The following is a 57671-nucleotide window of genomic DNA, read 5'->3' on the forward strand; positions in this document are numbered from 1 at the left end:
ATGCATGTGACTCAGGTTCAGTTATATAGGATTTTTTACGTTCCTTTTGAATAGCCCGAAGATTAATTCTTAAGCATAGTTGTAACAACCTAACAATCAACTTGAAAATTTATGCTCGGAATTGCTGCATTAGTCGGGGAATGTTGTATTTAAATTTGGAATTTTATAAAAATATTTGAAATTAATTAGTTATGAAAAATTGTTTATTTACATTATTTTTAATAATTCTCTTTTTTAGTTGTACAATTGAGAATGAATCTCCTATATCTAAATCAAAAGCTGAAGAATCCAGAGGGATTATTGATCCTAATGACCCAAACTTAGACCCTGAATGGAATTGGGAGCTGGGTTTAAACGGGCCTAATTATAGAAGTGATTTAAACCCCGATCAGTTTGGACAAGTTGAAGTTTGGGTTCATGACCCTTCTGTAAGTGGTTCACAAAATAATGCTCTAATCCCATTACCTTGGGTTGGTTCTTCTGAAACAGACTACAAAAAAGTCGATGGTTGGGAACTTTATATGAGAAATTTTGGAACATCTGGTAATGCTACTCATACACCTTATTTTGCTTTATATAACAAGTATACGGGTACGCTTAGTTTTTATATTTATAACTTTAGGCACACAGGTAGCCTAGTTTCTGGCTTTAGAGGTAATTTAAAGTTTTCCCAATCTGGGAATTCCATGTTAACCTTTACAGCAGAGCCTGAAAATTCAACTTTGGAAACATTTGACCCAAATGAGGGGATATATGCATTGTCCCGAACTATAAATTCATTCTGGATTAGGTTGGATTTTCCAATAGTTGGATACCATCCAAATGTTTCACAGAATACGTTGTTTGATCTTGAAGTAGTTCCTTTTACAAGTTTAAATGGTACTAGTACGATAGATCTTACCCAAACTCAATTAGGTGGAGGTAATTCGTCAAATTTTAATTTAGCCAATGGTCTTGCTTCTGGAATTGCAATGTCTAAATCATTAGCTGATTTAATTGATGCATATGGGAAGCTAAAATCAAGTTCAACTAGTGAACCTAACACTCGATTGATTAATTATGATGCTTCATATGAATCTGGTTTAAATGAAGTCAAATTAAAATCTATTAATGAAACTTCAAATAAAAGTAATAATTTTATTGATCCAGCGTCCTTATTTAAAGTAGTTAACTCTGGTTTTGGTTTAATAAAGTCATTTTTGGGAAGTAGTAACTCACCTAGGCAACTATTAAGCTTTAGTGGGTTTCAAGATATTCAATTAGAAATCCAGGGAACTGCGAATCCATATTCGCTTACATTTAACCCAAAACCAAATTCTCCTTTATCAATTAACTACCAAGTACCAATATACAATAAACAAATTGGTGTTTTAAATTTCCAAAGTAATCCTAACATAATTATTAGGCATTTGACTATTAACCATCCAGGAAATATGACAGTTGCTCCAAGAATTGATGTTGATGTCGAATATGACTTAGGAGGTATTGATGCCATAATTAATCCAGATATCGATCAAGACTTAGAATTAGTTGAAAAGAGAGTTAAACTTTGGGATGAAAGATCAAATGTTACATTTTTAGATTTAAATGAAGACCCTAAGCAAACAAACTGGCCTTGGGAATCTCACTGGCGAACTTATACAATAACTAATGTTTTATTGTATCGTGTTGTGTATCCTCGGGCTACCTATCAACAAGTTCTTGGGGGAAATCCGATTGTACCTAGATGGGAGGCAGGTTGGGATACAAATGTAGCTCCAGTTTTTGCTATGTTTGAATTTAAATTCAATAAAAAAAATTATTCAGGTGAACTTGATAATGAAATTGTATTTCAAAAATTAATCCCACTAGAAAGGAGTTTTGTAAATGGGTTTTTATTGAATTGAAAATCTGAAGTATCCATAAAATGTTTTGTGTATAGGGTAGGTTCAATTTCAAGGATCTACCCTGTTTTTTTATGTTTTGTAGGTGCTACAGTAGAAATTCTATATGAACATGGATGGATTTCTGTAAAACCTAGTTTTATCCTCTCTTCAACTTAAAGAAGGATGTTTCTCATTCTGGTTAAAAACAGTTTTCTATAATTTAGTTTTCTAGATTATTGAGCGTTTTTTGTATGATTCGAATTCCTATTAACCTGATTAATAAACATCGTGTCTTTAGTGCTTTTGCAAGATTCAAATCTGGTGCTGATTTAAGAAGTGACGAGCAAGTTGTGAAAAGTGGTGGCAGACAAACCTATTTCTATAAGTTGACTATTTGATATATTTTCTAACTCTTTAAGTTGGAAAAATATTAAAGAGGCTGTCCGAAATGGACGACCTTTTTTATGCTGCAATTCTCAGGGAGTAATCTCCTGATACTGTAGTCGATTGCCTTTTCTTTGTTTTTTTTGAATTCCAGTTCAAAACTTGGTCTATCAGTCTCAATTTTGTCTCTAATAGATAAGTTAAGGATTGATGGTTGAGTAGAAAAATTGTTTTAGCCACCATTTTTCTAAAATCATTTCCTATGGCAATTAATAAGAACTCCATCTCTACTTTTTCTAGACCTATGAATGAAAATCTATTAAATTTATTGTTGCTTTTGAGCTGATCAAATACGGCTTCTGGTTCAATATTACTATTGCTTCTATGTTTGTGCTTCTGTTCACTCATTAACTGTTATATTGCTTATTGTTTTAGAAAGTTAAGATGCTGGTTTACCTCTATATGTCGATTTCCTTTTGCTTGGTAGCATTCTATCCGTAGTGGACACCCTTCAATTTTTTTGCTTGATAATAAGCTACTTGAGGTTCATACTCGTTGTTTGATGTGAGTTTTCCAGTCTCTACATTATTCATTCGCTACCCCATTGGGCACACATAAAAATTTTTCTTTGCATTGTAAAAAAATTTGAACTATAAATGGATTGTTTTTTGACTTTCTCTTTTCTTCAATATGTCAGTAATTGTATTTCACATAAGCTTCAACATCTTTATTTTCAAGTATTTCATGGTTCTCTTCACTTCCGTGCCCTACATTGACGACTATTTCTTTAATATGTTTATTGTATGTTTCTTCAAAATCCGCTAAGTGTGTTGCTAAAGTAGTCGTATCACCAAATGTCTGATGAATATGTATTATGTAATAAACTGATAATCTGTCGATTTCTAAGGATTGTATGCTGGCTTTAATTGACCATTCTTCATTTTATACTCTTTCATTCGCATGAATATAACATCCTGATCTGCTGTAAGAGTATCTGCTCTCTAAAATATCAAGGTCTTTTTCATTTTTCTCCAATCTTGGAAAGTGTTCATCATGAAGTTTCTTTACGACTTTCTTTGGTGTTTATTTTAATTTATAGTTGAGTACTGATAGACGCTCTTTCAATTCCTGAGAATCAATCTTTTTAGGTAGGGCTTGCTGAAAAAGTCTCAGGTATGCCAGATTCAAAGCGGGTGAATGAAGATGTATACATATATTTCGAATGAGGCCAATGAAGAAGATGGTATGCCTGACTAGCCTAAAAATTTCGAGTTTTGAAATTTTTAGGAGCACGCAAATCGAGCTGGGTCATTGAATAAGCTTGCACCTGCTTAAAAAGACAATACTCAATAAATGGGGTATTCATCAAAATTTTAAGAATTTATTATCCAGTTAGCGTTTTTTCAGCACACCCTAAATACTACTTAAAGTGTCCCCAACCCTAACTTCAGCACCTTCAATGAGCACCATGTTTTGGCCAAACATTACTTTATTATTGATGGTCCTGTATGATGATAATGTTTTCAGGGGTTCCTTTCCTTTTTCGCCTGTCTCCTGATTGATTGTTGTCATCACACATCTGGCACAGGGCTTCACAATTTGAAAAGTTGAAGCGCCTATCTTGATTGTTTTTAACTTGTCTTCTACAAAAGCATCTCCTCCTTCAAACACAAAATTGGGTCTAAACCTGTCCATGGGTACTGGGACGGATAGCTTGTTGTTTAAGTCTTCCAAGGATGATTGACCTATAAGCAAAAACGGCATTCCATCAGCAAAACTTACAGATTCATTGTTTACGGCGTACTTTGTATTTACTTTCCTTTCTACATGATTGGGCATCTTGACCAAAATGCATTTCATGCCAAGTGCTTCTGAAAACCATGTGTTAGCTTCTTCAGAAACTACCTGTGCTTGAACAGTATCTTCCCAGATTTGCACGCTTATTAATTCTTCTGTACCGTCGTCAAATGGTATGCTTAATGGTCTTTGCGAAGTTTTTTTATTGTTTATTACAAGCTCATTTCCTGATAGCTCTACTTGGATTAGCGCCATATCTGGGTAAGTCCGCTGAGATAAAAAGTTTCCATTTTCATCGACAAGCATCCACCTTCTATCTAGTTGAATTCCTCTTTCTTCCAAAATTGCACTCTCTAGTCGAATTCCGCCGAGGGATTTGATAGGGTAAATGTAGATGTCTTTTAAAATCATGATTTGGGTCTTTTGCTTCCCAAGTTACAATCTTTTTAAATTATCAGGGATCTCCGGTTGGATCAATTTTGTAAAGACTGTATGAATTTGACTCTCTTGTCCTCTTTTGAGGTAGCTGATGGGATTAAGTACCCGTGTTATGAAAGAATTGTTTGAGGAGAGGTGCGAAAAGAGTAAGGCTGTAACTATGCATATCAGGAACACTACACTCCACTTGATTCTGTCATTATTTAGTTTTCTCTTGTAATATTGCGCCATACTACTAAGATACAATTCACCATAAAAAGGTTGCACCAATGATTCTTAAATGTCGTTAAACAGTAAGGAAAGTTAACATTTTTGTCAGTTCAGAATTGCTAGATGGATTAGTATTGTCAGGATTTTTGAATTTTTATGTCATCCAATACTGACATTGTGACTTGATTTGATGGGTGATTCGCCTTGGCACAAGGCTTGTCTAATGGGAATATGTAAAGACAATTTTGTAATCAAAAATTAGAAAAATATATATCATGGGAAAGATCATAGGTATTGATTTGGGTACTACCAACTCCTGTGTTGCCGTAATGGAAGGTAACGAGCCAGTGGTGATCCAAAACTCAGAAGGTAGAAGAACCACACCTTCAATCGTAGCATTCTTGGATAATGGAAATGGTGAGCGTAAAGTAGGTGATCCTGCAAAGCGTCAAGCTATCACAAACCCAGCAAATACGATTTCTTCTGTAAAGAGATTTATGGGTAAAAAGTTCTCTGAAGTATCAGAGGAGAAAAAACATGCATCTTATAAAGTAGAACAAGGTTCTAATGATACTGTTGCTGTAAAAATCGGTGACAGATCTTATACACCACAAGAATTGTCAGCGATGATTCTTCAGAAAATGAAGAGTACTGCTGAAGATTTTCTTGGTCAAGAGGTATCTGAAGCAGTAATTACTGTACCTGCATATTTTAATGATGCAGAGCGTCAAGCTACCAAAGAAGCAGGGCAAATCGCTGGTCTTGAAGTAAAAAGAATTATCAATGAGCCTACTGCAGCAGCTTTGGCTTATGGTATGGATAAGAAAAATCAGGACATGAAGATCGCAGTGTATGACCTTGGTGGTGGTACATTTGATGTCTCTATCCTTGAGCTAGGTGATGGCGTCTTTGAAGTGAAGTCAACCAACGGTGATGTTCACTTGGGTGGTGATGATTTCGATCAAGTGATCATCAATTGGCTAGCTGATGAGTTCAAAGGTGAAGAACAAATTGACCTGAGACAAGATCCAATGGCGCTTCAAAGATTGAAAGAGGCTGCTGAAAAAGCTAAAATCGAATTATCAAGTTCTTCTTCAACAGAGATCAACTTGCCATACATCACTGCTACTCAATCAGGTCCTAAGCACTTGGTGAGAACACTAAGCAGAGCTAAATTTGAGCAACTTTCTGAAGATCTAGTAAGAAGATCTATGGAGCCTTGTAAGAAAGCGCTTCAAGATGCAGGTCTTTCAGCATCTGAGATAGATGAAGTGATCTTAGTAGGTGGGTCTACTCGTATCCCTAAGATCCAAGAAGAAGTGGAGAAATTCTTCGGTAAAAAGCCTTCAAAAGGTGTGAATCCTGATGAGGTAGTGGCAATTGGTGCTGCTATTCAAGGTGGTGTGTTGACTGGAGAAGTGAAAGATGTGTTGTTGCTTGATGTGACTCCATTATCGTTGGGTATCGAGACTATGGGTGGCGTATTCACCAAGTTGATCGAGGCGAATACAACCATTCCTTCCAAAAAATCAGAGGTCTTCTCTACGGCAGCAGACAATCAACCAGCGGTAGATATCCATGTATTGCAAGGAGAGCGTCCAATGGCCAAAGATAACAGGACTATCGGTAGGTTCCAGTTGACGGATATTCCACCAGCACAGAGAGGAGTTCCTCAAATCGAAGTGACATTCGATATCGATGCTAATGGTATCTTGAATGTATCTGCAAAAGATAAAGGAACTGGTAAAGAGCAAAAGATCAAAATTGAAGCTTCTTCTGGTTTGTCTCAAGACGATATCGAAAGAATGAAAAGAGAAGCCGAAGCTAATGCAGCTGGTGACAAAGCCGAGAAAGAGAAGATTGAAAAATTGAATGGTGCTGATAGCTTGATTTTCCAAACTGAAAAGCAGTTGAAAGAATATGGAGAGAAGCTCTCTGATGGAAACAAAGCAAATATCTCTTCTGCATTAGAAACATTGAAGTCAGCTCACCAATCTCAGGATTTGGCGGGTATAGATGGAGCTATGGAAGGTCTGAATAAAGCTTGGGAAGCAGCTTCCCAAGAGATCTACAATGCTACACAAGGAGCAGGTCAGCAGCCAGGAGCTGATGCTTCTGCAAGTGGTGCAGCAGATGCTTCTGATAGTGTTTCGGATGTAGATTATGAAGAGGTTTCAGAAGATAAAAAATAAGTCTTTGTAACTTATATGAATTGGGCATCCATACTGGTTATGGATGCCTTTTTTTGTGAAGCAAACTAGGCTTTCGAATTCAAAACTTATTTCAGAAATGAAACCAATGCCAAAATTTTTTGAGTAAAAAAGTAATTTAAAAGTTAATCAGTAAAGAATCACTTAGAAATGAAGCTGACAGCAGACAATAAATTAAGGAAATTGATCATCGTAGGCGATAGGGTTTTGATCAAACTGCGAAAAGCAAATGAAAAGACCTCAGCAGGATTGTATTTGCCTCCAGGTGTGCAAGAAAAGGAAAAAGTACAGCAAGGATACATCATCAAGATTGGTCCAGGTTATCCTATTCCTTCACCAGTAGAAGATGATGAGCCATGGAAAGAAAGAGACGATCAAATCAAGTATATTCCACTTCAAGCCAAGGAAGGAGACATGGCAGTGTTTCTGGTCAATGGTAGCTTTGAAGTAATGTATGAAGGGGAGAAATACTTCATTGTACCTCAGCATTCCATTCTCATGCTCGAAAGAGAAGAGGAACTTTGATATGGCACCTATTCAATGAATAAACAAGAAACTAGTGTAGTATCAAGTGATGTACTACACTAGGTGATTTTTGTTGATACTTTTAAAAAAATAAAAAGCCTTCCCAACAATGAGAAGGCTTTTAGTAACTCTTTTAACCACAAATTTTAAATCGAAAAACTCTCGCCACATCCGCAAGTGCGTGAAGCATTTGGGTTTACAAATTGAAATCCTTTTCCATTGAGGCCGTCGGTAAACTCTAGCGTCGTACCAGCAAGATAAAGTAAGCTCTTGCGGTCTACTAGAATTTTGATTCCTTTATCTTCAAACACATGATCTGAATCCGCAAGTGTGGCGTCAAACCCTAAGTCGTACATTAAACCTGAGCAACCGCCTCCTTTTACAGAGACCCTTATATTTTCATTTTCAGATCGGCCTTCCTCTTTTCTCAGTTCGAGGATTCTGTCTTTGGCTTTTTCAGAAACTACTATCATATTAACTTTATTTTCTTATACCATTCCAAAACAAATAGATCATTGAAATGATTCAAGTGCAAATATACTTTAGACGGTTTGAACTACCAAGGATATGGGACACAAGACTATAGAAAGATCTTGATTGCTCCAAATTGGATTCTTTTTTATTATAATTTAACCACAATCACTTAACTGTTTCAATCAAGTCCCAGAGATTTCCATAAAGATCTTCAAATACAGCCACAGTACCATAACTTTCGATACTTGGTTCTCTGATGATTTTGATATGGTTATCAATTAAGTTTTGATAATCTCTATGGAAGTTGTCTGTGTGCAAAAATAAAAAGACACGTCCCCCAGTCTGGTTGCCAATTCTAGACTTTTGCTCATCGGTAGCGGCTTTTGCAAGTAGTAAAGCGCATCCTTCACCTCCCTTGGGTCTTACTAAAACCCATCTTTTGGAGGCTGTAAGTACAGTGTCTTCAATAAGCTCAAAATGTAGTTTTTCGGTATAAAAAGATATTGCCTTATCATAATCATCTACAACTATAGCTATGTGCTTTAAAATTTGCTTCATCTTTTTACGTAAATATATAAATGATTTTTAGAAAAGGGGAGTTGGCAATACTCCCAGCAAATCAACCCTTCGAGGGTTAATATAGCTTGAACCCTCGAAGTTTTCTCTTGGTTGACTTTATAAAGCGAATAGCTATTATATATTTTAAAGCTTCACAAAAAGCTCATCATGGGGTCTTCTTACTTTTTTGGCATTGGCCAAATGATCTTTTGCTTCATCTCTGTATCCTAAAGTAAGTAAGGTAGCAGCACTCATTCCTTTATCGGTCAACCCTAAAACCTTATCTACTTCAGCGGCATCAAATCCCTCCATAGGAGTGCTATCTATCCTAAGTTCAGCAGCGGCTACCAATGCAGTGCCAAGGGCGATGTAGGCTTGCTTTGAAGACCAGCTAAAAAACTCTTCTTCGCTTTGTTTGGTGAAATTGTTTTTCAAAGCATTAGCGTATTGATCTAAGGCTCCTTTTTCCATATTTCTTTCCTCATAAACCATTTCAAAATAAGTGTCAATTTGCTCTGTAGTGATTGATTTCCATGCTGCAAAAACGATTAGGTGAGACCCTTCGTTTACTTGAGGTTGCTTGACAGCTTTTTCAGATAATTTCTTTCTTAATGCTTCATCTTCGATGACAAAAACTGTAAAAGGTTGAAGTCCATTTGATGTCGCAGTCAGACTGATCGAATCCAAAATAGTTTTCAATTTGTCTTCAGACACTTTTTGACCATTCATTCTTTTGGTTGCATAGCGCCACTCTAAGTTATGTATTATATCATTCATAATGTTGTCTTATTAACTTATGTATATACATGTAATTAATCGAAATAGTTCAAGAAATTTATCTTTCTTTTTTAAAAAAATGTGACCTGAGATATGCTTTTGTTGAGCTTAGTGTCTGTACTTTGACCCTTGCAGGACTTTGAAAACATGCAATACGGCTGGAAATATTGAATCCATGGATTCTTCGGCTCCTTTGGTTGAGCCAGGAAGCGCAAGGACTAAGGTGTTGCCTATTAAACCTGCAACAGATCTTGAGAGCATGGCATATGGCATTCTAGATTGTCCATAGCTTCGAATAGCCTCTTCTATACCAGGCACTTCCCTTTCGATCAATGGTCTGATAGCTTCTGGAGTGACATCTCTAGGAGAGAGTCCAGTACCACCAGTAAAGATGACCAAGTCAAGCTTGGCATTTGTAAAGGTTTTTAATTGGTCTTGAATTGAAGTCATTTCGTCAGGGATGATCAGGTATTTTTCGACTTGAACATTCAAGGATTCTAACTTTTTCATAATCACTTTCCCAGCCTTGTCTTCCTTATTGCCTTCAGCAATACTGTCTGAACACACAATTACAGCTGCGTGTAGTATTTGCTCTTTATCTTTTGAAAAATCAGACTTGCCACCTTTTTTGTCTACCAACTTGATCTTTTCTATGCTAATGTTTTTATCTATTGGCTTCAGCATATCATACATCGTCAGTGCCACCACTGAGGCTGCATGCATGGCTTCCACTTCTACACCAGTTTTATAAATGGTATGAATCTCCACCATAATTAGGATTTCTAATTCTTTGACTTCATAACTTACACTAGTGAACTCTACAGGCAAGGGATGACAGTCAGGTATCATGTCAGCAGTTCGCTTTGCAGCAAAAAGCCCAGCTACTTTTGCCATTTCAAAAACATCACCTTTTGGAACCTTCTTATTGACTACAGCATCGATAGTTGTTTGAGAGCTTACTTTGACTATTGCTTGTGCGATAGCTTTTCTGAGTGTACTTGATTTATGTGTAATATTGATCATGTTAATGGAGAGATGTAATAGGCATTATTGAATGCTGTATGTTTCGTTAATTTCTTTTGTAAATTTCTTTTCCGACCCTATTTATATGTTTGATAAATTCAGGATTATTAATTCTATTGTAAATTGAAATATCAAATTTATATGGCAACATCAAATCATCTAAATCATACGCAATCTCTGTTTGTAAACTCAAATCAATATCACTTCCAATCAAAGAAAGGTCTATATCTGAAGCGGGTTTAAAATTGCCCATTGCTCTTGAGCCGTAGATCATACTTCCTCTACTTGAGGGTATTTCGAAAAGGCATCTCTAATGCCTATTATTTCTTCTTTTGTCAAGCCTGAAGCTTCCATTTTTTAGTAATTATTTGAATGATAAAGCTTTTTTTCAATTAACAAGTTAACTCTAGCTAAATTATATCAAGTATTTATCTTCCAGGCTGAATTTTCATTATCGATGATTTCTTTGCCCCATATTGGAAGTTCTTTTTTGATTCGTTCTACTAATTCTTCACATGCTCCCATGGCAGCCTTTCGATGTTTGGAAGAGGTAAAGACAAATAGGCAAATCTCACCAACTTTGACCTCACCTAGACTATGGTAGATGTGCATGCATGTCAAAGGATATTTAGCAAAAATAGCCTCACGAATCTCAAAAGCTTGCTGAAGTGCCATTTCTTCGTATGCTGTATAATTGATAGCTTGGACTGTTCCTTCTTCCTTTACATCAGCCCTGACTTGCCCCAAGAAAATACTATGGCCACCAATATCTGTTTTACTAGCGTGATTGGCTATAGATTGAGCAATTTTTTCTGGTGCTATTGCTCCAGAGACAAATATATTTTTTGGTGTTCTTTGTTTTTCCATATCGACTTTTTTGGGATATAATATGTTAGTTACTTGCAGCTCTATAATTGCTTTGCCTCATATTTGTTGTCATTAGATAGATGTACAAAGACAATAAGTTTTTATCATACAAGACATCATATGTGTGATTGTAGATTGAATTTACTTGGTACTTGGTACATTGTATTTAGTACTTTCTCTTTTTTCTACCCATTCATTTAATCCTCCTTTGACAGATTGAACATATTTATCTGGAAAAATACGCTGTAAAAATATGCTTGCTTTTAGGCTTCTCTTTCCAGTTTGACACATTAGAAATATATGTTGATATTTTGATAATTGTTGTCTTGAACCTTCTAATGCATCCATTTCTATTTTTAGGTGTGTTAAATCCTCCAGCTTGGGAAATTCTGATTTTGCTCGAATGTCTATAAGTACCACTTGATCATTGTTTGCTAGTGAGTTGATGACTTCATTCCATTCAGCTTCTTGATCAAGTCCACAAAAATCTCGATAGTCTATGTCTTGGAAAGCCGAAACATTTTCTGGTCTGTAGCTTTCAGCCTGTGGATTTTTAGAGAGTTTTACTTGATATGTTTTGTTACTGAGCAAGTTGTAGAATAGGATGCTATCAGCCAAAGTTTCTCCATATCCTGTCAGAAATTTGATGCATTCAGAAGCCATCAAAGTACCTATGATCCCCGGTAGCACCCCTAGGACACCGGTTTCGTTGCAGTTTGGAACTTCTAGTGCGGATGGTGGAGTAGGATAGAGGTCTCGGTAGTCGACAGACTGTTCGTCTTTGGTATTGAAAATGGCAACTTGTCCTTCATTTTGATAAATAGCTCCGAAAACCAAAGGCTTTTTCATCAATACACACGCATCATTCACCAAGTATCTAGTGGGAAAATTGTCCGAACCATCAAGTATGATGTCATACATTTTGATAATTTCTAAACAGTTTTCCTTTGAAATAAAGTTGGGATATGCCTCAATAGCAATGTCATCGTATTTCTTTTTCAGTGCACTTTGAGTAGTGATGGCTTTATTTTTACCGATATCATCTTGGCCAAAGAGAATTTGTCTATTGAGGTTTGAAATAGAGACTGTGTCTCCATCGACGATACCAATGCGTCCGACTCCAGCAGCAGCTAGGTACTGAATAGCAGGGCAGCCTAATCCACCCGCTCCGATGATTAGGATACTGGATGCTTGAAGTTTTTGCTGTGCAGTAGTACCAAACCCAGGGAGAAAATGTTGTCGCTCAAACCTATTCATAGATCATCCTCCAGAGAATGGTGGAAGTAAAGCGATTTCTACATCCATGGGAATGGAAACATCACCCGAAGTCAATTTTTTATCGATCGCAATGCTAAACTTCATCTTCTGTAAGTCAGGAAATTGCTGGTATAAATACCCTTTTAAGATTTCGGTATTTGGGAAGTTGTCTACTTGCAACTCTTCTTGACCTATTATTTCAGCGATTTTTCCAAAAGCAAGTATTTTCATGATATGGTTGATTTGTAAACGGTACTATTCAAATATAACATTCGATATGTTTGTAGGGAATGTTTTGTTAGAATATTTATGATGTGTTTCGTTTATTGTTAGGGTAGTTAGCTCAAAACGAGCTTAATAGCTGCAATGAAAAGCACTACTGTCAATGTGTATTTTACAGCTTTGAAATTGAAAACATTAGCGCCAAAATATGCGCCTAAAGCTCCTCCTACTATTGTCAAAGGCATAAGAATCCAAAGCTGCGGATCATAAGTTATATTAAGGAAATTTGATCCCAAAAGCCCTGATATAGAATTGAGGCAGATAAATAGTGCGCTAACAGCTGCTGTTTCTTTCATGTCTGTCCAGCCCAGAAGCAACAATATTGGAGATAAGATAATGCCTCCACCGATTCCAATTAATCCAGAAATAAATCCGATTCCTAATCCAAGTGCACCTAGAAGCGCCCAGTTTTCTTTGATTTGTTTACCTTTTGATTTAGGGAAAACATTCAAAAACCTGAGGATTGGGAAAAACAAAAGAATTCCTAGAATTTGCTTATACAAGGTTGCATCTATCAGTATTTTGCCACCTACGAAAGCAGCTGGTACGGAAAAAATAATGATGTAAAGAAATAGTTTAATAGGGAATTTGACTGTTTTTCTAAATGCCAAAAACGCCATCGAAGATACGATGATATTCAAAATGAGTGCTGTAGGACGGATTTCCGCTGGTGCAAAATTGAAGATGGTCAAAAACATCAAGTAGCTACTAGCACCACCATGCCCAACAGCTGCGTACAAGAATGCTACCAAGGGAAGCAATATAAAAAGTACCCAAGTAAACCCTTCCATCATTTTACCATAAGTAAATGGCCACTTTTTCTCCTTTTTGCATGTGTGAGATGCCTTCTGGGATCAGTGCAAACCCATCACACTGGGCAAATGCTTTCAAGTTGAATGACTCTTGACCTTCTAAAACTTTAACTTGACCATCTATAATTTTGACTTTAAGGAAAAAAGTTAGGTCTGCATTTTTATTTACATCACTTTCCAAAGGTAAAGTTACTTGCGGCTTCCATACATTGTTCTTTCCAAGCCACTGAAGTATGGATGGTTTGACGTATTGATTGAAGCAAGTGATGACAGAGGCGGGGTTACCTGGAAGCGCAAATATTAATTGTTGAGATTTTTTCCCAGCAAAAATTGGTTTCCCGGGTCTCTGCTTGATTTTATAAAACAATTCTGAGACTTTGGTATTTTCTAAACCTTCTTTGACAAAATCATAGTCACCAACTGAAATACCTCCTGATATGATGATGATATCATGAATAGCCAATGCTTTGTCGATGGCTTGTTTTACAATATTAGGCTGATCATCTACTTTGAAAGTTTCTATTTTTTCTACTCCCAAATACCTGAGGTAAGCAATCAATAAAGGGCCATTGGCATTGTAAATCTGTCCAAATTCTAATGGTTGACCAACTTCTTTGATTTCGTTCCCAGTGATGATAAGCCCTACTGAGGGAGTTGAAAATACTCCTACGGTTGCTATACCTACGGATGCTAATAAGCCTACAGTTCCAGCAGTTATGAGACTTCCTGCATCTAGTATTTTAGTCCCAGCTTGAGTTTGGGCTCCTTTCTTTCGGACATGATCTCCTTGCTTTACCTTTCCGATGTCAAAAGTTATCTGATCATTGCTTCGTTGAACCCACTCTTGCTGAATAACGGTGTCTGCACCAGCTGGAATTGGTGCGCCAGTGAAAATTCTTATCGCTTTCCCTTTGCCCAGCGTCCCTTTGGGAATACTTCCAGCGGCAATCTCCCCTTCAACTGGGAATGAGTTTAAGCTGTTAGGATCATATGCAAATGCATAGCCATCCATGGCGGAATTGTCAAAAGAAGGAACATCCATTGGTGAAAAGATATCCTCAGCTACAACATGACCTATAGCTTCTTCTAGTGGCAGAAAAGTGATTTTACCTTTTAAGGTGTTTTTTTCTAAGATTGATTTGGCTTCTGATACACTTATCATAGCTTGATTTTTTGGTTCTTACGAGGGTAGAGTTTATTTGGCTAGAGATCAGCCACCAATTTTGATCATGCTCCTGTTTTGAATTTTTTCTGCAGATGCTTTGGTGTAATCTGTGGATAATTGCCCACCTAGCGCAGCATGCTTTTTACTTACAGCTAGCCTCACAAGTGGTTCTATGTCTTTTCCAGCTCTCAAAGCTCCTAGAAGATCCATTTCGTCTTTACCAAATAAGCAGTTTTTCATTTTACCATCAGCTGTAAGTCGCAGCCTGTTACATGTGCCACAAAAATGCTCACTCATCGTTGTGATAAATGCAAAAGTACCTGCATGACCATTTGCTTGATAGGCTTTTGCTGTATCGTTCGGATCATCTTGGAGTTTTGAGATTTCGTATTTCGAAGAGATGATGTCAAGCATCTTTGCAGCTGTGAGTACTTTGTCTTTGTTCCAAAGATTACCTGCGAAGGGCATAAACTCTATGAATCTTACATGAAGCGGTAGGTCTTTGGTAATAGCTACAAAGTCCAAAATCTCTTTCTCAATGATTCCATTTAGCGCTACTACATTGATTTTGACCCTGAATTGATGCTTTATAAGAAGCTGTATATTGTTCCAAACTTGGGAAAATTGATCTCTTTTAGTGAGTTTATAAAAAGTCTCGGGACTCAAAGTGTCCAAACTAATGTTTACTTTTTTTACCCCTGATGCTTTAAGGTTTGATATATACTTATCTATCAACACGCCGTTGCTTGTGAGTGTGAGCTCTACAGGAAGTTCGGAAAGGTTGGCAAGAATAAGAGGGAATTCTTTTCTTACGAGTGGCTCCCCCCCTGTAAGCCTAATCTTATCTACGCCGAGAGAGACGAATTTTTTGGCCATATCGTATATCTCATTAGGCTGCATAAGCTGTGCATTAGGCATTCCTTCGATGTCTTCTTCAGGCATACAATAGCTGCATCTAAAGTTGCAATTATCAGTCAGTGAGATCCTAAGGTAATTGTGAACCCTTCCATGCTTATCTTCCAACGGAACTTTCTTCTCTTTCATCATGGACAAAGTAATGTTAAAAATCCTCTTCTCCAACCTTTTTCTGATAGCTATCAAAAAGCTTATTGTGATGCTGTCAAAATCGCTATTATTAGAGAAATTTAACAGGACAGGTATTCAAACCTATCCTGTTAAGTATTTATTTATTTTCTGAATATTTATTCGAAAACCTAATCAATATCTCAATTAGTGCAAGTTAATGGGATTTAAACTTTAACACTTTCTCGAATTGGTTGACCGATAGTCTCCTGTTTTTTTACAGTGCTTTCTCTTTCAGTCCTGTACCTGGCTTTTACAGCTTCAAGCTCACTTGGTCGCGTAAAGACCATGGCATAAGCCTCTTTGAATGATTTAGAACTTCTTACATCCTTTACGATATCATTCCATTCATGGAAATTCAAGGTGATAGGGTTATAAGAGTTTACGTTTTTGGTTAAGCCGTAAGTAGGTCTTTCTTCTTCAGGCATAAATGTACCAAACATTCTATCCCAGATAATGAAGGTAGACCCATAGTTTTTGTCCAGATATTTCTCATTGCTCGCATGATGTACCCTGTGGTGAGAAGGTGTTGTGAAGAAATATTCGATAGGTCTAGGAAGTTTGTTGATGTACTCCGTATGAATCCAGAACTGATACAATACAGCTACTTGATGACAAATGAAGAATACCACCGGATGGAAACCTGCCAGTGCAACTGGAATAAAGAAAATGATCTTAATGTGTTGCGTCCAGCTTAATCTAAAGGAAACGGACCAGTTGTATTTTTCTGAATTGTGGTGTGTGACATGAGTGGCCCACCAGAACCTATTTTCATGTGCAATGCGGTGCGCCCAATATCTCCAAAAATCCAACCAAAACAAGCATAGAACATAAGCCCACCAAGTATTAGGGATAGACCAAGGCACCAAGTTGTAAAAGAACAAGATGATTCCAAACGTCACCACTTTGATCGCAGCACTCATGCCTACATTGACCAAGCCTATAAAAGTGGCAGAAATTGTATCTTTGCTATCGTAATAATCTTTTTTCTCCCTGTAAGAATAGATCCATTCCAATACAACCAATCCTATCATCACTGGTGCAGCGTATAAGATTATGTTAGGAAGATCTAAGCTGAAAATTTGATCAAGGGTTAATTTTTCTTTGTTCATTTTGAAATGTTTGGTGGTTGATGGTAATATAAATATTGATGGTTTTCATATGAAACGCAATACTTCTGTATTACAATATCATTTTAGTAAAATGATGTGTTAATTTATATGGATTGATCAAACTTTTGGAGTTTCTATTCAATCAAAGGTTGAAGTATTGGTTTGAAATAAATATAAAAGCATAGAGTTATCAAAAAGGTTCCTTACCTTTTTATCTTAAGCCTCATTTAAATGCTGTGGGGTTTTTGCATTTCGCTGGTGAGGGTGAGTTTGAATGAAGGATGTTATACTTATTAGCAGTTTTAATCATTGTTTATTCTTCGATAGGAAGTTATTCGTATAATTTCACCTTTTCAAAAAAGGTAATATTCCTAAATATAAGAATTATTTTTGTCAAAAATAAAAATGCCATGATGAGAAAAATAGAACATATAGGTATTGCTGTAAAGGATTTGAAGGCTTCAAATGATTTGTTCAGAAGATTGTTGGGGAAGGATAGTTATAAGGAGGAGGAAGTAGCTGGAGAGGGAGTGCTGACCTCTTTTTTTCAAGTAGGGGAGACAAAGGTAGAGCTACTACAAGCTAGTAGGCCTGATAGTCCAATTGCTAAGTATTTGGAAAAAAAGGCAGAAGGTGTTCATCACTTAGCTTTTGATGTGGAAGATATTCATGGAGAAGTGCTAAGATTGAAGGCTGCTGGATTTGAAATCCTGAATGAAACGCCAAAATCAGGTGCGGACAATAAATTAGTCGTATTTTTGCATCCCAAGTCTACAAACGGCGTGTTGGTAGAGTTGTGTCAAGAAAGAAAATAATAAAAAATGGAAGAGCAAAAGAGGACAGAGATTGGGTCTTTAGGCGAGTTTGGTCTTATCGATCGATTGAATAAAAATATAGAAATCAAAAACCCGTCTACTTTCAAAGGGATAGGTGATGATGCGGCAGTGATTGAATCAGGAGATCATGTCAAAGTGCTTACTACTGATTTACTTTTGGAGGGGGTTCACTTTGACCTTTCGTATGCACCATTGCAGCATGTAGGGTTCAAGGCAGTGGCAGTCAATGTCTCTGATGTAGCAGCCATGAATGCCATTCCCACACAGATTACAGTGAGTATTGCCCTATCCAACAGGTTTTCTGTGGAAGCAGTAGAGGCATTGTATGCTGGGATCAATGCTGCCGCTGCACATTATGGGGTGGATGTGGTAGGAGGAGATACTACAGCCTCGCGGTCTGGCTTAGTGATTGGTATCACAGCCATTGGGGAAGGTAAAAAAGAGACACTATCCTATCGCTCGGGGGCGAAAGTGAATGACATCATTTGCGTGACGGGCGATCTTGGTGGTGCATTAGTAGGATTACAAATTTTAGAAAGAGAGAAGCAGGTTTTTATGGCTGATCCAAATATGAAGCCAGCCTTAGATGGTTATTCTTATGTAACAGGAAGACAACTCAAACCAGATGCTCGTATGGATATCATCCATGAGCTAAGAGAATTGGGTGTAGTCCCTACAAGTATGATAGATATTTCTGATGGGTTGGCTTCAGAGCTGTTTCATATCAGTAAGGCATCCGATGTAGGGGTGACCATTTATGAAGATAAGCTTCCTATTGACAAACAGACTTATGATAACGCAGTGGAATTGAATATGGACCCCATAACTTGTGTACTTAATGGGGGAGAGGATTATGAATTGCTGTTTACGATAGATCAGAAGGATTTTGAGAAGCTAGAGAAGCATGCTGATGTACATTTTATCGGGCATGTTGCCAAGCCAGAGGAAGGTAAACATTTGGTGACCAAAAGCGGAACAGCCGTTGCACTAAAAGCCCAAGGTTGGAAACACTTTTGATTTATTTCACATAGAGAAGGGGAAGCGAAAAGATTCCCCTTTTCTATGTGAATTAGTTGTTGTCATGTGTATTTATAGCGTAATTGTAACAACTTTTGATATTATGAAAGATTTTGTAAAGGGCTCGAAGTTTTATCCATTGGAGATAGTGAATGATGATAGGGAGCCTGATGCGATGCTTGAGTACCTGCTTTTTTACAAAAATATCATCGTTAGGAAAGAATAATACACGTCGCTCCGACGGAGCTAAAAATCAAGGGACTAATACTTTTTTACAAACAGAATGCTCCTACAGAGTAAAAACAACTGATTCCCTTAAATTGCCTCATCGGGGCAAACTGTTTGTAGAAACTTCTTCTTTGCGCACCTCTGCATCTTAGCGACACCAGCGAGCTCATAAACAGAGCTCTAGGCTACTCCTCTGGGAAAGGCACATATACAAAGCTGGTGAACTCTTGATCCATCACGAAGAGGCAACAGAACTCATCAGGGTTTTTATAGTTTTTTTCAAACTCTTCCAACAAGTCCTCAGCAATCAATTTCCTTTGGATAAATTCATCCACATAGGTGATGTAATAATTCCAGTCGAGATTTTTTTCTTCACGACCTAGAAGCAGCTGACCTATAGGCTGCTCTTCTTTAGAAATTGGGAAAATGGGGTATTTGGAAAACTTCCTACTTCTGACTTGGTAAGAAGCTTCCTTGAGGATATCGGAAACTTTTAAGAAGTCCTTGGTGATGGTTCCAAGGTATTTTCCGTTTAGTTCTGGATCATTGAAGTCTGATATCATGGCTTAAGGGTCAGTCTGATTACATTTTCTACATGGTAAGTTTGTGGAAACATATCCACAGGCTGTATTTTGTCTACCGTATATTTCTCAGCTAGCAAAGCCACGTCACGTGCTTGTGTGGCTGGGTTGCAGCTGACATAGACGATTTTTGGTGCTTCTAGTTTGAGGAGCATATTTACCACATCATCATGCATACCTGCACGAGGCGGGTCGGTGATGATAACATCAGGACGAGCATGCTTTTCGATAAACTCATCATTGAGCATATCTTTCATATCACCTGCATAGAACAATGTATTGTCAAGTTCATTGACTTTCGAATTCAGCTTGGCATCTACAATGGCGGCTTCTACATATTCGATTCCAATGACTTGCTTGGCTTGTTTGGCTACAAAGTTTGCAATTGTGCCTGTACCAGTGTATAAATCATACACTACCTCGTCTCCCTGAAGTTCAGCAAAATCTCTGGTGACCTTGTAAAGCTCGTAGGCTTGCTCAGAATTGGTTTGATAAAAGGATTTTGGTCCGATTCTGAATTTCAAGCCTTCCATTTCCTCCTCTATATAATCCTTACCAGCAAAAGTCACCACTTCCAGATCATTGAAAGTCTCATTTTTCTTGAGATTGATGATGTATAGTAATGAGGTGATCTGTGGGAATTTTTCATGAAGAAAATTCATGACCAGGTCGATTTCTTCGGCATTATCACCACCAAACTGAACAATAACCATGCTTTCTCCAGTACTAGTAGATCGGATGATAAGGTTACGAAGAAGACCTACTTGATTTCTAATGTCGTAGAAAGAAAGGTTGTTTAGCAGGGCAAAATTTCTCAGTTCATTTCTAACATCATTTGAAATATTCCCTTGCAGGTAGCAATGCTCGATGTCTACGATTTTGTCGTACATCTTTGGGATATGAAAGCCAAGTGCATTTCTTTCAAATTCAGCCCCAGAGTCGATTTCTTCTCTCGTGAGCCACCTGTTATTTGAAAAAGTGAAGTCAAGCTTATTTCTATAGTATTGGGTTCTTGCAGAGCCGAGTATAGGCATCACCTCTGGAATGTTTATCTTGGCAATTCTATTGAATTGATCTACAACTTGTTGCCTTTTATATGTCTTTTGTAGTTCGTAGTTGATGTGTTGCCATTTACAACCACCGCAAGTGCCAAAGTGTGAACAGAATGGTTCGATTCTATCTTTGGAGTATTCATGGAAATGTATGGCTTCACCCTCCATAAATGAGCTCTTGCCCCTAGTGATCCTTACATCGACCACATCACCTGGTGCTACATTTTGAACAAATACCACTTTGCCTTCATGGTGTGCGACACATTTTCCTTCGGTTGCAATTCTTTCTATACTCAGGTTTTTTACAACCTTATTTTTCATCTTTCTAGACATGCCCGCAAAATTAATCAAAATTATGAGAGGAAAAGAGTATAATTGAAGACTTTAAAAGTCCCTCAGGCTTTAAAATTCAAAATCTACTTTAATCTTCTGCCAACAAATATCAATAAGCCAGAAAGTCCCACAAAAACTAATAATACAAAAAATGAATTCAAAAGTGTTTGATTGTATCCGATCTCTGTGACATTGACAAAAGGGTAAGGGTAGAATCCAGAGAGATAACCTCTGAACATGATGTAAGCCAAATATAGTGCAGGATAAATTAGCCAGCTGGGAATTTGAGACCAACTGAGTTTTTGCTTTTTTTCGTACAAAACCCAATAAAAAAGAGTCATTAGCGGTATTACACTGTGCAAGAGTTCATCTGTGAGTTTTGCCATGCCTTCAGGATTCCATGTACTTCTAAGTACCACCTGATAGACCAAACCTACAACCAAAATATATACTGTAATTGCACTGAGTTTACCTGTTTGTGAAAATCTATTGTTGTTTGGATTGCGAGCCTGAAAGGTGAAATACACGGCTACCAAACTATTCGTCAAAATGGTGAAATAGCTGAAGAACCTAATCAACGTTTCATGGGTCGGAGTGATTTGGTTTTTGATCGCCAAAAAGAGTTGCAGGATCAAAGCAAACCAAGTAATACCTGCAAAAATGATTGCCAATGTTCTTTTCATAGCTAAATTTATAAAATTACTTGGTGATTTTAACTTTTCACTCCCATATCTAATTTTTATCTTTGAACTCAAAGCAAAAAAAATGAAACTGAAAGACAAAGTAGTGATCATAACAGGAGCAACCTCCGGAATAGGGGAAGCATGCGCAGTGGTGTATGGCAGAGCAGGAGCTAAGATAGTGATCACAGGAAGAAGTCAGGTAAAATTGGATAATTCACTTGCGAAAATTCAAAAATTGGGGATTGAAGTTTTTGGAATTCTTGCAGATGCAGCTTGTGAAGAAGACAACCAAAGGATGGCAGAAGAAGTAATTGCCAAATTTGGAGGAATAGATATACTGATCAATAATGCAGGAATCTCTATGAGGGCATTGTTTGAAGATTTGGACTTGAAAGTGTTTAAGCAAGTTATGGATATTAACTTTTGGGGTACTGTATATGCGACTAAATATTGTTTAGAATCTATTAAATCTCGTCAGGGCAGTATCATTGGCATTTCTTCTATCAATGGATATAGAGGGACACCTGCTAGGACTGCTTACACAGCGAGTAAGTATGCTATGAATGGATTTTTGGAGTCTTTGAGAACCGAACTATTTAAAAAAAATGTCCATGTATTGGTAGCTTGTCCAGGATTCACTTCTTCTAATATTCGCAACAACGCTTTGCAAGCAGATGGATCTACGCAAGGAGAATCTCCACGTGATGAGGGCAAGATGATGACAGCTGAGCAGGTTGCTGAGCGACTACTTTTAGCTACTTTAAAAAGAAAAAGAGACCTAGTTCTGACAAGGCAAGGTAAATTGGCTGTGTTTTTGAATAAATGGATTCCAGGCGTCATGGACAAAGTGGTATACAATGTCATGGCCAAAGAAAAAGATTCTCCATTTAAATAAGCCTCATGCTCAAAGAAACTTTTCAGATTTATCTCAATAGACTGACTGATATAAGCAGTAGAAACAGGTCATTGTACCTGCCTAAACTATATGCGAGTCAGCTGTTGGATGTGAAAAGTTTAGATTTTTTGAACCATCATCCAGCGCATGATTATATCAAGTTCCTTCTCAATAAAGAGGAGGGATTTACTTTACATTCTCTTGTAGACCCTAGAGATCAGGATGTCAACATCTCAACTAAAAAGATTCGCGCTATTCTACAGCAAGTGAATAGCAATGAGGAAGAGACAGGAGAGAAGAGTTTGTATCTAGGCTATCCATTTGTGGAGGGTAAAATGCTCAATGGACAGTTGATAAGGTGCCCATTAGTACTTTTTCCGGTGTCTGTGATACAAAAGAACGGGGATTGGGTACTTCGAAAGGACAGTCAAGAGTTACCTTTTCTTAACAAAGCTTTTTGTCTTGCCTACCAGCATATCTATGAGGCTAATTTGGTCAAGGGTGATGAATTGTCACTAGCAAATATTCCTGAGGAGCCCAAAGAGTTTTTGACCATGTTGTATGATTTGCTCAAGACTCATTTTTCCATCAATTTCAACAGTAGGCTTTATGAAAATAACCTTGAGAGATTTCCAGAATCTTCTAGAGAGGTGGATGATGAGAATTTCAATGTAGGAGAGCTCAAGCTACAGCCTTATGCCGTGATAGGTCAATTTTCTCAAAAGGCAAGTTTTCTAATGGAGGATTATCAAATATTGATGAATGAATCCTCTGCATTGTCTTTGGAAGAGCTTTTTTCTGATCAGTTTGCAATAGAAGACGATCTTCAAGAACCAAAGGAAGATCAATTATACCATGTTTTTCCTCTAGATGCCAGCCAAGAGGAAGTCGTAAAGGCAGTAAGGTCAGGTCAATCTTGCGTCGTAGAAGGTCCACCTGGGACAGGCAAATCTCAGTTGATCAGTAACCTTGTCGTAGACTATATTGCCAGGGGCAAAAAAGTGTTGGTAGTGTCGCAAAAGCGTGCAGCGCTGGATGTTGTATTCAAAAGACTTAAAGAAAAGGGGTTTGGAGAATTTTTAGCACTAGTCCATGATTTTCGGTCAGATCGCAAGGAACTGTATGCTAAGATAAAGTCCCAAATTGAATCAGTAGAGCGATACAAAGTGCTCAATCGTAGTGTAAATGCTATGCAGTTGGAGCGAGAATTTTCGATTCTTTCTAGAACCATAAGTAGCCATTTGGAGTATTTAGAGGAGTTCAAAAAGGCCTTATACAATACAGAAGAATGTGGTGTTCCGATCAAGAAACTCTACATGACAGCCGAACAAAGTCATACAGGTTTTGATTTGACTCAATTTTACAAAAATTTTCATTGGGATACGATTGGAACGTTTCTCCGTGATTTTAATGAGTTCTCCGTATTTGCAAAAAAATACCAACAAGCTAATTCTTTTTGGCTTCACAGAGTAGATTTCAGTTCATTTGGGCCATTGGCAGTAAATAGGATAAAGGATTCTATTTCGGAGATCATACAATTTCGAGAAAAGTTTGAGTCAACCTTCAAAAAGTTTGATGATTTAGAAGCTGCGAATTTATTTTCATTCTATGAGCAGAGAGATAAGCTGCGTTCGATAGTTCAAGTTATTGACAACAAGGAAGTTCAGGAAGTTTTTGACCGACTTTTACAAGTGCCTGCTGAGCAGATCGATTTGCTATGGTTGGAAAATAAATTGGAAGCAGTTAAGTCAATTTTGTCTCAAGAAGGAGTCACATGGAAAGTGGAGGATGGTGAGGTTCAAGAAGTTTTACAGCTTACGCTTCTCTATGACGAAGCACAATCTTCTTGGTGGGGAAAAGTAAAAGCCAAGTTTGCAGGAGAAAAATTTTCTCAAGTAAAGTCTCTCCTCAAAGAAGAGGGCCTTAATGACACAGTTCATGACTTAGGGATTCTTATTAAAAAGTTGGATAACAGGTTGAACTTGAATCACCAATATACCTTATTGGACAGAAAACCGTGGCTAGATTTACCTAGCAAGCCTTTTGATTTTGTTTCATTTAATCACACAAGTGCGCTACTCTTCGATGCATTGCGTGCTAGAAAAGTGAGTGGTGAATTCAATGAGCTCAATAGCCTGATCCTCGACCAAGGACTTACAGCTAGTCAAATCGTGGAGCTTATTGGTAAAATATTGGAAAATGTAGACGAACTCAGTCAAAAACTAAATCAGTGGGGGATTTACTTTAGCAAAATTCAGATTCAACATTTGGTTTCAGATTTGTCAAACGACACGCTTACTGAGATTTCAAATGAGGTGACTCAAGTTTTTGATGAGCTGGTGGCATTTGATACCCTAAGAAATAAGATGGGTAAAGAAGAGCAAGCTGTAATTGAGAAGGTTTTGTTTACATTTCCTGATGATGATTTTGATAGGCTTAGACACACTTTTTTGATGTCGTTGAGCAATGCATGGATAGAACACATAGAGGCGAAATACCCAGTATTGAGAGAGATTGGAGGAGTGAAGTTTCGAGCAATCCAAGAAGAGTTGATTCAAGCTGTAGAAGAAAAGTGGAGACTGTCTCAATATATTTCAGAGATACGGCTTAGGGAACAAGCGGTCCAAGGATTGACATACAACCGGCTCAATAATTTGGTAACATATAGAAAACTGTTACATCAAGTGTCAAAAAAGCGAAAAATCTGGGCAATCAAGTCTTTGGTAGAGAATTTTGAAGAAGAGCTTTTCAAGCTACTTCCATGTTGGTTGGCTTCTCCAGAGACCGTTTCAGCCTTATTTCCGATGAAAGCACAGTTCGATTTGGTGATATTCGACGAGGCATCCCAGTGCTATGTAGAGCGCGGTATTCCTGCAATGCTCAGGGGGAAACAAGTGGTCGTCGCTGGAGATACGCAGCAGTTACAGCCATATGATTTTTACCAGAGTAGATTAGAAGCAGCTGAGGAGGGAGATGACTTGGAACAAGTCTCTATATTGTCTTTAGCCTCAGGTTATTTTAAGAAATTTTGGCTCAAAGGTCATTACAGAAGTGAGCAGAGATCTCTTATCCAATTTTCAAATCAACATTTCTATCAGAATAGGCTCAGTATGTTGGTAAACCGAGAAGTTTTCAACAAGCAAGAGCAAGCCTATAAAATCAGACAAGTGGCAGGTGTTTGGGAAAATCAGCAAAATAGGGTTGAAGCAGAAGAAGTCCTTGAGGAAGTCAAAAGCATTCTCGAAGCGGATCCTTCAGTTTCAATAGGGGTGATTACCTTCAATTATGCTCAAATGGAGCTGATATCTGAAATGATTCAGAACGGAGGATTTACTAATATCTCATCAGTATCAGTGAAGAACATTGAAAATGTTCAAGGAGATGAGTTTGATTGGGTGATTTATTCATTAGGTTATGCTAAGAACAAATCAGGGAGATTTATTGCAAATTTTGGATCATTGTCTAAAATGGGTGGGGTCAATCGTCTCAATGTGGCCATTACAAGAGCCAGAAAGAAAATTACCATGATCACTAGCTTGAAATCCTCTGATTTTAAAAAACAACAGCTTGAGAATCCTGGTGTAAAGATGTTAAGAGATTATTTGCTTTTTGTTGAATTACAGTCTCAGGGAAAAGCATTTCCTCTTTTGCGTGAAGAACCTTTTGGTTTTGATATAGACTGGTCTCTTAAAAAGAAGCTTGCTTTATCCAATGAATCTCTGAAATTAGAAGTTTTCGATGATTCTACTTGGGTTGATTTATCCATTTATAAGGAGGGTGAGGGATATTTAGAAGCTATTCTGACTGATGATGAGCGGCTATATGAAGCAGTTAGTTCGAAAGAAGCTTTTGTATATCATCCCATGCAATTGAGAGAAAAAAAATGGCCTTGGAGATACTACTTTAGTAGGCAGTTTTGGTCTGGAAAAGATCCAATCGATGTGATTTAATTCGATGAATCATTATGGATTTTATTCTGCCTAAAACCTATGGCTTCTATTCCTTCTAGCTTATCTACTCTCATGTACTGTATAAATTGTACCTTGCTGTAGTTATTATTTATTTGCAAAGGAAGTGTATCCATTCTGGTATAGGTACTTCCATAACCTTTCCCTGTGGGTTTTCCGCTTTGACCATCAAAAAGTCTAATATTGACCAATTGTGACTCTATATTATTATTGAGCGTATCTGTAAGGATGTATTTCACATAGAGGTTCCTGTAAGCATAGTCCGAATTATACTTAATACTTACCAAAGCTGTTGTATTGTATTTGGTTGGAGAAAGATAAAAGCTGACTGTATCTGTTATCAGCCAGCTTTTTGATTCCATTCCATGGTATTCCTCAAATACTCTATCTCCTCCACAGGAGAATAACATCATACCTATACATGATACGAAAACTATCAAAAGCTTATTGGTCATTTGGATTTTTTGGCTTTTGGTCGTCTTGATTACTTGCCCCACCTTTTCTTGGTGGGAATTTTCTTTTGCCGCCGTTTCGATTCTCACTTGGTCTATTTTGCCTATTTGGATTTGAATCAGTTTTTGTTTCAGCTGTAGGTTTTGGTCTAGGACTTGAAGATTTTACTTTTTGTCCAGCATCATTGTCGTTTTGGTTTGAAGGGGTAGAATTTGCTTTTGGAGCGGGTCTTCTTCTACCTTGACGAGGATTTCTATTCTTGTTTTTGTCGTTTTCTTGATCAGGTTTGTTTGTGTCATTTTTTGGGCTTGTACGCCCACCCGCTTTATTACCATTGGCAGGTTTGGCTTGAGATTGAGTTGGATTGGTAGCTCCTTCTGAAAGTTCTTTGCTTCTTGGTTTTTTCTTTTTCTTCTTTTTTTTCTGAGACGCAAATTTCTTGTCAAGAGCTTCTAGTTCCAAGGTTGCTTTTGCTGCCTTGTTTTCAGCCTCTGCTGCATGGTCATTTTGAAGGTCAAAGGGCTTTACATTTTTTGCATTGAGTGATTGAATTTCTTTAACACGGTCACAAGTAATCGAGTGCCAGTTGTTTTCGTTATTGTAACTGAACCACATCAATTTTCTGAATATATCGGTTTTCTGTAGTTTAGCTGGTCCTGCCTCTGTTAAAAGTGGCTTATCTACAGTTGGTATATCTTCTAAGGCAGACATGTAAGTATCTAGCTCATAATTAAGACAACACTTTAGTCTACCGCATTGACCTGATAGTTTGGTAGGATTCAGTGACAAGTTCTGATACCTGGCTGCCGAGGTACTTACACTTTTGAAATCATGTATCCAAGTAGAGCAGCATAACTCTCTTCCACATACGCCTATTCCACCAAGCCTGCCAGCTTCTTGCCTTAGGCTTATTTGACGCATTTCTACCCTGATTTTGAACTCAAAAGCCAATAATTTGATCAATTCACGGAAATCTACACGGTCTTCAGCGGAATAAAAGAAAGTTGCTTTGCTGTTATCCGCTTGGAACTCAACGTCTGAGAGCTTCATGTTGAGCTGCAACTCATCAATGATTTGTTTTGACCTGTAGATTGTAGGAACTTCTCTATTTTTAGCTTCTTCCCACTTTTCTATGTCTTTTTGGTTTGCTACACGGTAGATTCTTAAGATGTCATCATCATCTTTGATTTTTCGTTTTTGCATCTGAAGTCTGACCAGTTCACCTTGTAACGAAACCCATCCAATATGATGACCGTTGGGTACGTCGACGACTACTGGATCTCCTGTAGTCAAAGGCAAATGGTCTACATTTCTATAGTATTCTTTACGACCACCTTTGAACTTTACTTCTACTATGTCAAATTTATCTACTACTGGGATTCCCATATGCGAGAGCCAGTCGAAAGCATTCATTTTATTACAATCGCTCGTACCACATGTGCCATTATTTTGGCATCCACCACTTCCTCCTGAAGTGGTCGAGCAGCTACTACATCCAGCCATAATATATGTATATATCTAGGGAGCTATTCTCCTCTTTGAATTGGGTTTACTTTATTAATTTCAAAATATCCAGACCGATATCCTTTCTGAAATAATGCTTGTTCCATGAAATTGAAGAAACTGTCTGATAAGCATTAGAGAGAGCACTTTCTACATCATCACCTATACCAGTAACGGCTAGCACTCTTCCACCATTGGTAACCACATCTCCAGAATTATCCTGACTTGTACCAGCATGGAATACCAAAGACTTATTAGATGGAGTTGAAAGTGAAGCAAGTCCAGTGATGACATCACCTTTTGGATAGGAGCCAGGATAACCACCTGCTACCATCACTACAGTGGTAGTTGTGAATGGCTGTAATTCTATCTCATACTTGTCAAGCTGCATGGTACCCATTGCATGAAGCAAATCTGTAAAATCACTTTTTATCCTTGGAAGTACTGCTTGAGTTTCAGGATCTCCCATGCGAACATTATATTCAATCACATATGGATCTCCGCCTATATTCATCAGACCTATGAATAAGAAGCCTGTATATCGTATATTATCTTTTTCCAATCCTTTGACTGTAGGGATAACTACTCGCTCTTCTACTTTCTGCATAAATGCATCATCTGCAAAAGGAACGGGACTTACGGCTCCCATACCACCTGTATTCAATCCAGTATCTGCTTCACCAATTCTTTTATAGTCTTTGGCTTCAGGTAAGATTTTATAACTTTTGCCATCTGTTGCTACAAATACTGATAATTCAATACCGTCAAGGAATTGCTCAACAACTACTTTGGAAGATGCTTCTCCAAACATGCCATCTACTAACATTCCTTTGAGTGATTCTTTAGCTTCTTGATGGCTTTGACAAATCAACACACCTTTTCCAGCTGCAAGTCCATCTGCTTTGAGTACTACTGGTATGGCTTGAGCTTCTAAATAGTTCAGGCCTTCTTCAAGAGTCTCTTTTGTAAAGGTAGCTGATACAGCAGTAGGTATTCCATGCCTTTCCATAAACTGCTTTGAAAAGTCCTTGGATCCTTCCATTCTAGCACCTTCTTGACTTGGTCCTATAATTGGTATGTTTGCTGTCAAAGGATTGTTTTGAAAATGGTCAACTATTCCTCTTACTAAAGGTTCTTCTGGACCTACCACGACCATATTGATCTCTTTTTCTAGAACAAAGGCTGTAATGGCATCGAAGTCGTTAATAGATAAGGCCACGTTCTCGGCAATTGCGGACGTACCTGCATTGCCAGGGGCAACAAAAAGTTTCGTACAGTTTTGACTATTTACAATTTTCCAAGCAAAGGCGTGTTCACGTCCTCCGCTTCCAAGCAATAATATATTCATTAGCTAGTTGTCTGTTTAGTTGGCATGGTCAGATATGAACTTCACTCTGTAAACTCGGATTTCCTCTTCAGCAAAATCGTCGTCCTCTAGTTCATCCAATGCCTTTTTAATATTGTCTGAATCAGCAGTCATGAAATAATCATGGAGAATATCTTCTCTTTCTTCATCCATGATATTTTCGATATAGTAATTAATATTCAACTTGGTGCCACTGTAGATGATCTGTTCGATTTCATGCAATAGCTCCGCCATTGAAACATTTAGATTGCCTGCTATTTCGTCTAAATCAATTTTTCTATCTATCTGCTGAATGATAGATATTTTGACTTTTGACCTACTTCCGGAAGTTTTGACAACCACATCTGAGGCTGTCATGATATCATTTTCCTCTACATATTCGGCAATCAATTTGAGAAATGAAGATCCAAATTTAGTCACTTTTCCCATACCAACCCCATTGATCTGGGCTAATTCCTCTTTTGTGGTAGGGTATACTGTGGCCATTTCTTCCAAGGAGGGGTCTTGAAATATTACATATGGAGGTAGTCCTTTGGATTTTGCGACTTTTTTCCGTTCGGCTTTTAGTAACTCAAATAGGTTTTCATCATATGATTTCCCATCAGAGGAAATTTCGTCAGGGGTCTCATCAATGAGCATTTGTTCAAAATCATGATCTTTGCTCATCATGATACTATATGGAGCAGCTAAGTACTCAAGACCTTTTGGTGTGATTTTGATGACTCCATAGTTTTCAATATCTTTTTCTAGAAAATTATTGATCATGGCCTGACGAATAACTGTTTTCCATAGTCTTTCGTCTTCATCTTTGCCAATGCCAAAGATATCCAATTTATCATGACTATAACTGACCATATATTCATTTTGCTCTCCACGGATCACATTAACGATATGATCTATATTGAATCGACTATTCGTAGCCTTTACAGCCTCTATGGCATGAGTCAATAATTCCTTGCCTTCAAATTTTTCTTTAGGATGCTTACAATTGTCACAGAAGCCACAATCTTTCTCCATGTATTCACCAAAGTAATGAAGCAAAGATTTTCTTCTACATACAGTGCTTTCAGCATATGCTGCCATTTCTTGTAAAAGCACCCTAGCATTCTCTCTTTCAGTTACTGGCTTGTCTTTATTGAACTTTTCTAGCTTGATGATGTCATCATATTTGTAAAACATCAAGCAATGTCCTTCAAGTCCGTCTCTTCCAGCTCTTCCAGTCTCCTGATAGTATCCTTCCAATGACTTGGGTACATCATAGTGTATGACGTAACGCACATCAGGTTTGTCTATACCCATCCCAAAAGCTATGGTGGCTACAATCACATCCACTTCTTCATTTAGAAAATCATCCTGATTTTTGACTCTTACACTTTGGTCAAGACCAGCATGATAAGGAGCTGCACTTACGCCATTTACTTTGAGTAGCTCAGCAATTTCTTCTACTTTCTTTCGACTTAGGCAATAAATGATTCCTGATTTACCTTTTTGGCTTTTGATGTATTTTATGATTTGTTTTTTTGTCTCATTTTTAACTTTTGGACGAACTTCATAGTATAAGTTTGTCCTGTTAAATGAAGATTTGAACAAATCCGCCTCCTCCATTTGAAGGTTTCTTTGAATGTCTTGCTGAACTTTTGGAGTTGCTGTCGCTGTCAGTGCTATGATAGGCAAGTTTTCGCCTATCTGACCGATTATGGATTTTATCTTTCTGTATTCTGGACGAAAATCATGTCCCCACTCTGAAATACAGTGTGCTTCATCTATCGCAACAAAACTAAGCTGTGCTTCTTTGAGGAATTGAATGTTTTCCTCTTTGGTCAATGACTCTGGAGCCACGTAGAGAAGTTTGGTTTTTCCTGCTAGAACTTCTTTTTTGACCTTGGTGGATTCTGATTTATTCAATGTTGAATTCAAGAAATAGGCATTGATACCAAAGGCATTGAGTTGATCAACCTGATTCTTCATCAATGCAATTAAGGGGGAAATTACTACAGCTGTTCCACCCTTGATGACAGCTGGTAGTTGGTAGCAAAGAGATTTTCCAGCACCTGTTGGCATGATCACAAATGTATTGCTACCACCGAGAATATTGTCTACAATAGCTTCTTGGTTCCCTCGGAACTGGCTAAAGCCGAATATTTGTTTGAGATTATCTTTTACTTTTTGATCCACTTCACGTGCATGTTTAAATGTCTCGCTTTTCAGCTTTCATTAAACTTTAAGGATTTCTTTTTTACCTTTGGTACAAATTTAATGATTAAGCCGCTCAAAATTGAAATTAACAAAAAATATTAAAACAAGCGCTATAGAAGTGCTTCAAAAGGAGTCAGATGCCTTACAAAATCTCATAAATTACATAGATGATGATTTTGAAGCGTGTGTTGAGGCTATTTTGTCCTCTACTGGTAGGGTAGTGATTACTGGAATTGGAAAAAGTGCAATAGTTGCCCATAAGATTGTTGCTACGCTAAACTCTACGGGAACACCTGCGTTATTCATGCATGCAGCTGATGCTATCCATGGTGATCTGGGGATGATTCAGGAAGATGATTTTGTAATTTGTATTTCCAAAAGTGGTAATACACCAGAAATTAGGGTACTTGTACCTTTGTTGAAAAGATTGGGTTCAAAACTCATTGCCTTGGTAAGTAATGTGAATAGCTACCTTGCTGAGCAAGCGGATTTTATTTTGAATGCAACTATTGCAGAAGAAGCTTGTCCTAATAACTTGGCACCTACAACAAGCACTACAGTGCATATGGCCATGGGTGATGCTCTTGCCATTTGTTTGCTAGAAGCAAGAGGATTTACATCTGAGGATTTTGCAAAATATCATCCTGGTGGAGCTTTAGGAAAGCAGCTATACCTAACAGTATCAGATGTAATACCTAAGAATCAGGTGCCCATAGTGAGTTTGGAGGCATCTTTGACCGAGATTATTGTAGAAATCAGTACCAAAAGGCTTGGAGCTACCGCAGTAGTCGATGATTTTGGGAAACTGCAAGGCATCATCACTGATGGTGACCTCAGGAGAATGTTGCAGTCTGGGGCAGATATCAAGCATGTGAGTGCCAAGGAGATCATGACGCTCAACCCAAAGATAATTGCCAAAGAAGAGTTTGCGATTAGAGCATTGAATATGATGAAGAATTTCAATATTACCCAACTTGTGGCAATGGATGGAGAAAATGTCGCAGGATTTGTCCATATTCATGATTTAATGAAAGAAGGAATCGTTTAATGTCAAAATAAATGCAAGAACAACCATATGTAGTAATCATGGCAGGAGGAATAGGGTCAAGGTTTTGGCCTTATAGCAGACATGAAAGACCTAAGCAATTTTTGGATATTTTAAGCACTGGAAGGACATTGCTTCAGATGACTTATGATAGGTTTTTGAAGATTTCTACACCAGAGATGTTCTTTGTAGTGACCAATAAAAACTATGAACATATTGTCAGGGAGCAATTGCCGGAAGTTCCAGAGAGCCAAATTTTGACTGAACCACTCAGAAGAAATACAGCTACTTGTGTGGCATATGCGAGTTATAAAATTGCAAGCAGGAATCGTAACGCAAAAGTAATAGTGACGCCAGCGGATCACTTGATATTGAAGGAAGATAATTTCTTGGATAAAATATCTAAAGCGCTAAAGGCCGCAGAGGTAAATAATAATTTGATAACAATAGGGATTCGTCCAAACCGTCCAGAGACAGGTTACGGCTATATTCAATACTTAATTAATGAAAAATCTGTTGCCAAAAAAGTAAAAACTTTCACTGAAAAGCCAAATGCTAAGCTTGCAAAAACTTTTGTAGATAGTGGAGATTTTGTCTGGAATTCAGGGATGTTTGTCTGGAAAGTGGATAGTATCATAGCTGCATTTGAAAAATATATGCCTGAAGTGGCCGAAGTTTTTGAAGAAGGTGAGCAGCATTATTTCAGTAGTAGTGAAGGAGACTTTATCAATAGAGCATATACCCTAGTAAAAAATATATCAATTGATTTTGGGATAATGGAAAAATCCGATGAGGTGTATGTTGTTTTAGGTGATTTTGGGTGGTCTGATTTAGGTTCTTGGATGAGTTTACATGAGATCAAAGAAAAAGATGAGTCAGAAAACGTAATTGAAGCAAATGCACTTGTATATGATACGGAAGGATGCTTTGTCAAAGCGCCAAAAGATAAACTGGTAGTGGTGCAAGGCTTGAAAAATTACCTCATCAACGACTCAGATAATGTGCTGCTAATCTGCGAACTAGATGCAGAAAAAAAGTTTAGAGAGTTTGTTTCTGATGCGAAACAAAAAGGGGAAGACTTTGTGTAAGCTGCCCCAGATTAAATTAAGGTTATGAATGTATCATGTAATATCTCTAGGGTCAGTAGGGACAGATAGATGTTCAATGAGCGTTTCATCATTTTCTAATTTGATTCCTGATAACAAGTTCCCTTTATATGCACCTGTATCTATATTCCATGTACGACTTGAAGCATAATACTGTGGTCTCTCATCAGTAAGTGGAGTATGTCCTATTACTTGAGTTTTGTTTAAATCGATCGTGCGTCTTCTGCTCCAAAGTACATTGTTACCATTTTTTAAGTCAAAGGGGTCTCCAATGCCGCAAAAGCCAGCATGGGAAACAAGGACATGATCATTTCCCCAAAAAAGGGGCAATTCGTTTATCCAAGATTTATATTTTGACGGATTGATATTGAGCTTGTCAAACTGCTGCATGACCTCTGCTCCGCCATTATGAAGCCAGTTGAATGGTGTGCTATTTTTCTGAAAATGATCGATCATCATTTGTTCATGATTTCCCCTAAGGAAATGAACACTATTTTTGAAAGTGTTTTTAATTTCAAATGACAACTTAATTGTAAGTGGCGAAAAGTTGCCTTTGTCGATCAAATCTCCTAGTTGTATAAGTGTCTCAGTCTTAGGTTCCCAATAGTCTAGTAACTTGAGGTAGGTATAAAAACAACCATGCACATCACCGATGATGAATAGCGCCATAAAATTTTTGCTTAAAATGTAATTATTTTTTTGGAGTCAGATTTTGAATCTAATGCAGCAAATTACGGCATTTCTGACACAATGGGAGGGTTTAAGTAGAAATTAATGACATAATTATTTGACTTCCAATAAGCTATATTCTATAAACAAAAATTAATGTATGAAGTTATGCTTTTGAAATTCTTCAAAATTTGGAAATCATTGATTATATTGAACGAGTTAGTTTAGTAAGAAATTTTAAAAACACCCATACTTACATAAACATGAAAAATTTTACAACGCTAAGCATGGTATTATTGCTCTTTGCAGTATCCTGCGTAACTCAAAAAGATTACATAGCAGAATATGATTTTAATTATTCTGCAAATTTCAAGAGGTATAAGACTTTTGGCTTTGTCGATAACCCAGATGATAATGAGGACTTTGAAGTAGTAGAAATTATCAGGAGATCTATTTCTAATAGATTGGGATCTCAAGGATTTAGGTTTCAAGAAACAAAGCCTGATTTATTGGTCAATTACAAAGTTTATCGTGAAGAAGTAAAGTACCGAGGCTATGATCAACCAAATTTTGACTATTGGCTCCAAAGAAAGAGCTATTTTGTGGCTGAAGATGAAGAAGAAATAAGTGATGACAAAAAGGAAAAGGATGAGAATTATAATAAGGTGAAATATGCTCAAAATGATGGTATGTTAGTCGTGTTTGTGATAGACAATAAACGAGGAAATACAGTGTGGCAAGGATATACATCTGGACTATTTGATAATTCATCTCCTGAGATGAAAACTGATTTGACCCGAGCTACTTACAAGGTGATGGATCAGTTTAGGATCTTAACAAAAAACTAAGCAATAATTTTGGCTAGACTTTGAGCAAATGACTGCATATTTGCAGTATGCTTCAAGATAAATATGAATTTCTCCAAGAACCATTGAACTTTCCTTCCTTTGAATTTAAAATTCAAAATGATGAAGAAGGGAGATTAATGGTTTTTGATTCTTTGAGGAAGAAATTTTTGGTCCTTACTCCAGAAGAATGGGTCAGGCAACATATTGTACAGGTCTTATTGAATGAGTATAGTTATCCCAAAAGTTTATTTGCAGTAGAGAAGGGGCTCAAATACAATACATTGCAAAAAAGGTTTGATGTACTGGTTTATAATAGGAGTGGAGCTCCTTTTTTGTTGATAGAATGTAAAGCACCAGGGGTTAAGCTGTCTCAATTGACATTGTCACAAGTCTGTACCTACAATCAGACCATCCAAGCTCCATATTTGGGTATTACCAACGGCAAGCAGCACATTTTTCTAACATTTGATACGGAGACGAACAAATATGTCCAAATTTCTGACTTACCAACATTGTAAGTATTGATTTGCTTGATATTGGTGATAATCATTAGTTTTTTGAGTATATTTAAACATTGATTTCAAATTCACCCCAACATTATTATGATACGAGAAAAAGCCAGCCCGTGTGAACTTTGCCTCAGTCGAAAATTTTCCATGTTTGCTGATTTAAGCGAATCACATCTTTGCAATATTTCAGATAACAAGAATTTCATCTCTCACAAAAAAGGTCAAATACTTTTCTATGAAGGAACTAAGCCTCTGGGTGTTTTCTGTATTAGTTCTGGAATTGTGAAAGTATTCAAGACGGCATCCAATGGTAAGGAGCAAATCATAAGGTTAGCAAAAAAAGGTGATTTTTTAGGTTATTCATCCATGCTAGGTGAGGAGGCGTATTCCAACACCGCTACGATAGTAGAAGATGCTAAAATTTGCTTTGTACCGAAAGAGACATTTTTGAAAGTATTGGTGGAGGATAATAATTTTCACAGGAGATTGACTAAGGCGCTATGCAATGACCTGGGGTTGATGGAAGAGAAGTTGACTGATGCTACGCAAAAGACAATTCGCGAGCGATTAGCATTTACTTTATTAAAGCTAAGTGATACTTATGGAGTAGATGGAGGAGAAGGAGAGAAAATCGACGTAGTACTAAGCCGAGAGGAAATTGCTGGATTGGTGGGGACTGCTACTGAAACGGTTATAAGACTACTTTCAGAGTTTAAGAAAGATGAACTTATTGAGTTTGATGGGAAAAAGATCATTGTGCTTGATAAAAAGCAACTTGCAAGATTGAGTGATTTTTATGGTTGATGTGCTATTTTTGCATTCATGAAAGTAAGATTGTTTTATTTAATCATAGCGAGTGCTTTGATCGGTAGCTGCACATCTTCACCTGAGCAGATGATGAGTGAGGTTTTGCAAGGTGCGATTTCCTACCATGACCCTGCAAATTCTTGGTTAGATATAGAAACCATTAAAGTAAATACCAGCACCGTACAATATGATGCAGATGGGAATGAGCTAATGAAGCTTGAAAATGAGTATGAGTTCAGGATGAAACCTTTTTTTGAAGGGAAGACCAAGTGGGTGAAAGATAGCGTAACTCATAGAGTGACATTCGATGGACTGACGACAAGCTATAAAATGGGCAATAATGAGGTGCTCAATGAGGGGTTTCTTCAGAATAAAAGACAAGAGCTTCAAATTGCATTTGTTGACATAGCTTTTCCAATGAATCATTTACAAGTTGCTAAATCCTTGAGCTATCTGAATAAAGCTAAGATATCAGGTAATCGTGAGGCGGAAATATTAGAGCTTTTGACTAAAGATGATAAAAAAATAAGCCTTTATTTTTTACCAGAATCTCATGAAGTGATAGGCTATAAGCGTAAGTTTCGAGATAGTTATGAAGTTGTAAATACAGTTGAAAACGATTACTTTGACGGACTTTTACTCCCAAGAAAAAAAGAAGTTTTTGCTTCAGATAGTCTTGGAAACCACCTATACCTGAAGGCAATAGTTACTTACAATTATTTGAACTAGTATTGGTTTTATCAAAGCAAAGGGGGAGATGTTCATAATTACAGAATGAGTTTAGCATATAATCTGCCATTCCTAGCCCACTATTTTTGTTAAGATTAGTGAATCCAGCTACGACCATGCCGGCATTTTTTGCTGCCTGAATACCAGAAGTAGAATCTTCCACCACAAGACATTCTGTAGGATGAATTTGAAGTAAATGGGCAGCTTTTAGGTAAATAGCTGGATCAGGTTTTCCAGAAACAACTTGATCAGCAGATAAAGTAATGTCAAAACATTCACTTACAGCCAATTTATTGATTACCGGATCGATGATTTTTTTTGGGGAATTAGTAGCAAGAGCAATTTTAAAATTGTTTGATTTCAATAACTTAATAAATACATCAATGCCAGGGATTTGACAATCCTGATTTGTTATCTGATCAATAACTCTTGAGATCACCATCTCCTCTACTTCAGCTAGGGATTTACCCTTCCATGGGAATTTGTCATACCAAAACCTGGAAACCTCACTGGTCGTCATACTTTTAGTAATCTTAGTTTCATTTGAATTGATTTGAACGCCCAGTGAAGTAAAAATTTCATGCTCAGCGATAGACCAAAAGTTTTCAGAGTCAATCAAAACACCATCCATATCGAAGATTACAGCTTTAATCGTATTCATGCCATATTGAAATCTAAATAGAATAAATTAATTCAATCACAACTCTTCAAATGCTGGCTTCATATTAGACCAGAACTCATCGAGTGCGATAATTCTAGGTTTGAGGAAGGAGATGATATTCGGCCAGTCATTTTGACTCATTACATTGACTTGATGTAAAGTCTTTTCCACTTTAGATATCAAGTTGCCGTGCTCATCTTCGTGATGCATAGACCACTGCCATTCTTCACCTAAGGTATCATGTAAAATATGCTTAAATGCCTCCATTTGTTCATAATAGAGTTGTTGCAATTCGAGATCTGTATGTGTAAACTCAATTCCAATAGATGCAAAATCTCTTTCTGCTTTCATCTTGAAAAATAAGTGCTTTACTCCAGTTTTATAATTTGGCCAGTTTACTTTGGTGCCTTCAGCTGATGGTACAGGTTTCATGTACTGACCAAATGCTGTCCAAAAGTCTTTCCTTATTTTTGATTTTTCTGCTTTGCTATACATTGATCAGTAACTCTTTGGGCTGTCTGTAGGGAGTACGATGATATAGTCTGCTATACCTTGAGATTCCTTTTGAAGCGAATTTATTTGATCTTGCTCTACAGTTGAGATAGTTAAGAGGTTTTGTGAAGGAAATTTTTGTTTGATATACCAGATTATCCCCTCATAATTGTTACTGTGATAGCTTCCATTGATATGATACACTTGGTTTTTGTTTTCCAAGGATTCAAAAAGTGAAAAAGCCATTGTCGCATCTTTGATTGCCTGAGCTTGAATCATGTAATCGGCATTCATGCCTGATCCATGCATCATTTCTTTCATCCCTGCATATCCAGGAAGGCTCATATCCACTTTTATGGGAAGTGGGGCTATGTATTTTTTTGCTTCTTCACTGAGTGATTCCAATGATTCTAACCCTTCTTTACTTACTAAGGAAGCATATTTGCGCGGTATATTACTTGCTACAAAAGGTATGTTATTCTCTTTGGCATGCTGAAGAAGGGGTCTGTAATCTGTTTGATAGTTGTTCCAAAGCTTCGCTTCAGCTTCAAAGTTTTTTTCATTAATCTTACCTCCAAACCACTCATCGATATTCAACTGATCATCTCTTTCAAAAAACTCACCACTAAGAATCAACTTTCTCTCAGTTTGAGACAAACTCTTAAGTAGTTGAAGTTGAATCCAATGAACTATGGCATTGTTGTGTAGTTCCCCGAAGAAAATCAAGTCTTTCGATTTTGCTTCTTTGAACATTTGATCTATTGACACCGCAGTTCCTTCTTTGTCGAAGATTTGGTAGGGCTTGTTCTGCTGAGCAAAAGAAGTTTGGAAGCCAACTATAAAAAGGCAAATAAGTAAAGCTTGTTTAATCATAATCTTCAGGGTAGTTTACTGTCACAACAGAATAATTCACAACACCTCCAATGGCTGGGTTATGTTTCTTTATGGTGATAGCTACTTGTTTAGCGTGAGGATATGTAAGGAGGATGTCTTTGATCATCAAGTGAGCCAAATGCTCCAAAAGCTTGACCGGCTCAAGCATGTGAGATTTTGCTATTTGGTAGATTTTCGCGTAATCAATGGTGTCTTTGAGTGTGTCATGAAGCATAGCCTGCCTGAAATCAGCATCTACATGTATGTCTACAGTAAATCTATTCCCTAGCTTATTTTCTTCAGAAAATACCCCATGGTAAGCATGAAATTCAATGCCTTCTAGCGATACCTTCCCCATTATCCTATTTCATCAAAGAATGAACTCCCTTTATTTCCTTTGTTTTTGTCTCCTTCAGGCTGCTCATTTGGCTCTTCATGCGTGATTTTTTCTGCAATTACTTCTGCTGGAGTAGAGAGGTTTTTAGATTCATTATTTATATCTTCCGTTTGATCGAGCTCTTCCTGTTCTGGTTTGGCGCTAACTTCATCATTTGACTCAGGAGTATTATTTACTAAAATAGGCTCATCTTCTTTAGGAAGCGCTAGCTTTAGGCTTTCATCTTCCATGGCCTGTTCCTTCAAGACTATTTCTTCTTGTTCGATACTTGACATATTTGCCATTGTGAATGCATTAGACTTTTTCAAGGTTTCCACCATTTCCAAATGAACATTTACATTTACTTTTTCAAGGTTGCTAGTGGAAACACTGATGTCGTCGTGTATGTCTTCAGCTATTTTTCTCAGATTTTTTAAGATAAGTTCACGCTGTTGAACGAGTTTCTGATAGCCATGAACCAATGAGCTGACATCATTTTGAAGATCCTCCATGATTTGTTTAGCCTTAGTCTCTGCGGATTCTATCAGATTTTGAGATTTAGTTTTAGCATCATTTAGCATTGATTCTGCATTTTGATGAGCTTCTCTCACGATATATTCAGCAGCTTCATTTGCTTCTTCAATGATACTAGCGCCGGTATCTTCGGCAGTTTTCAAAGTTCTGAAGAGTGAAGCCTCTACTTCCTTCATTTTATTTGCTTCACGGATGCTATCATCAAGCTTTTTTTGAAGCTCTTCAGTGTCAGCGTTGACTTTTTCCCATTCTTCAGAGAGCTGTTTCAAAAATGCATCAACTTCTTCTTTGTCGTATCCTCTAAAATTTTTTTCGAAGGATTTTTTTCTGATTTCTAAGGCTGTTATTTTCATAAGGTTAAAATTCTAGTTGCCAAATGGAGATGCTTCTGTCATCACTCACAGATATGATCGATTGATTATAGTTACTCCAGATTATTTTGTTGATGGATGTTCCATGCCCAGCATGCCTTGCTTTATCTATCACTTTCAAGAGCTTGTGATCTTCAGTACTCCATACTTTGATTGACTTATCCATGCTGCAAGTAGCAAAATACTTACCATCATTACGAAAAGCAAGAAAATTGATTGCATACATATGTGCTACTACTTCGTCTTCAAGAGAAAAGTTGATAGAGTTCCAGATTTTGATATGTGCATCTCTCCCACCTGAGAATATTTTATTTTGATTTGGAGCAAAAGCAAGTGCAAAGACTGAATTTGTATGCCCTTCCATATTGGCTATGGGTTCATCGCTTTTGAGATCTATGATTTTCACACTATGATCACTGAAGCCTATTGCCATCTGTGTGTTGTATGGGTTTATTGCCATCACCCTGGCACTTTTGTCGCTGAGCTTGAGCCGTTTTTTGATAGCTCTTTGCTCCATGTCAATGATAGTGATAAGACCGTCAGCAGTTCCTATGTAGGCTTTTCCAAATACTATTTTGATATCAAAGATAGATTGGTCTGTCATCTGTAAAGACCACAATTCACGGTTTTGGTCTAGATCGATAACGTGAATGCCTTCGAAATTGTGACCGATGACTAATAGATTTTTTTCATGATCTACTTCCAAAGCGTAAACCGAATGAGGAAGTTTGGCGATAAGTTTGCCATTTTTTGGGTTTTCTAAATCCCATGCTACTACCATACCATCTCCTGCTCCTGTGTAGAAGTATTGAGGGTCAACGCCTTCGGTCAAGGCATAGATGCAATCATTGTGTCCTGTTAAAGTGTGGAGTTTATTTACTTGGATTTTTGACATATATTGCGTGTTGAGCAAATCATGAACCCAGTCTGGGCTATGCAAACAAAAATAGAAAAAATAAGTGCTTTATCGGCTTTGGCTGTCAATAATATTCAAGAAGTTGCCAGTCAAGATGTGGGATTTTTGAGTTTTAGAGAAAGGCTTGCATTGTCAAATATTTCAAGAGAAGAAAAAAAAAATGAGTGGAAGGCAGCTAGAATTGCATTGAAATCAGCACTTGATCAAATTGATTTGCCTTACCCAGGGTTTTATAAAGATGAACATGGAAAGTCCCACCCTAAGGATGGACATGGCTATGTCTCACTCACACATACGCGTGGAATCGCAGCAGCAATATTTCACAAAAATATGCCTGTAGGGATTGATTTAGATTATGTACGAGATAAGGTAGTTAACCTTGGACCTAAGTTTTTGGATTCCTCAGAGATGGAGTTTCTTCAATCTGACCCTCTACGATATACGATGGCTTGGTCTGCAAAAGAATCCATATTCAAATGTCAAGGGAAAAAGGGTATAAGCTTAAGAGAAAATATTCTTCTCGAACCTTTTTCGGAATCAGATAGTATCATCAAAGGTAAAATTTATCATTCTGATTTCTCAGATCATCATTATCAAGTCAAAATAGAGGTGTCTGGTGATATGGTTCTCAGCTATACCGTTTGGTAGCGATTTTGTGATTATATTTACGTTGGTATTTAAGCGGTTTTTGAGTTTAGACTTGTTTTAGATGTTATGAAAAATATAATACTACCTTTCATCTTTGTGCTTTTACTGATCAATGCATCAAGTTATGCACAACGAATTGAAAATTTTCAAATGGAGGATATACTTTCAGGTGAAAGTTTTGAGCTAAATCAGCATCAAGATGCAAAAGCTGTTGTGTTGATTTTCACGACCATATCATGCCCTTTTTCAAAATTATATGAAAATCGAATTTTTGAATTTCAAGAGAAATTCAAAAATGAAGGGTTTAAATTCGCATTGGTAAACCCTCATTTTGGAAATGATCCTGAAGAGTCAAAGGAAGCAATATTAGAGCGATTCAAAGGCAAAGGCTTAGTCGTGTTGAACGATGGAGATCAAATCTTGATGAGAACCTTACAAGCAAGCAAATTGCCAGAAGTTGTTGTAATCACACCAGGGCCTACTGGGTTTGCAGTAGCTTACAAGGGAGCCATTGATAACAATCCGCAAGTACCTGAAAGTGCCAACATGAAATACTTGCAAAATGCACTTCAGGCAATTCAAGCTAAAAGAAATCCTAGTCCAAGCAGTAGTCGCGCTGTAGGCTGTAATATTCGTGTAAAATAGGGCTTCTTGGAAAATTAATTAGAAATTGAAATGTAGGACTTAAACTAAGTTCTACATTTATCTTTTGTGTGTATTTTTCTTGTTATTGAGAAGGGGCCTGCCTAGGAAAAGTACAATTTTACAATATTTAATCTATTAGTTGTCTGTCTTTTTGACGAATGGACATACCTCTCCCATAGAAGTCAATATTCTCTTGATTTTAGGCTGCTTTCTGACCTGGTGGTAGCTCCTTTTCAGCTCTTCTTTTAGCTATTTTGACAGCATTACCAGCCATTATTCCAAAAAATATCATGAATTTCTCTCTTTTTGCCCCTTTGACCCTGATCTTTCTTAACCCATAGAACTCTTTGTTAACACCAAACACGCCCTCCATTACTGTTGCTCTTTGTTTTGATATTTCCGAACTAAGCACCTTTTCTGACTTGTTTTGTTTTCTAGGGCCTTTCTTTGGAAAACAGGTAAATATCTTATTGTCTGTGCAAAATTTACGGTTTTTGTTCGTCGCGTAGATTCTATCTGCACCTAGTTGATGGACTGATCCAAAAAGTCTCTTATGCTTAGTAACGGAGAGTTTGAGTCTAGTACATTCGTTGAAAGCATTGAAATCCAATTTATCTATATATGTTAATCCATCAACCTGTAAAATATGTGCTTTGGCTCCAAACTCTACTGGCTTATTTTCTTTGCCTCTTACTATTGGTCTGAGGTATGGTTTATGTAAGGATACTATCCTATCCTTTAAGGTTGAAGGTGGATTATCCAAGAGAAACTCTTGCTGTTGATGGACTTTCTTTATTGTTGCTAATCTAGCAAGATCGTTCAAACTTAAACCTACTCCTTTATTACTCTTCAAAACTTGTTGAAGCTGACCAATCCCCTTTTCAAGAAGATAAACTAGTGCCTTTCTTCTTCGTAGTGTCACTTTAAAGCTATTCTTCCTTTTTCTGGAGTAAGCCATATGGGTTAACTTTTGCTCTCTATATTTTGATCTTGGTCTTACAATTCCATTTTCTTTACACAACCTATAAAGCTGCTTTTCAAATATCCACTCACAACATTCCCATAAAAGCTTTACGTCTGTAGGGAAACGTATATAGGACTCATAACAAGTGGCATCCATCATCAATACATGACTATTATTGACATCTTGTTTCCAATGTGTTATTAAAACCTCCTGAAAAGTCTCCCATTCACAGTTTGTTTCAAGGTATGATCTTATCCTAGTCATGATGATCATGTCTTTAATCTGCTGATTTTCAGCTAGCACTTTTCCACAGAAATACTGTAAAGACCAGTCCGTGTTATAGCGTTCCAATAGCAACCTATCACTAGTATTGAGATATGACTTTAAAAACATTAAAGCAATCATACCTTTACCTCCAAACCAACTTGGAGCACCTGGACCTACACGCTCGTCTGGTAAACACGATAAAAGGTCATCCCATGGAATAGAATCATGAATCTTACCCAGTAGTGAATTCTTGAAAAAATGATATTTTGGAGAATATCCGTCGAAATCTTTGAAAAGAGGAAGCTGTGTGATATCTTTCATTGTATTTTGCTTTACAACCTCAAAATACAATGAAGAAAACCCCGAAAAAAGCTTTAAACAGCTAATTTTGGGGTTTTTGTATTATCTTTTTGTTAAGCAACTATCTGTAAATCAAGCTAATGTCTATTTACCAAGAAGCCCAAAATAAGCGTGAAAGATTAGCCTTCAAGAATTTTTAATAGCTCTTGAGTTTCTAAGCTTTTTTCTACTTCACCGAGTTTTTCAAAAGCTAAGTAGAGGTTTGTTGTAGTCCTTACGATGATATCCTTATTTGTACATGGCTCAAAATATTCTTCTTTAGGGTTTATCTTCAAGTGATCAAGGTAATTGTGAATATCCTTTTTATTGAAGATCAATCCTTTGTTGAAAGCATTGATATAGAAGGTGTAGTCTTGAGATTTGTAAGTGAGAACAAAAAGATTTGGTAAATTGACACCATAAATAGGTAGTCCAAGTTTTTGAGCCACGAGCAAATATATAGCACAAAGACTTATAGGGTTTCCTTTCCTACTTTCGATCACATTACTAAGCATGCTATTACCTGGGGAGTGAAAATTCTTGGTATTGGCAGAGAATCTCAAATTTCCAAATAGTACATGATTGATGTTGAGGATTTGGTCACGGGGAGGAAGGTCATTTTTGAAGCCCGTCCATACATCGAAATATATCTGATGCATGTCAGCATTCAATTTGTCAAAATCAAGGTCTGGATATTGAAATGTATTGATGATCCAAAGACCAGTAAGAAGATCCTGTTCAGGGGATTGTACCCAATCTGTCAACCGGTCTTTCAGTAGGGAGAATTGTAATTTGTGTACGAGATCTTCAATTTCTTTTTGTAGCTCAGGGTTGAAGCTATCTTCCCATTTTTTTTCTAAAACCGGTATAATTTGATGCCCTAAGGATATGATTTTGTCTTGAACATGGGATTTCACTTCTAGATCATTGTCATCTAAAAGTGAAATCAGTGCATCCAATTCATTTTCTGTCAAGCTACTCATGATTTGTTTCGTTTTACCTTTTTTCCTGATTCAATTACGAGTATTGCTGATGATATGATTTGTTTTGGGTTGATTGATAGGTTATCTACTTCTTAATCAATTAAATATTAATTTCAAAAAGACTATGTTTGAATCACTCCTACATTGAATTTTTCTGTGATGGGTGCATGATCGGCAGCTTCTATTCCCATGCTGATCACATTTCGAGTTTCCGCTGGATCTATCACTCCATCTACCCACAGTCTAGATGCTGCGTAATAAGGGCTTAGCTCTTCATCATACTTGGCTTTGATCTCATCGAGGAGTTTGTTTTCATCTTCTTGAGAGATTTCTTTACCAGTTTTTTTTAAAGAAGCCACTTTGATTTGAAGTAAAGTTTTGGCAGCAGAAGCTCCAGACATGACGGCCATTTGTGCTGTAGGCCAGGAGAAAATAAGCCTTGGATCATAAGCTTTGCCACACATGGCATAGTTTCCCGCACCATAAGAGTTACCGATGATGATGGTAAATTTTGGGACTACAGAGTTGGCCATGGCATTGACCATTTTTGCACCATCTTTGATAATACCACCATGTTCTGCTTTACTTCCCACCATGAATCCAGATACGTCTTGGATAAATAGGAGAGGGATCTTGCGCTGATTACAATTCATAATGAACCTTGCAGCTTTGTCAGCAGAATCAGAGTAAATCACGCCACCCATCTGCATTTCACCTTTCTTTGTTTTGACGATCTTTCTTTGATTTGCAATGATTCCTATAGCCCAACCGTCAATTCTAGCTGTACCACATAACAGTGTTTTGCCGTATTCTTTTTTATATTCTTCGAAGATGGAGTCGTCGACCAAATGTTCTATGACTTCTTTCATGTCATATGGCTTCACGCGTTCCGTAGGAAATATACCATACAAGTCGCTGATGTTCTTTTTTGGCTCTAAGCTTTCTGCTCTGTTAAAGCCAGCTTTCTCAAATGTGCCTATTTTATCAAATATATTCCTGATAGCATCTAGACAAGATTGGTCAGAGTCAAATTTGTTGTCAGTGACTCCAGAAATCTCACAATGAGTAGAAGCACCTCCAAGAGTTTCGTTATCTATTTGTTCTCCTATTGCTGCCTTGACCAAGTACGACCCTGCCAAAAATATAGATCCTGTTTTGTCTACGATCATTGCTTCGTCAGACATGATGGGAAGGTAGGCTCCTCCAGCTACACAGCTTCCCATGATTGCAGCCACTTGAATGATTCCCATAGAGGACATCTTGGCATTGTTTCTGAACTGTCTACCAAAGTGCTCTTTGTCGGGAAAAATTTCATTTTGCATAGGCAGAAAAACCCCTGCACTATCAACCAAATAAACTATTGGCAACCTGTTTTCCATGGCTATTTCTTGAGCTCGAAGGTTTTTTTTGGCAGTCATTGGAAACCAAGCTCCAGCTTTGACAGTAGCATCATTTGCGACGATCATACACATGCGTCCTTTGATATACCCAATTCCCGTCACTACTCCTGCCGAAGGACATCCACCTTCTTCTTCATACATGCCATCTGCTGCAAATGCACCAATCTCCAAAAAATCAGTATCCTTGTCCCGTAAATAAGCTATTCTTTCTCTTGCTGTTAGTTTGCCTTTTTCGTGCTCTTTAGCAATTCTTTTTTCACCACCCCCAAGTTTTACTTTTTCCAATTTTTCTTTGAGGTGAAAAAGTAGCTCTTTATTTTGTGCTTCATTGTTCTTGAAAGTATTATCCATAAAGTTTTTTGGGTTTAATTTATCGTTTAAGATAGCTTAATACATCATAATTACCAAAGAAGTGATTATGGTAACTTTAGAATTGAATTGAATCTTAGTGATCCACACCATTTTAGCTTTTATCTATCCAAAGCTAAAATGGGAAAATTAACAACAATGAGAATGCATACCTGTTCAGGAGTGAAAAAGTTTCTATTGATACTTCGACATAGAATAAAAGAGATATTGATTGATATGATATCGCCTCATAAACGCTTTAAGGTGTAAAGTTTACTCAAGAAGAAATGAATAGTGTAATTTCAATCATTTATAGTGATTCGATATCTTCTTTGTAAGCTTTGATCGAGCGGTAAATAGCTGAGGCAAGATAAGTCTGACCATCTTTGCTATTGAGGAATCTTTCCTCGTTGGCATTAGAGATAAAGCCTAATTCTACCAATACCGAAGGCATACTTGTAGTCCAGAGCACATAAAAAGGCGCTTGTTTTACACCTCGGCTGTGGCGACTCACTCTTCCTGTAAAATCAGACTCAATCTTTGATGCAAGGGAAAGACTGTTTGAGAGAAAGGCCTTTTGCATGATATTGAACATGATGTAGGATTCAGGCGAAGTCGGGTCAAAACCTTCATAGTTCTCTTTGTAATTATCCTCAAGGAGAATTACTGAGTTTTCTTTCTTTACGATGTCAAAGTTAGCTTCGAAGTTTTTGGTACCCATCACAAAAGTCTCTGTACCATATGCCGATCTGTTTGCTGCAGAGTTACAGTGAATCGAAATGAACAGATCAGCTTTATTTCTATTGGCAATGTTAGACCGCTCTTTCAAATCAACAAATACATCGGATTGTCTCGTATAGATGACCTTTACATCAGGAATGTTTTCTTGAATGTATTTACCAACTTGTATGGCTACTTTCAGGGTAATGTCCTTTTCTCTACTGCTAGATCCCAGAGCTCCAGGGTCTTTGCCGCCGTGACCTGCGTCGATCACAATTGTCTTCAATTTGAATTCAGGAGCTCTACTTCCCGTTGGGTGAAAGCTCATAAAAAGGACTGAAAAAGTAATTAAAGAAATAACTAGAATATTTTTAACTTGAAGGCGTTTCATAAGCATTAAATACCATTAACTTTGCTCGTTCGAAATTTAGAAATTTTTAAACAAATTTGATTCAATCGGTGCGGAATATCAAGCTCCATTTCATATTACTACTCCTATTGTGGATTTTACCTCAATTGGTTCTATCCCAAGATAGGAGGACTAGAAGGGTTGAAGTGCCCATTGTAGCCCCAGATTCTATCCTGACAGCTCCAAAGACCTCGTTACCCCAACTTGAAAACCCTGAAATTATACTTTCTGATAGCCTTCCCGAAAATGACTCTACAAAGGTAGTGCCTAAAGGTGATATTCAGACCATAATCAATTATTATGGTGAAGATAGTATCATTACCGATTTTGCTCAAAACAAGCTTTTTTTACATAAGGATGCTTGGTTCGAATATGGAAATATAAGATTAGATGCGGATTTGATCATTATAGACTGGGATAAAAGTGAAATTTTTGCCTCTGGAGTAGTTGATTCATTGGGTAATATTCAAGGAAACCCAATGTTCAAAGAAGGAAATACTTCCTATGAAATCAGAAAGGAGATGAGGTATAATTTCAAATCCCAAAGGGCTATAATCAAAGATGTAGTTACTGAACAGCAAGATGGCCTACTCAGAGGTGAGACGATCAAGAAAACAACAGATGGTAGCATCTATATGGATCATGGATTTTATACTACTTGTAATTTGGCAGAGCCTCATTGGCATATCAATGCGGCAAAGATAAAGTCCATAAGGGGAAAGCAAGTTGTAACAGGTCCATTCAATCTGTATTTCAATAATATACCAACACCTTTTGGTTTACCATTTGGGATTATCCCGGATACACCAGAAGAAAAAATGTCAGGAATAATTTTTCCTTCATATGGTCAAGAGCAGCGTAGAGGTCTCTTTTTAAGAGATTTTGGGTATTATTTTGCATTCAATGATTATATACATACCCGATTGACGGGAGATATTTTTTCTAATGGAGGTTGGGGAGCCAAGGCCTCATCCATTTACAAAAGAAGGTATAAGTTCAATGGTAGCTTTAATGTAGATTTTCAAAGCTTCAAAAGTCCAGAAACTGAATTGAACCCGCTTGACTTCACATCTGTCTGGGTAAGCTGGCAGCATACCCCAGAGACAAGAGGGAATTCAAGGTTCTCAGCATCAGTCAATGCTGGTACTCAGAACTATAATAATAATGTCGTGAACCCGAATAACTTTGTTAACAATGTCAGGGCAGATTTCAACTCAAACATTGCTTATAGTAAAACCTTTGCGGGGACACCTTTTAGCATGTCTGCAAATCTTCGACATTCCCAAAACATCAATACTGATGAAGTTAATTTGACACTTCCTGATATAGCCGTCAATATGAATCGGCAAAACCCATTTCAGAACATCAGTAAGTTCGAACCTTTGAAAACGCTCAACATTGCATGGAACTTTAACATGCAAAACTCTATCACCAATAGAATAACTCCAGCATTGGGAGTTCAAAACTTGGTTTTTCAGCAAGATTTTGGAGAAGAACAATTCGAAGAGCCATCTGTCACCCCCTTCAACTTTGCTAATCTTCCACAGCTATTTAGAGATGCAAATAATGGAGCCAGAAATACCATTCCAATTTCTTCTAATTTTACTTTGTTCAAGTTTTTTACAGGAACAGCGTCAGCAAACTATACGGAACTTTGGTATCTTGAAAAAATCAATTATTACTACAATGATGTAGAGAATAGGGTAGATAGAATTGTTGAGAATGGGTTTAATAGGGTAGGCTTTTATACATCATCTTTCGCTTTGAATACCAATGTGTATGGGATGTATATATTGAAAAACAGCAAAAAAATCGAGAGAATTAGGCATCACATGCAGCCTTCTTTTGGTTTCAATTATACCCCTGACTTTTCTAATCCTGCATTTGGTTATTATCAAAATGTTCAAGTAGATAGTACTGGAAGAACCCAGCTTTATTCAAGACATCAAGGATTTATATTTCAAGGAGCGCCTCTGGGAGAGTCTAGATCTTTGAGTATATCGATAAGAAATGTGTTGGAAGCTAAGATCAGAACCGAAAGTGATACCGCAGAAGCAAAGACTAAAAAGATTCCATTGCTTCAAACATTGAATCTAAATACGAATTATAACTTTGCCGCTGATTCATTTCAGCTAGCTCCTATCAATATGAGTACTCGGACGGCATTTTTTGACAACAAGTTATCTGTAAACTTATCAGGAACTTTAGACCCGTATGCCACAGCTACCTCTAGAACAGCTCAAGGTCAAGAGACGACTAGAAGGGTCAATGATTATGCATGGAGAAGGGGACAAGGAATAGGTACTTTGCGGAATGCTACACTAAACCTCAATGGTAGTCTGAATCCAAGCCAGAATCAGAAGTCACCAGGTGAAGTGAGAGATGATATTACCAATGATTTCTTGCAGCAAGGTGGTCAGATGAATGAGTTTGTGGAGAATGAAATCACCAGAATAGTCAATGATCCTAGTCAGTATATCGATTGGAGTATACCTTGGAACCTTGGTTTTGGGTATAACCTCTCTTACAATAGACAGCCAAGCGGCAATACCAATATCACGCAAGCATTGAATATCAATGGTGATTTGAGTTTGACTGAAAAGTGGAAGGTGAACTTCAATACTGGCTATGATTTCTCTACGGCAAAGATTACCCAAACGATGATATCCATAGCCAGAGACCTGCATTGTTGGCAAATGAATGTGTCTTGGATACCTTTCGGTACCTTCACTTCATACAGTGTAGATATCAGGGTGAAATCAGCCATACTTCAAGATTTGAAAGTGAGTAGAAGAAGATCATTCTTCGATAGGTAAGCTAAGGGTTGTTATACAAGACCTTTGAGATGAATCTGAGATACAAGTTTTTTCCTACCCAATAAAATTTTGTATTTGTTGTAGAAATATAGGTTCATTGATGAATTAGTAATGATTTGGGCTAGTTTTATATAATCAGAAAAAAAATGTTGAAAAATTTATTTGTTTTTAAAAATTGACCCTTTACATTTGAGGCATGTTAAACGCAGTCCTTACATATTTTAGCTTCTTTTACTTTTACTTTCGTCCCCAAGGTCGAATCGGAGCTGCCTATTGCTAGATAAAAAACAAATCAATCATACATGCAGACAAGCCCGATTCGAGAGAGTCGGGCTTTTTGTATTTCAAACCAATTAAAACTCATGGAAAATCACTTACAAACAAAAGATTGGGGACTTGGCCTAAAAGGTCACGTGATCATCGCAGGACCGTGTAGCGCGGAAACCCCAGAGCAAATCGAGAAAGTATGTCTCGATATGAAAAAGGAAAACATGATTCCAAACATCTTCAGGGCGGGAATTTGGAAACCTAGAACTAGACCAGGGAGCTTTGAAGGTATTGGAGAAGATGGTTTGAAATGGATGGAGATTGTAAGACATCACCTCAACATCCCTATCACGACAGAAGTAGGAAATGCTGCACACGTTGAGTTAGCATTAAAGCATAATGTGGATGTCCTATGGATAGGCGCAAGAACTACAGTCAACCCATTTGCTGTTCAAGAAATAGCTGATGCATTGCAGGGTGTGGATATTCCAGTTATGGTGAAAAACCCAATGAATCCGGACTTGCAATTGTGGCTTGGTGCTCTTGAAAGACTGCAAGCAGTAGGTATCAATAAACTTGCGGCTATTCATAGAGGATTCTCTGATTCATACGATAAGAGGTTTAGGAACAAACCAAATTGGTCTATGCCGATTCACTTGAAAAGAGAATGGAAAGGAATGGAAGTGATCAATGATCCAAGCCATATTGTTGGAAATAGAGCTGGGATTTTGGAAACTTCTCAAAGAGCAATCAACTTTGGTTTGGATGGATTGATGATAGAAACGCACCATGATCCAGATAATGCTTGGTCTGATGCAAAGCAGCAAGTCACTCCAGCAGCATTGAAAGAGATCTTGTCAAAAATAGATTTCAAAACTACAGATGGATTTGAAAATCCAGGAGAGAGATTGAATGACTTAAGAACAGCCGTAGATCACCTTGATGATCAATTGCTAGACTTGCTTCAAGAGAGGTTTTCTTTGATTGATCAAATTGGTGCTTACAAAAGAGAACACAATTTGACAGTATTCCAGTCAGATAGATGGAAGTTTGTAATGGAGTCAAGGACTCAAAAAGGTGTCCAAAAGAATTTGAGTGAAAAATTCATGAAAGAGTTATTATATTGTATCCATGAGGAGTCTGTAAAGAGACAGGAAAAACAATTAAGAGACGCTGACCCTGTAAAAAAATAAAATTGGAATCAATAATATTTTCTAGTTCCATCAAGATTGATTTGAAGGGATTTCTAAGTAGGCAGAAGTATTCACGACTTGGATTGATAATGGATAGCAACACGTTTCGTGATTGCTATCCATTGATTCAAGATGGAATACCCAATCATGATTATTTTGTGTTTGAGGCTGGCGAAGTGAACAAAACCCTAAAAACATGCATTGAAATTTGGGAATGGATGACCAACTTGGGTCTAGATAGAAAGGCCCTCATGATCAACTTGGGAGGAGGAGTAACAGGGGATATGGGTGGGTTTTGCGCAAGTACTTACAAGCGAGGCATACCTTTTATCAATATCCCAACTTCACTTCTATCACAAGTGGATGCAAGCGTAGGAGGAAAGTTAGGGGTAGACTTCAACGGTTTCAAAAATCACATCGGCGTGTTTACAGGACCCTTGGCAGTCTTGATCTCCGATGAATTTCTCAAAACACTTCCACCAGAAGAGTTACGGTCAGGATATGCAGAAGTCCTCAAGCATGGATTAATTCAAAACGCAGATTATTTCTCAAGTTTGAAAGTTTCGAATTGGGAGAGCCAAGACTGGAAGACAATCATAGAGAAATCTGTCAGTATCAAAAAAGAAGTAGTAAGCAAGGATCCAAAGGAGGCAGGATTGAGAAAGATTCTTAATTTTGGACATACCATAGGACATGCATTTGAATCATTCTATTTAGATACTGATCATCATTTACTTCATGGAGAGGCCATAGCGATAGGAATGATTACAGAAGCTTATTTGTCTAGCTTCAAGACTGGACTTTCAAAAGATGAATTGAAACTCGTTTCTGATGTTTTGCTGAAAGTTTATGGCAAGTTTGATTTTCCTAAAGAAGATGTTTCGGAAATCATCAACTTGTGCAGTCAAGACAAAAAGAATGAAGCTGATCGCATAAATTTTTCGCTTCTTAGCTCAATAGGGAGATGTGAGTACAACATTCCTGTTTCACCTGAAGAAATTGCTAGTGCAATTACCTACTATCAATCGCTCACCTCTCAATCTTAATAACATATTAAACCACTACTACTAGTCTTATCAAACCTATGAATATTCAATTGTTGAACCAGTTATCTGCTTTTGGAAATGTCGAGATTCCTTTGCCATCTTCTAAAAGTGAGAGTAACAGGGTACTCATCATCGATGCCCTTACTGAGGGGGAAAATCAAATATCAAATCTTGCTGAAGCCAGAGATACCCAGACCATGATCAGGCTTTTGGATGAAAATCCTCCTGTGTTTGATGTACTTGATGCTGGTACCACCATGAGATTTTTGACAGCATTTGCGACTGTGACCAATCAAAACAAAGTAATGACTGGAACAGCTAGGATGTGTGAAAGGCCTATTGGAATCTTAGTCGATGCATTAAGGACAATAGGAGGAGATATTCACTACATGAACAAGGAAGGCTATCCGCCTCTAGCAATTCATGGTTTTTCTGGTCAAAAAAGTAAAAGGGTAGAAGTGAGGGGAGATGTGAGTAGTCAATATATCTCTGCATTACTCATGATAGCTCCACTTTTACCAGAAGGTTTAGAAATAGCACTATTAGGTAAAGTTGGTTCTAGGACCTATATAGAAATGACGTTGGAGCTTATGGCTCAATTTGGAATAGTTCATAAATGGGAAGATAATGTGATCACAATTCCTGCAGGTAAATATAAGCCGACAAGCTTTTCTGTAGAGTCAGACTGGTCTGGTGCGAGCTATTGGTTCAGTTTATTAGCATGTGCAGATCAAGGCTCTCTTTATCTTAAGGGACTTAAAGAAAATAGTCTGCAAGGTGATAGTAAAATTGTGGATATTATGGATAGATTAGGTGTGAAAAGTGAGTTTGATGCTCATGGAGTACACTTGACAAAACAAGCCGTAAAAGGGTTGACTTCATGGGACTTTACCCATTGTCCGGACTTGGCACAGACAGTTGCGGTCACATGTGCAATTCTTGGTCAAAAGGCCACGTTCACAGGGCTTGAAAGCCTGAGAATAAAGGAAACGGATAGAATTCTAGCCTTACAGCAAGAGTTGGCTAAATTCAACGCTCAGCTGGTAGAGGGAGCAAATGAAGTTTTTACTTTGATTCCTTCTGTGTCACTACCTTCTGAAGTTCAGGTGCATACCTATGAAGATCACAGAATGGCTATGGCTTTTATGCCGCTGATGACAAAAACTCGAGTAATCATAGAAGACCCTGAAGTGGTCAACAAGTCTTACCCGAGTTTTTGGAAACATGTGGCTTTGGTTCAGTAAATCTGTTTGGTAGCAATCATGTACTTTGATTTGTAGCTATTCCTCACAATTGTTGTACTTTTATTTGTATAGCAGATAAGTTTGACTCATCGCTTTGAAATCTCGTAAGTCTTTTTGCCAAGATTCTCTAATATCCTCTTCGGATTTTCCGGAGAGGATATCTTTTTTAAGTTGGTCTGTCCCAGCCAATTTATCGAAAAAATTATTGAAGAATTTCTCACCTTTTCCACTTACTTTGAAGGCATCGATAAGATAAGTAAGGGTGAACTTATGGTCAAGTGATTCTTCTCGAAGGTCTTTTCCATAGCAAGTTTTGTTCTGATGTGGAGGGTTTTTAGACATGCCTTCAATACTTACAGGTTTGAATGTGAAATCTCCATATTTAGGATCAGGATATCCATAAACCTGGAATGAGTAATATGTCCCACGTCCCACGGACACATCTGTTCCTTCAAAAAAGCATAGCGAAGGATATAGTCTAATAGAGAGATCATTTGGAAGATTAGGAGAAGGCTTTATTGGTAAGCTATAGCTCATACTTTTGTCCCAATTTTCAACTTTTATCACTTGAATATCCGCTTTGACTTTGTTTTTCAACCAACCTTCACCATTGATCATCATGGCAAGTTCTCCAACGGTGAGTCCATGAACTACTGGTATCGGATGCATTCCAACGAAGCTTTCGAAGCCTTTTTTGAGTGTTGGACCGTCGATATAGTCGCCGTTAGGGTTGGGTCTGTCAAGGATGATCATCGGGAGTTTGTGCTCAGCACAGCTTTCCATAACATAATGCATGGTACTGATATAAGTATAAAATCTAAGTCCCACATCTTGCAGATCATATATAATCACATCTAGGTCTTTTAAAACTTCTGCCGATGGCTTTTTATTGTTTCCATAAAGGGAGACTAGAGGAATTCCAGTTCTTTTATCAACCTCGTTGTTTACCACTTCTCCAGCGTCAGCATCTCCTCTAAAGCCATGCTCTGGGACAAACACTTTGCGTACATCAACTCCTTCCATCATCAAAAAATCCACGAGATGCATATTGTTATTAGATGTTAGTATGCTAGTTTGGTTTACAACTAATCCTACTTTTTTACCTTCGAGCAATGGTAGGTATTCATCGGGGCTGTCAGCTGCAGGTGTTATTTGCCGATTAATTTCTGAAACCTTTTTCTCCGAAATCAATTGCAGGTTGTTGTTTTCATCCTTTGGATTTTTACAAAAAGCCAAAGTGTTCATTAAAAAAGTGATAAGGAATAAGATTTTAAGTTGCTTCATGTTAATTTGCGCTAGATTTACAGCAAAATAAAGAAACTTCATTGAACATATCATATTTCATAGCCAAAAGAATCAGTTTTAAGAGAACAGGAGGCTTTACAGGTACTATTCATCAAATAGCTGTAGCCAGTGTTGCTATCGGACTTGCGATTACAATGATTTCTTTTATGATCTTGGGTGGCTTTCAAAATGAGATTTCAAATAAGGTCTTTTCATTTACAGGGCATTATCAAGGGCTTAAATTTGTATCAGGGAATGCATTTGAGGAGAGTCCTGTATCTATGAAATCTGATTTTTTTCAAAAATATCACACTTTAGATTTCGTGAAGCATGTACAAGGCTTTGCTCATAAACCTGGACTTTTGAAAGGAGATGAAGAGGTAGAAGGAGTTTTGATGAAAGGTGTGGGGCCTGACTTTGATTCTTTGGCATTTAAAAATTCAATTGTTGAGGGGAGATTTATACAATTCTTTGATTCTGCTGCTAGCAATGAGGTGGTGATCAGTAAGAAGATTGCCAATAAACTGAAGCTCGCTGTCGGTGAGCGTGTGACGATGTATTATGTGCAAGAACCACCTAGGTATAGGAGGTTGGAGATTGTGGGTATTTATGAGACATTTTTGGAGAATTTTGATGATAAAATTCTAGTAGGGGATATTCAAGTCATCAGGAATCTGAATGCATGGTCAGCCGATCAGGTAGGGGGTTTTGAGATATTTGTAGATGATTCAAAAAAAATAGATGAATATGCAGGTGAAATCTATGATTTCATGGATTTTGACCTTCGTTTGGTGAAAGTTACAGATAAGTATTTGGAGATTTTTGATTGGTTGAAATTATTGAACAACAATGTATATGTTTTCCTTGGCTTAATCTTGTTCGTTGCGGCATTCAATATGGTCTCAATACTTTTTATTTTAATTATGGAGCGTACTCAAATGATTGGGATTCTCAAAGCAGTAGGTGCACAGAATAAACAAATCAGGAGGGTGTTTGTATGGAATGGGATAAGGATTATAGGTAGAGGTATGCTTATTGGCAATGGTATTGGATTGGCTTTTGGCTGGATACAATCTCAATTTAAAGTGATACCACTAGATCCCGAAAATTACTATATGGGCTTTGTTCCAATTGATTGGAATTGGCCGGTATTTTTGATTTTAAATTTGGTGGTATTGGTTGTTATTACTTTGGTACTATTCTTACCTGCTA

Annotated in this window: 54 protein-coding genes (1 of these 54 running past the window's edge); 21 read left to right on the forward strand and 33 right to left on the reverse strand. The window is 37.4% G+C overall.

Annotation, left to right across the window (positions count from 1 at the left end; translation table 11 throughout):
- Window positions 1-191: 191 nt before the first annotated feature.
- Window positions 192-1886, forward strand: coding sequence for a hypothetical protein (locus tag MM239_RS11725; protein ID WP_241348432.1), 1695 nt, complete (start codon window positions 192-194; stop codon window positions 1884-1886).
- A 441-nt stretch (window positions 1887-2327) separates the two neighbouring features.
- Here MM239_RS11725 and MM239_RS11730 read toward each other — a convergent pair whose 3' ends face one another.
- Both MM239_RS11730 and MM239_RS11735 read right to left on the reverse strand, forming a co-directional pair.
- Window positions 2328-2657 (reverse strand): transposase, encoded by a 330-nt coding sequence (locus MM239_RS11730; RefSeq protein WP_241348433.1) that lies wholly within the window; start codon window positions 2655-2657, stop codon window positions 2328-2330.
- Window positions 2658-3662: 1005 nt separating this feature from the next.
- Entirely contained in the window at window positions 3663-4457 is a 795-nt protein-coding gene (locus MM239_RS11735; RefSeq protein ID WP_241348434.1) for an MOSC domain-containing protein, read from the reverse strand.
- A gap of 512 nt (window positions 4458-4969) precedes the next feature.
- Between MM239_RS11735 and dnaK the strand changes: the two genes are divergently transcribed.
- The gene (gene dnaK / locus MM239_RS11740) at window positions 4970-6886 is read left to right on the forward strand and encodes a molecular chaperone DnaK (RefSeq protein WP_241348435.1); all 1917 of its coding nucleotides are present in this window, start codon (window positions 4970-4972) and stop codon (window positions 6884-6886) included.
- Between the two features lie 168 nt (window positions 6887-7054).
- Window positions 7055-7429: a co-chaperone GroES gene (locus MM239_RS11745; RefSeq protein WP_241348436.1), complete on the forward strand. Its 375-nt coding sequence runs from the start codon at window positions 7055-7057 to the stop codon at window positions 7427-7429.
- Between the two features lie 146 nt (window positions 7430-7575).
- Here the strand turns inward: MM239_RS11745 and MM239_RS11750 are convergent, their stop codons facing one another.
- The 12 genes from MM239_RS11750 to MM239_RS11805 form a co-directional block, all read right to left on the reverse strand.
- Window positions 7576-7902: a HesB/IscA family protein gene (locus MM239_RS11750; protein WP_241348437.1), complete on the reverse strand. Its 327-nt coding sequence runs from the start codon at window positions 7900-7902 to the stop codon at window positions 7576-7578.
- A 166-nt stretch (window positions 7903-8068) separates the two neighbouring features.
- Complete coding sequence (locus tag MM239_RS11755; protein ID WP_241348438.1) at window positions 8069-8461, reverse strand: VOC family protein; 393 nt, start codon at window positions 8459-8461, stop codon at window positions 8069-8071.
- 144 nt (window positions 8462-8605) lie between these two features.
- Window positions 8606-9238, reverse strand: a complete 633-nt coding sequence (locus MM239_RS11760) for an NAD(P)H-dependent oxidoreductase (protein WP_241348439.1) — start codon at window positions 9236-9238, stop codon at window positions 8606-8608.
- A gap of 108 nt (window positions 9239-9346) precedes the next feature.
- Window positions 9347-10261: a bifunctional molybdenum cofactor biosynthesis protein MoaC/MoaB gene (moaCB, locus tag MM239_RS11765; RefSeq protein ID WP_241348440.1), complete on the reverse strand. Its 915-nt coding sequence runs from the start codon at window positions 10259-10261 to the stop codon at window positions 9347-9349.
- 46 nt (window positions 10262-10307) lie between these two features.
- Entirely contained in the window at window positions 10308-10535 is a 228-nt protein-coding gene (locus MM239_RS11770; protein ID WP_241348441.1) for a nucleotidyltransferase domain-containing protein, read from the reverse strand.
- A gap of 146 nt (window positions 10536-10681) precedes the next feature.
- Window positions 10682-11128, reverse strand: coding sequence for a molybdenum cofactor biosynthesis protein MoaE (locus MM239_RS11775; protein ID WP_241348442.1), 447 nt, complete (start codon window positions 11126-11128; stop codon window positions 10682-10684).
- A gap of 141 nt (window positions 11129-11269) precedes the next feature.
- Window positions 11270-12385 (reverse strand): HesA/MoeB/ThiF family protein, encoded by a 1116-nt coding sequence (locus MM239_RS11780; RefSeq protein ID WP_241348443.1) that lies wholly within the window; start codon window positions 12383-12385, stop codon window positions 11270-11272.
- A gap of 3 nt (window positions 12386-12388) precedes the next feature.
- A complete protein-coding gene (locus tag MM239_RS11785; RefSeq protein ID WP_241348444.1) occupies window positions 12389-12616 on the reverse strand; it encodes a MoaD/ThiS family protein in 228 nt (75 codons plus the stop codon).
- Between the two features lie 107 nt (window positions 12617-12723).
- Window positions 12724-13461: a sulfite exporter TauE/SafE family protein gene (locus tag MM239_RS11790; RefSeq protein WP_241348445.1), complete on the reverse strand. Its 738-nt coding sequence runs from the start codon at window positions 13459-13461 to the stop codon at window positions 12724-12726.
- Window position 13462: 1 nt separating this feature from the next.
- Window positions 13463-14641 (reverse strand): molybdopterin molybdotransferase MoeA, encoded by a 1179-nt coding sequence (locus MM239_RS11795; RefSeq protein ID WP_241348446.1) that lies wholly within the window; start codon window positions 14639-14641, stop codon window positions 13463-13465.
- A gap of 48 nt (window positions 14642-14689) precedes the next feature.
- Window positions 14690-15691 (reverse strand): GTP 3',8-cyclase MoaA, encoded by a 1002-nt coding sequence (moaA, locus tag MM239_RS11800; protein ID WP_241348447.1) that lies wholly within the window; start codon window positions 15689-15691, stop codon window positions 14690-14692.
- Between the two features lie 203 nt (window positions 15692-15894).
- Entirely contained in the window at window positions 15895-16839 is a 945-nt protein-coding gene (locus tag MM239_RS11805; RefSeq protein ID WP_241348448.1) for a sterol desaturase family protein, read from the reverse strand.
- 413 nt (window positions 16840-17252) lie between these two features.
- Here MM239_RS11805 and mce point away from each other — a divergent pair, with 413 nt between their 5' ends.
- The 3 genes from mce to MM239_RS21000 all read left to right on the forward strand — a co-directional run bounded on the left by mce (window position 17253) and on the right by MM239_RS21000 (window position 18918).
- Entirely contained in the window at window positions 17253-17654 is a 402-nt protein-coding gene (gene mce / locus MM239_RS11810) for a methylmalonyl-CoA epimerase (RefSeq protein WP_241348485.1), read from the forward strand.
- Between the two features lie 6 nt (window positions 17655-17660).
- Complete coding sequence (gene thiL, locus MM239_RS11815; protein ID WP_241348449.1) at window positions 17661-18692, forward strand: thiamine-phosphate kinase; 1032 nt, start codon at window positions 17661-17663, stop codon at window positions 18690-18692.
- Between the two features lie 103 nt (window positions 18693-18795).
- Window positions 18796-18918: a hypothetical protein gene (locus tag MM239_RS21000; protein WP_262918635.1), complete on the forward strand. Its 123-nt coding sequence runs from the start codon at window positions 18796-18798 to the stop codon at window positions 18916-18918.
- A gap of 187 nt (window positions 18919-19105) precedes the next feature.
- On the opposite strand, the gene MM239_RS11820 is transcribed toward MM239_RS21000, so the two are convergent.
- From MM239_RS11820 to MM239_RS11830, 3 genes are all read right to left on the reverse strand, one after another.
- A complete protein-coding gene (locus MM239_RS11820; RefSeq protein ID WP_241348450.1) occupies window positions 19106-19483 on the reverse strand; it encodes a hypothetical protein in 378 nt (125 codons plus the stop codon).
- On the reverse strand, window positions 19480-20886 hold the full coding sequence (rlmD, locus tag MM239_RS11825) for a 23S rRNA (uracil(1939)-C(5))-methyltransferase RlmD (RefSeq protein ID WP_241348451.1): 1407 nt from the start codon (window positions 20884-20886) through the stop codon (window positions 19480-19482). The genes MM239_RS11820 and rlmD overlap by 4 nt, the downstream gene beginning before the upstream one ends.
- Before the next feature lie 83 nt (window positions 20887-20969).
- Complete coding sequence (locus MM239_RS11830) at window positions 20970-21569, reverse strand: Pr6Pr family membrane protein (RefSeq protein ID WP_241348452.1); 600 nt, start codon at window positions 21567-21569, stop codon at window positions 20970-20972.
- 82 nt (window positions 21570-21651) lie between these two features.
- Between MM239_RS11830 and MM239_RS11835 the strand changes: the two genes are divergently transcribed.
- Together MM239_RS11835 and MM239_RS11840 are read left to right on the forward strand one after the other, a co-directional pair.
- Entirely contained in the window at window positions 21652-22464 is an 813-nt protein-coding gene (locus tag MM239_RS11835; RefSeq protein ID WP_241348453.1) for an SDR family oxidoreductase, read from the forward strand.
- A gap of 5 nt (window positions 22465-22469) precedes the next feature.
- Window positions 22470-26414 (forward strand): AAA domain-containing protein, encoded by a 3945-nt coding sequence (locus MM239_RS11840; protein WP_241348454.1) that lies wholly within the window; start codon window positions 22470-22472, stop codon window positions 26412-26414.
- On the opposite strand, the gene MM239_RS11845 is transcribed toward MM239_RS11840, so the two are convergent.
- The 4 genes from MM239_RS11845 to recQ all read right to left on the reverse strand — a co-directional run bounded on the left by MM239_RS11845 (window position 26411) and on the right by recQ (window position 31929).
- Window positions 26411-26887 (reverse strand): gliding motility lipoprotein GldH, encoded by a 477-nt coding sequence (locus tag MM239_RS11845; RefSeq protein ID WP_241348455.1) that lies wholly within the window; start codon window positions 26885-26887, stop codon window positions 26411-26413. The two genes, MM239_RS11840 and MM239_RS11845, sit on opposite strands and share 4 nt — an antisense overlap.
- Complete coding sequence (ricT, locus tag MM239_RS11850) at window positions 26877-28298, reverse strand: regulatory iron-sulfur-containing complex subunit RicT (RefSeq protein WP_241348486.1); 1422 nt, start codon at window positions 28296-28298, stop codon at window positions 26877-26879. Before ricT ends, MM239_RS11845 begins: the two co-directional genes overlap by 11 nt.
- 136 nt (window positions 28299-28434) lie before the next feature.
- The gene (purD, locus tag MM239_RS11855) at window positions 28435-29736 is read right to left on the reverse strand and encodes a phosphoribosylamine--glycine ligase (protein ID WP_241348456.1); all 1302 of its coding nucleotides are present in this window, start codon (window positions 29734-29736) and stop codon (window positions 28435-28437) included.
- Between the two features lie 15 nt (window positions 29737-29751).
- The gene (recQ, locus tag MM239_RS11860) at window positions 29752-31929 is read right to left on the reverse strand and encodes a DNA helicase RecQ (RefSeq protein WP_241348457.1); all 2178 of its coding nucleotides are present in this window, start codon (window positions 31927-31929) and stop codon (window positions 29752-29754) included.
- A gap of 100 nt (window positions 31930-32029) precedes the next feature.
- On the opposite strand from recQ, the gene MM239_RS11865 reads away from it, so the two are divergent.
- Both MM239_RS11865 and MM239_RS11870 read left to right on the forward strand, forming a co-directional pair.
- Window positions 32030-32998 (forward strand): KpsF/GutQ family sugar-phosphate isomerase, encoded by a 969-nt coding sequence (locus MM239_RS11865; RefSeq protein ID WP_241348458.1) that lies wholly within the window; start codon window positions 32030-32032, stop codon window positions 32996-32998.
- Between the two features lie 11 nt (window positions 32999-33009).
- Complete coding sequence (locus MM239_RS11870) at window positions 33010-34083, forward strand: mannose-1-phosphate guanylyltransferase (RefSeq protein ID WP_241348459.1); 1074 nt, start codon at window positions 33010-33012, stop codon at window positions 34081-34083.
- Window positions 34084-34116: 33 nt separating this feature from the next.
- Here the strand turns inward: MM239_RS11870 and MM239_RS11875 are convergent, their stop codons facing one another.
- Window positions 34117-34770 carry a metallophosphoesterase gene (locus MM239_RS11875; protein WP_241348460.1) on the reverse strand — a complete coding sequence of 218 codons (654 nt, stop codon included), beginning with the start codon at window positions 34768-34770 and terminating at the stop codon, window positions 34117-34119.
- A gap of 263 nt (window positions 34771-35033) precedes the next feature.
- On the opposite strand from MM239_RS11875, the gene MM239_RS11880 reads away from it, so the two are divergent.
- The 4 genes from MM239_RS11880 to MM239_RS11895 all read left to right on the forward strand — a co-directional run bounded on the left by MM239_RS11880 (window position 35034) and on the right by MM239_RS11895 (window position 37663).
- Window positions 35034-35618: a DUF4136 domain-containing protein gene (locus tag MM239_RS11880; protein WP_241348461.1), complete on the forward strand. Its 585-nt coding sequence runs from the start codon at window positions 35034-35036 to the stop codon at window positions 35616-35618.
- Between the two features lie 47 nt (window positions 35619-35665).
- Window positions 35666-36136, forward strand: coding sequence for a type I restriction enzyme HsdR N-terminal domain-containing protein (locus MM239_RS11885; RefSeq protein WP_241348462.1), 471 nt, complete (start codon window positions 35666-35668; stop codon window positions 36134-36136).
- Window positions 36137-36274: 138 nt separating this feature from the next.
- Window positions 36275-36931, forward strand: a complete 657-nt coding sequence (locus tag MM239_RS11890; protein ID WP_241348463.1) for a Crp/Fnr family transcriptional regulator — start codon at window positions 36275-36277, stop codon at window positions 36929-36931.
- 18 nt (window positions 36932-36949) lie between these two features.
- On the forward strand, window positions 36950-37663 hold the full coding sequence (locus MM239_RS11895; RefSeq protein ID WP_241348464.1) for a hypothetical protein: 714 nt from the start codon (window positions 36950-36952) through the stop codon (window positions 37661-37663).
- Here the strand turns inward: MM239_RS11895 and MM239_RS11900 are convergent.
- Genes MM239_RS11900 through MM239_RS11925 form a run of 6 tightly spaced genes read right to left on the reverse strand, consistent with a single transcriptional unit; the run spans window position 37641 to window position 41865 of the window.
- Complete coding sequence (locus MM239_RS11900) at window positions 37641-38324, reverse strand: HAD family hydrolase (protein ID WP_241348465.1); 684 nt, start codon at window positions 38322-38324, stop codon at window positions 37641-37643. The genes MM239_RS11895 and MM239_RS11900 overlap by 23 nt on opposite strands.
- Window positions 38325-38360: 36 nt before the next feature.
- Window positions 38361-38819, reverse strand: coding sequence for a DUF4268 domain-containing protein (locus MM239_RS11905; RefSeq protein ID WP_241348466.1), 459 nt, complete (start codon window positions 38817-38819; stop codon window positions 38361-38363).
- 3 nt (window positions 38820-38822) lie between these two features.
- Window positions 38823-39689, reverse strand: coding sequence for a ChaN family lipoprotein (locus MM239_RS11910; protein ID WP_241348467.1), 867 nt, complete (start codon window positions 39687-39689; stop codon window positions 38823-38825).
- Entirely contained in the window at window positions 39682-40047 is a 366-nt protein-coding gene (folB, locus tag MM239_RS11915; protein WP_241348468.1) for a dihydroneopterin aldolase, read from the reverse strand. Before folB ends, MM239_RS11910 begins: the two co-directional genes overlap by 8 nt.
- Window positions 40047-40952 (reverse strand): DivIVA domain-containing protein, encoded by a 906-nt coding sequence (locus MM239_RS11920; protein ID WP_241348469.1) that lies wholly within the window; start codon window positions 40950-40952, stop codon window positions 40047-40049. Before MM239_RS11920 ends, folB begins: the two co-directional genes overlap by 1 nt.
- 4 nt (window positions 40953-40956) lie before the next feature.
- Complete coding sequence (locus MM239_RS11925; RefSeq protein ID WP_241348470.1) at window positions 40957-41865, reverse strand: WD40 repeat domain-containing protein; 909 nt, start codon at window positions 41863-41865, stop codon at window positions 40957-40959.
- A 39-nt stretch (window positions 41866-41904) separates the two neighbouring features.
- On the opposite strand from MM239_RS11925, the gene MM239_RS11930 reads away from it, so the two are divergent.
- Window positions 41905-42534: a 4'-phosphopantetheinyl transferase family protein gene (locus MM239_RS11930; protein WP_241348471.1), complete on the forward strand. Its 630-nt coding sequence runs from the start codon at window positions 41905-41907 to the stop codon at window positions 42532-42534.
- Between the two features lie 66 nt (window positions 42535-42600).
- Window positions 42601-43179, forward strand: a complete 579-nt coding sequence (locus MM239_RS11935; RefSeq protein ID WP_241348472.1) for a thioredoxin domain-containing protein — start codon at window positions 42601-42603, stop codon at window positions 43177-43179.
- Between the two features lie 199 nt (window positions 43180-43378).
- On the opposite strand, the gene MM239_RS11940 is transcribed toward MM239_RS11935, so the two are convergent.
- The 4 genes from MM239_RS11940 to MM239_RS11955 all read right to left on the reverse strand — a co-directional run bounded on the left by MM239_RS11940 (window position 43379) and on the right by MM239_RS11955 (window position 48591).
- Entirely contained in the window at window positions 43379-44731 is a 1353-nt protein-coding gene (locus tag MM239_RS11940; protein ID WP_241348473.1) for a transposase, read from the reverse strand.
- Window positions 44732-44889: 158 nt separating this feature from the next.
- Window positions 44890-45732: a transglutaminase-like domain-containing protein gene (locus MM239_RS11945; RefSeq protein ID WP_241348474.1), complete on the reverse strand. Its 843-nt coding sequence runs from the start codon at window positions 45730-45732 to the stop codon at window positions 44890-44892.
- Window positions 45733-45854: 122 nt separating this feature from the next.
- Window positions 45855-47483, reverse strand: coding sequence for an acyl-CoA carboxylase subunit beta (locus MM239_RS11950; RefSeq protein ID WP_241348475.1), 1629 nt, complete (start codon window positions 47481-47483; stop codon window positions 45855-45857).
- A gap of 307 nt (window positions 47484-47790) precedes the next feature.
- Entirely contained in the window at window positions 47791-48591 is an 801-nt protein-coding gene (locus MM239_RS11955) for an N-acetylmuramoyl-L-alanine amidase family protein (protein WP_241348476.1), read from the reverse strand.
- Between the two features lie 68 nt (window positions 48592-48659).
- Here MM239_RS11955 and MM239_RS11960 point away from each other — a divergent pair, with 68 nt between their 5' ends.
- The 4 genes from MM239_RS11960 to MM239_RS11975 all read left to right on the forward strand — a co-directional run bounded on the left by MM239_RS11960 (window position 48660) and on the right by MM239_RS11975 (window position 55175).
- Window positions 48660-51425 carry a putative LPS assembly protein LptD gene (locus MM239_RS11960; protein WP_241348477.1) on the forward strand — a complete coding sequence of 922 codons (2766 nt, stop codon included), beginning with the start codon at window positions 48660-48662 and terminating at the stop codon, window positions 51423-51425.
- Window positions 51426-51787: 362 nt separating this feature from the next.
- The gene (locus MM239_RS11965) at window positions 51788-52885 is read left to right on the forward strand and encodes a chorismate mutase (protein ID WP_241348478.1); all 1098 of its coding nucleotides are present in this window, start codon (window positions 51788-51790) and stop codon (window positions 52883-52885) included.
- 2 nt (window positions 52886-52887) lie between these two features.
- Complete coding sequence (gene aroB, locus MM239_RS11970; protein WP_241348479.1) at window positions 52888-53931, forward strand: 3-dehydroquinate synthase; 1044 nt, start codon at window positions 52888-52890, stop codon at window positions 53929-53931.
- Window positions 53932-53969: 38 nt separating this feature from the next.
- A complete protein-coding gene (locus MM239_RS11975; RefSeq protein ID WP_241348480.1) occupies window positions 53970-55175 on the forward strand; it encodes a 3-phosphoshikimate 1-carboxyvinyltransferase in 1206 nt (401 codons plus the stop codon).
- Window positions 55176-55235: 60 nt separating this feature from the next.
- Here MM239_RS11975 and MM239_RS11980 read toward each other — a convergent pair whose 3' ends face one another.
- Window positions 55236-56459, reverse strand: a complete 1224-nt coding sequence (locus MM239_RS11980) for an exo-beta-N-acetylmuramidase NamZ family protein (RefSeq protein WP_241348481.1) — start codon at window positions 56457-56459, stop codon at window positions 55236-55238.
- A 41-nt stretch (window positions 56460-56500) separates the two neighbouring features.
- Between MM239_RS11980 and MM239_RS11985 the strand changes: the two genes are divergently transcribed.
- Window positions 56501-57671: the 5' portion of an ABC transporter permease gene (locus MM239_RS11985; protein WP_241348482.1), read on the forward strand. It continues 47 nt past the right edge of the window; only the first 1171 of its 1218 coding nucleotides appear in the window; the start codon lies at window positions 56501-56503; its stop codon lies beyond the right edge, outside the window.

This window comes from Belliella filtrata, assembly GCF_022549775.1.
GTDB lineage: Bacteria > Bacteroidota > Bacteroidia > Cytophagales > Cyclobacteriaceae > Belliella > Belliella filtrata.

Excerpts from the sequence above, each read along its gene's own strand:
- MM239_RS11790 (WP_241348445.1), bottom strand. The coding sequence starts at position 13,461 with ATGATGGAAGGGTTTACTTGGGTACTTTTTATATTGCTTCCCTTGGTA.
- MM239_RS11900 (WP_241348465.1), bottom strand. The coding sequence starts at position 38,324 with ATGAATACGATTAAAGCTGTAATCTTCGATATGGATGGTGTTTTGATT.
- MM239_RS11775 (WP_241348442.1), bottom strand. The coding sequence starts at position 11,128 with ATGGAAAAACAAAGAACACCAAAAAATATATTTGTCTCTGGAGCAATA.
- MM239_RS11885 (WP_241348462.1), top strand. The coding sequence starts at position 35,666 with ATGCTTCAAGATAAATATGAATTTCTCCAAGAACCATTGAACTTTCCT.
- MM239_RS11785 (WP_241348444.1), bottom strand. The coding sequence starts at position 12,616 with ATGAAAATACTTGCTTTTGGAAAAATCGCTGAAATAATAGGTCAAGAA.
- MM239_RS11770 (WP_241348441.1), bottom strand. The coding sequence starts at position 10,535 with ATGATCTACGGCTCAAGAGCAATGGGCAATTTTAAACCCGCTTCAGAT.
- MM239_RS11895 (WP_241348464.1), top strand. The coding sequence starts at position 36,950 with ATGAAAGTAAGATTGTTTTATTTAATCATAGCGAGTGCTTTGATCGGT.
- MM239_RS11965 (WP_241348478.1), top strand. The coding sequence starts at position 51,788 with ATGGAAAATCACTTACAAACAAAAGATTGGGGACTTGGCCTAAAAGGT.
- MM239_RS11735 (WP_241348434.1), bottom strand. The coding sequence starts at position 4,457 with ATGATTTTAAAAGACATCTACATTTACCCTATCAAATCCCTCGGCGGA.
- MM239_RS11820 (WP_241348450.1), bottom strand. The coding sequence starts at position 19,483 with ATGATATCAGACTTCAATGATCCAGAACTAAACGGAAAATACCTTGGA.
- moaCB (WP_241348440.1), bottom strand. The coding sequence starts at position 10,261 with ATGATCAATATTACACATAAATCAAGTACACTCAGAAAAGCTATCGCA.
- MM239_RS11950 (WP_241348475.1), bottom strand. The coding sequence starts at position 47,483 with ATGGATAATACTTTCAAGAACAATGAAGCACAAAATAAAGAGCTACTT.
- MM239_RS11830 (WP_241348452.1), bottom strand. The coding sequence starts at position 21,569 with ATGAAAAGAACATTGGCAATCATTTTTGCAGGTATTACTTGGTTTGCT.
- thiL (WP_241348449.1), top strand. The coding sequence starts at position 17,661 with ATGGAAGAGCAAAAGAGGACAGAGATTGGGTCTTTAGGCGAGTTTGGT.
- MM239_RS11730 (WP_241348433.1), bottom strand. The coding sequence starts at position 2,657 with ATGAGTGAACAGAAGCACAAACATAGAAGCAATAGTAATATTGAACCA.
- MM239_RS11945 (WP_241348474.1), bottom strand. The coding sequence starts at position 45,732 with ATGAGTAGCTTGACAGAAAATGAATTGGATGCACTGATTTCACTTTTA.
- MM239_RS11870 (WP_241348459.1), top strand. The coding sequence starts at position 33,010 with ATGCAAGAACAACCATATGTAGTAATCATGGCAGGAGGAATAGGGTCA.
- rlmD (WP_241348451.1), bottom strand. The coding sequence starts at position 20,886 with ATGTCTAGAAAGATGAAAAATAAGGTTGTAAAAAACCTGAGTATAGAA.
- mce (WP_241348485.1), top strand. The coding sequence starts at position 17,253 with ATGAGAAAAATAGAACATATAGGTATTGCTGTAAAGGATTTGAAGGCT.
- MM239_RS11760 (WP_241348439.1), bottom strand. The coding sequence starts at position 9,238 with ATGAATGATATAATACATAACTTAGAGTGGCGCTATGCAACCAAAAGA.
- MM239_RS11890 (WP_241348463.1), top strand. The coding sequence starts at position 36,275 with ATGTTTGCTGATTTAAGCGAATCACATCTTTGCAATATTTCAGATAAC.
- MM239_RS11755 (WP_241348438.1), bottom strand. The coding sequence starts at position 8,461 with ATGAAGCAAATTTTAAAGCACATAGCTATAGTTGTAGATGATTATGAT.
- MM239_RS21000 (WP_262918635.1), top strand. The coding sequence starts at position 18,796 with ATGAAAGATTTTGTAAAGGGCTCGAAGTTTTATCCATTGGAGATAGTG.
- MM239_RS11725 (WP_241348432.1), top strand. The coding sequence starts at position 192 with ATGAAAAATTGTTTATTTACATTATTTTTAATAATTCTCTTTTTTAGT.
- MM239_RS11805 (WP_241348448.1), bottom strand. The coding sequence starts at position 16,839 with ATGAACAAAGAAAAATTAACCCTTGATCAAATTTTCAGCTTAGATCTT.
- MM239_RS11835 (WP_241348453.1), top strand. The coding sequence starts at position 21,652 with ATGAAACTGAAAGACAAAGTAGTGATCATAACAGGAGCAACCTCCGGA.
- MM239_RS11935 (WP_241348472.1), top strand. The coding sequence starts at position 42,601 with ATGAAAAATATAATACTACCTTTCATCTTTGTGCTTTTACTGATCAAT.
- MM239_RS11795 (WP_241348446.1), bottom strand. The coding sequence starts at position 14,641 with ATGATAAGTGTATCAGAAGCCAAATCAATCTTAGAAAAAAACACCTTA.
- purD (WP_241348456.1), bottom strand. The coding sequence starts at position 29,736 with ATGAATATATTATTGCTTGGAAGCGGAGGACGTGAACACGCCTTTGCT.
- MM239_RS11975 (WP_241348480.1), top strand. The coding sequence starts at position 53,970 with ATGAATATTCAATTGTTGAACCAGTTATCTGCTTTTGGAAATGTCGAG.
- MM239_RS11780 (WP_241348443.1), bottom strand. The coding sequence starts at position 12,385 with ATGAATAGGTTTGAGCGACAACATTTTCTCCCTGGGTTTGGTACTACT.
- MM239_RS11980 (WP_241348481.1), bottom strand. The coding sequence starts at position 56,459 with ATGAAGCAACTTAAAATCTTATTCCTTATCACTTTTTTAATGAACACT.
- MM239_RS11880 (WP_241348461.1), top strand. The coding sequence starts at position 35,034 with ATGAAAAATTTTACAACGCTAAGCATGGTATTATTGCTCTTTGCAGTA.
- folB (WP_241348468.1), bottom strand. The coding sequence starts at position 40,047 with ATGGGGAAGGTATCGCTAGAAGGCATTGAATTTCATGCTTACCATGGG.
- ricT (WP_241348486.1), bottom strand. The coding sequence starts at position 28,298 with ATGAATGCTTTCGACTGGCTCTCGCATATGGGAATCCCAGTAGTAGAT.
- MM239_RS11925 (WP_241348470.1), bottom strand. The coding sequence starts at position 41,865 with ATGTCAAAAATCCAAGTAAATAAACTCCACACTTTAACAGGACACAAT.
- MM239_RS11940 (WP_241348473.1), bottom strand. The coding sequence starts at position 44,731 with ATGAAAGATATCACACAGCTTCCTCTTTTCAAAGATTTCGACGGATAT.
- MM239_RS11840 (WP_241348454.1), top strand. The coding sequence starts at position 22,470 with ATGCTCAAAGAAACTTTTCAGATTTATCTCAATAGACTGACTGATATA.
- MM239_RS11930 (WP_241348471.1), top strand. The coding sequence starts at position 41,905 with ATGCAAACAAAAATAGAAAAAATAAGTGCTTTATCGGCTTTGGCTGTC.
- MM239_RS11845 (WP_241348455.1), bottom strand. The coding sequence starts at position 26,887 with ATGACCAATAAGCTTTTGATAGTTTTCGTATCATGTATAGGTATGATG.
- MM239_RS11920 (WP_241348469.1), bottom strand. The coding sequence starts at position 40,952 with ATGAAAATAACAGCCTTAGAAATCAGAAAAAAATCCTTCGAAAAAAAT.
- MM239_RS11875 (WP_241348460.1), bottom strand. The coding sequence starts at position 34,770 with ATGGCGCTATTCATCATCGGTGATGTGCATGGTTGTTTTTATACCTAC.
- MM239_RS11905 (WP_241348466.1), bottom strand. The coding sequence starts at position 38,819 with ATGTATAGCAAAGCAGAAAAATCAAAAATAAGGAAAGACTTTTGGACA.
- MM239_RS11745 (WP_241348436.1), top strand. The coding sequence starts at position 7,055 with ATGAAGCTGACAGCAGACAATAAATTAAGGAAATTGATCATCGTAGGC.
- MM239_RS11750 (WP_241348437.1), bottom strand. The coding sequence starts at position 7,902 with ATGATAGTAGTTTCTGAAAAAGCCAAAGACAGAATCCTCGAACTGAGA.
- dnaK (WP_241348435.1), top strand. The coding sequence starts at position 4,970 with ATGGGAAAGATCATAGGTATTGATTTGGGTACTACCAACTCCTGTGTT.
- MM239_RS11910 (WP_241348467.1), bottom strand. The coding sequence starts at position 39,689 with ATGATTAAACAAGCTTTACTTATTTGCCTTTTTATAGTTGGCTTCCAA.
- MM239_RS11955 (WP_241348476.1), bottom strand. The coding sequence starts at position 48,591 with ATGAAACGCCTTCAAGTTAAAAATATTCTAGTTATTTCTTTAATTACT.
- moaA (WP_241348447.1), bottom strand. The coding sequence starts at position 15,691 with ATGATGAAAGAGAAGAAAGTTCCGTTGGAAGATAAGCATGGAAGGGTT.